Below are 55,067 nucleotides of genomic sequence, written 5' to 3'. Positions count from 1 at the left end.
GCGCTCGCCGATCACCTCCCGCTCGAACTGTGCGAAGCTGAGGAGGATGTTCAGGGTCAGGCGGCCCATCGAGGTCGTGGTGTTGAACGACTGCGTGACCGACACGAAGGTCACCTGATTGCGGTCGAAGATCTCGACCAGTTTGGCGAAGTCCATCAGCGAGCGCGACAGCCGGTCGATCTTGTAGACCACGATCACATCGATCAGACCGGCTTCGACGTCCTGAATGAGACGCTTCAGGCTGGGCCGTTCCAGCGTGCCACCGGAGAAGCCGCCATCGTCGTAGCGTTCGCGAATGGTGGCCCAGCCTTCCGCCTTCTGGCTCGTCACGAAGGCCTCGCAAGCCTCGCGCTGGGCGTCGAGGCTGTTGAACTCCATGTCGAGCCCTTCCTCGCTCGACTTTCGGGTATAGATGGCGCAGCGCTGGCGGCGCGGCATGATAGCGACGGCTTCCTGACGGTTCATCGGTCGTCCCTCCGCGCCTCGCGGAGGCCGAAGAAGCGGTAGCCGTTCCACTGCGTGCCGGTGATCGCCCGCGCCACCGCCGACAGCGACTTGAACTTGCGCCCCTGCCAGTCGAAGCCGTCCTTCATCACCGTGACGGTGTGCTCCATCCCGTTCCATTCGCGCACGAGGCGGGTGCCGACCACCGGGTTGCGGGAATCCGCGATGATCGTCTTGCGCCCAACCCGGCCCTCGATTTCGTCGGCCAGCAGGTCCAGCGTCCGCCGCGTCTCGCGGGACAGGCCGCCGAGGGTCAGTTCCTGGACCCGGTAGCCGAGCCTCAGCTCGAGGTAACTGCGGCTGTTGTTCGGAGCGGGGGTGCCGAAGAGGCTTTCCCACTTCGCCTTCAGCTCGACCACCGTCATTCGCTTCAGCGCTGCAAGCTGCGTGACCACGCTCGCTTCCGCCGCATCGCGGTTGCCCGGTTGCCATGGCGCAGCGTCAGTCTTTCTCTTTGTTCCTGGCATCATTGCCCTCCAACTCGGTTGCTCGGTTTGCGACGACCAACACGGCGTTTGAGGGCGAGAATGTCGAATGAACTGTCTTCGCCAGGTGCAGATAAAGAACTGGACTGTTCTGGCAGGATACGCCTCAGCCCCGCGGCAAGAATGCACGCGAGTTCATCGAGGCGTTCGCCCGTCGACAGACGGGCGGGCAGCAGAGGGTTCGGACCGGATCGGGCGTCTTGCATGAGACCGTTCGCAACAGAAGATGGCTGGCGAAACGGTAGTGGTGAAATTCAGATAATCAATAAATATCCGTTACTTATCGAAATACTCCGCAATCATTAGAAGAATGGCGCAATTCACCCACGCCAGTGGAGGGTCAGTGATAACACGGGTGCCGCCAATTGAACGGTCATGAGAATACGCTACAGCAGCTCGGCAAACGACCCGATCCGGATCGTGAATCTGTGATTGAGATGCCAGTCTTCCTTGAGCGCGTCAGCTGCCCCGATCTCCAACAACTTGGCCCTTATCAGTTGGACGATCACGTCTTGTGTCCGGAGAATCGTCAACGGACTGCCGGCGATGCCTGCCTCGTCGATCGCCCGTCGAATCGCACGTGCATCATCGATCGCCAGCGCGCACCCCCTGTTGAGCGCCACGGCGATGGCAGAACGCTCGCCTGCACCCAGTCGTCCTCGGATGGAGAGACGTAAAAAAATCTCCATCTCGGCGGGATCATCGATACGGTGTTGCGTGATGTGGCCGCTCCCAAGAGCCGCGTGAAAGCGCGCCTGCTGCTCAGGGTAGGAGTCGGCGATCTCGTCCGCCACATGGTCCGTCACGATGAACGGGCTGGGATGCGAACCGATCAGATCCATGCGGTCGATCCGCAGGAAGTTGATGATGACGGATGTGTCCGCAACAACGATCGCCGATCCCATGTGCTGTTCTCGCCATCAGTCCGTCCGCGTCGCATCCGCGAGCTCAAGGAGCTCGGCACCGTCGACGTCGAGTTTTCTGGCGAGCTCAAGGAGACGACCGCGCGAAATCTCATCCTGACGGTATGCCTCGATGGCGAGCCGCATCAATTGGCTGCGCAGTTCCTGCTCCGGTGGCGGGGGAGCCTCTCCTTCGTCGAGCAGGTCGAAGAACCCGAACAGCCGAATGTATCGTTTGCCCATCTCCTTCTGATCGATGAGCGTTGCAGTCTCGGCCGCGCTGATATGGTTGAGGCTCTTCAGGCGCCAGACGGCGGCCTCATAGCTCACACCAAAATGGCGCGCGAGCGACGCCACGTCCTGATAGGTGATCGCCTGCGATCCGGGACGGGGGCGGATTTCAGCCTCGATGCCCTTGTTTCCAGCCACGTCGAAGATGATCTGAGCCAGCCGGCTCGGCTGCCCCTTGTCCAGTTGGCGCAGCTCGTCGAGCATGCCTTCAGCCGGCATGAGAAACGCGGCAGCAAAGGCATTCGCGCGCTTCTCGACCAGCTCCGTGGCATTCTCGCGCCGCGTGGTCGTGACCGTCTCCTCGCGATCGAAGAGCGCGTGGGCATACTCGTGAGCATAGGAAAAGCGCCGTCGAACGGGCCAATGCTGAACGTTTACGAGGATCGCAAGGCCGATCGACGGATGGTTCACGAACAGTCCGGAAAGGCCGTCCGGCAGATCGGTTGCGGCCGTCCAGATCCCTTGCTCGCTGATCGTCTCTGCCATGTTGACAATCGGAGCGATGCCGAGACCGAGACGCCGCCGCTCCTCCTTCGCAACGGCCTCGCCTTGCCGTATCGCGTCGCCAACCGAGGACAGTCGGGCGGCATAGTTGGGCACGGTGAGCTCGATCGCCTGACCAAGTAGGCCCCGGAGTCCGGCGCCTTCCCGATAGAGGTCGAGGATGTGGCGTACCTCCTGGTCGATCTCGGGCGACCCGGCCATCTCCGGCAGCGCCCGATGGAGGACTATCGACAGGTCCTCCGCTTCCTCGTTCGGGGATAGAAAGAACGCCGTGGACTGGCCGTAGAGCGCTGCAAGCTTCGTGAGCTCCAGCGTCGATACCGCCCGGTTCCCCGATTCCATGTTGGTAACGGCCGTTCGCGGAAGTCCGAGAGCATCCGCCACGGCCTGCTGGCTCAGGCCGCGGCGCTCGCGCGTTGCCCGCAGTCGAAGCCCAAGCTGTACCGCGTCGCTCATCTTGCCCATCCGTCACCTGGCACGTGAATCAAAAGCTGTCGGCGGCCAGACGGCCGTCGACCGGTGGATAATAGCGCATCGAACTCTTCGCGTCAATTTTTTCCTTGATCGTCCGATTTTCGGACATATTTTCGGACATATGATGGCAAGCTGGGAGTCGCGGCTGCGATGGTCGCGCATCGATCCATGAAACGGAGAAGACACTCATGGCCAAGGGCAAAGGATCGGGCACCCATCACGTGGTCCCCAATCCCAGTGGAGGATGGGACGTCCGCCGCGGCGGCGCCGAGCGCGCCAGCGGACACTTCGACACGAAGCGGGAGGCGATCGACCGTGGGCGGGAGATCAGCCGCAACGCAGGGACGGAGTTCAAGATCCACAACCAGGACGGCCGGATCGGCCAGTCCGATTCCCACGGGAACGACCCCCGCAACATCAAGGGCTAAGGAGAACCGATCATGGCCTCAGTGACGAGTTTCATCCGCAACATGCCTGCCTCGTCGCTGCAGGCCTATTTCCACCACACCGGCATCGAGCTTCCGACCGAGGTCGATTGGGAGGCGCCCGAGCCGGAAGTCGCCCGCGTCACTTTGCGGGCCGTCGACGAATTGGACGACGAAGCCCGCGCCCGCATCGTCAATGACGCCGAGCGGGTGAGCGCCCTGGCCGATGATGCGGGGCAGACCGCACTCTACAGCGTGATCGACGACCGCACGGTGCTCGATGATCTGGCAAATGGCCATGCGCGTGCGCTCTGGATGTTCCTGAACGAACCGGTTCGGTTCCGCCATGCCTAGGAGGTCCGTTACACCGATGAGCGGCGCCGTGGTCGGAGCTGGGACGGGTTCATCGGCGAGCCTAACCTCGATCTGCGGCGGGACGAGGCATCCATCAATGCCTTCAAGGCGGCGCTGCGCGAACGGTTCGCTTCCAACAACATCCACATCGATATTTTCGGGCGCTACCGACCGACCTTCGACGGCGAGGATTGCGAGCTTGTCCAGATCGCGATTTACCGCGAAGGCCTTCTCGACGATTTCCTGGCGTTCGATGACGCGGGGACGCTCGTCCGCCGCGCTCGCCGTCCCGTGTTTGAAGCGGCCATGACCTACGAGCCGGCGACCGGGGTCATCGAGGTCGTCGCCAACGACCGCGAGAGCCGCGAGGAGATGGTTCGCTTCATGGCGCGCGACCTGCTGGGGATCGAGTTCCAGAGCGAAAAGGTGCCCTTCCGCACCTACGACCTCGCGGTTCTGGTTCATCCTTTCGACTTTCCGACCGATCCGGAGGACGGGATCGAGTCCGTCGAGGTCAAGCAGCTGCGCCTGATGCCCATCGACAATGTCGGCGAGCGCGTCACGCTGGAATGTCTCCGGAAGGCCGACCGCACCATCTGGAGCATGTCGGCGGAGCGGTTCGGCGCCAATGATCCGCTGGCCGGCGGTTGGGTGGCGACGCAGGCCAAACTCTCCATCAAGTTCCATCCCAAGGGCGATGCCAAGCGCGGTCGGACGCTGCCGTTGACGATCACGATGCCGCATGGCTGCAATCTCAAGGACCAGACCGAAGAGGAGCAGCTGATCGGCGAAAAGTATCTCCGGCGCTGGGGCATCCTTTCCGGAGACGGCGGTGTCGTTGTCGATTGATCGGAGGGCGGTTGATCTGCTCCTCTCAATCGTGGAGAGCGCGGATGCCAAAGTCGCCGGCGCCGTGCTCTCCGACTATCACGCCAACAGCGCGGAGAAATTGCTGGCGGCGAATGTGCTGCGTCCCGATGGCCATAACGCGGCGGCCGCCTCACTGGCTGATTTCGAAGACGAGCCGGTTTCCCTGTCCTGGTCCTCGGAACGGAACGGCTACGGATACTTCAGCCCGTCTGCTGGCTGGGTCGATGTCCCGAAAGAGCGGATGGGAGTCTACGGGGTGGACTTCCCGGTCCTTTTCGCCCGCTTGCTGGTCGGGCTGGACATTGCGTCCCGTGGCGGTGCCAGAGCGCTCGTTCCACGAGCTTTGTGGGAGCTTGGCGACGCGCGCATCGGCCGTCGCCCGCAGCGGGTCCCGATCTGGTTCGCGCGCCGCCTTTCGGACCGGAGGATTTGGGCAGATGTGGCTGATGCGGCCCGAAGGCGACCAACACCCCATGTCCGCATTCTCTTGACCAGCACGCCCAGTGGTCGGCTCCATGAACCGGGGCTGCCGGGGCACCTCGTCGTGTAAATCGGCGATGCCATCGATTTCGATGACGGAATGGCGGTCAGCCCTGAAATCCTATCGGCACCTCTCGATGGCACACCCGCTGTCAGCCCTCATACGCCCCTGTCCCTCTCACCGAGCGGGCAGCGACTCACCATCCATGGCAACGTCACGATTGATCTCAAGTCGGACATCCATATCGCCATCATTCGCAAGCTGGTTGAGGGACACCAGGACGGCCGACGCTTCAGCGCTCGGGAACTCCTTGATCATGCCCATTCCAGCGCGAAGACGCTGCGTCAAGCATTTGGCGCGCAGCGATGGGCAGACCTCGAACCTTATCTGAAGTCCGAGAACGGTCTCTGGGGCTTCGCGCTCTGACGAAATTCTCTCTGTTCTTCTCTCTCTGACCGGGTCGGTTTTCTCCCTCCCGGCCAGCCATCGTCTCCGCAGGTTTTCGACCAAAACCGAAGGAGACACAAATGGCTACGAAACACCTCAACCAGATCGACCTGGCTGCGCGCTGGAACATCAGCCACCGCACGCTTGAGCGCTGGCGCTGGACGGGCGAAGGCCCGCGCTTCGTCAAGCTCGGCGGTCGCGTCGTGTACCGCCTCGAAGACGTCGAGGAGTACGAGCGCGAGCAGATCCGGGCGAGCACTGCCGACCACCCCAGCAAGCCTGCGGCGTGAGGGGGTGGTGATGATGATCTCCAACCGCATCTCCCTTGATGAGCTCCGGCGCATGGCCGTCGGCGACATCGCCGCTCTGCCCGCCGAGCAGCTCGTCCTCTTGCAGGACGAGGCCGCGGATGCTCTGCGTCGCGCCAAGACCGTCTGCGACTGGCTCGATGGGGCCGTCGCGCTCAAGTACGGCGATCGTGCCCACGCAGCGCGCCAGGCTGCCGGCAAGGACACCGGCACGGTCCGCTTCGATGACGGCGCGGTCACCGTTATCGCCGATCTGCCGAAGCGCGTCGACTGGGACCAGGACAAGCTCGCCGCCCTCGTCGAACGCATCCGGGCCGAGGGCGACGACCCTACCGAATACGTCGATGTCGCGATCAAGGTGCCCGAGCGCAAGTTCGCGGCCTGGCCGAGCCACATCCGCTCCGCCTTCGAGGACGCGCGCACCGTCCGCACCGGCAAGCCCAGCTTCCGTCTTTCCCTGAACACCGAGGTGACGTCATGAGCATCACGAAGAAGCTCGCGGTGCTCCGCGAGCACCATTACGGGCTGGACAAGCTGCCCGAGACCATCCGGGTGCCGGCCCTTGGCGAGCGTCGCGACGAGACCGTCAAGCCGGTCGGGGCGGCCTCGATCGACGACCTGGCCTTCGCCCTCATCGGGCTGAACGAGCGGGCATCGGCGCTCTACCGCGAGATCGACGCGGTGCGCACCCTCCACGACGAGGCCCGCAAGGCCGGCGCGCTGGGAGCGGACGTCGCGATCGACGCCCTGATCGCGGCGAAGGGAGGCAAGTGATGGCCCTCCCGATCATTTCCGCCGACCAGCGTCTCGCCGAGCCGCGCGGCGTCAAGGGCACGATCTTCGGCAAGTCCGGGATCGGCAAGACCAGCCTTCTCTGGACGCTCGACCCCGCCACTACATTGTTCATCGACCTGGAGGCGGGCGACCTCGCCATCGAGGGATGGTCCGGCGACAGCGTCCGGCCGCGCACATGGACCGAGTGCCGTGATTTCGCGGTCTTCATCGGCGGCCCCAATCCGGCGCTGCGGGACGACCAGGTCTACAGCGAGGCCCACTTCGCGGCGGTGTGCGAGCGCTTCGGCGATCCGGCTTCGCTCGACTGCTACCACACGGTCTTCATCGACTCGATCACCGTCGCCGGGCGGCTCTGCTTCCAATGGTGCAAGGGGCAGCCCGAGGCATTCTCGGAGAAGACCGGCAGGCCCGATGTCCGCGGCGCCTACGGTCTGCACGGCCGCGAGATGATCGCGTGGCTCACGCATCTCCAGCACACGCGGGCGAAGAACGTCTGGTTCGTCGGGATCCTCGACGAGAAGCTCGACGACTTCAATCGGCGCATCTTCCAGCCGCAGATCGACGGCTCGAAGACCGGCCTCGAGCTGCCGGGCATCGTCGATGAAGTCCTGACGATGGCGGAGATCAAGGACGAGTCCGGCGCGCCGTACCGTGCCTTCGTCTGCCAGACGATCAACCCCTGGAACTTCCCGGCGAAGGATCGATCCGGCCGTCTCGACCTGATCGAGGAGCCTCATCTCGGCCGCCTGATGGCCAAGATCCGCGGGCCCGTGAAGCCCGCCTTCGAGCGGCTGGCCTATCGCAGCCCGCCCCCGGCCGCGACGGCGCCGACCTCCGACGCCCCCACCCATTCCGAAGACGCCTGAACGAGGAGACCCCAGTCATGTCTGGATCCTGGAACGACTTCAACGACGCCAAGCAGAACAGCAGCATCATCCCCAAGGGCACGCTGGCCAAGGTGCGCCTGACGATCCGCCCGGGCGGATTCGACGATCCGGCGCAGGGCTGGACCGGCGGATACGCCACGCGGGGAACCACCGGCTCGGTCTATCTCTCGGGCGAGTTCACGGTTCTCGAAGGGCCCTACGCCCGGCGCAAGATCTTCACCCTGATCGGGCTCTACAGCCCCAAGGGGCCGGACTGGGCGAACATGGGCCGCAGCCTGATCCGCGGCATGCTCAACTCTGCGCGCGGCATTTCGGACAAGGACACGTCCGCTCAGGCCCAGGCCGCCCGTCGCATCAGCGGCTTTGCCGATCTCGACGGGCTCGAGTTCGTGGCGCGGATCGACATTGGCACCGACACCAACGGCGAGGAGAAAAACGAGATCCGCGCGGCCGTGACGCCGGATCACAAGGAGTATGCCGCTCTCATGGGTGGCGTGCCCGGTGTGGCAGCGCAGCCGCAGGCTCAGCCTTCCCAGCCCTCCATGTCCCAATCTTCAGCACCGGCGGCGGGCACGCGCCCGTCCTGGGCGCAGTGAGGCGGCCATGCTGCTGCGTCCCCGCCAGAAGCAGTTCGTCGAGCGCAGCGTCCGCGCGCTCCACGAACACGGAAACACCCTCGGCGTCGCCCCGACCGGAGCCGGCAAGACGATCATGCTCTCAGGCGTCGTCGGTCGCATGGTCGGCGAAACCCCGAAGAGCACGGGCGCCAAGGCCTGCGTGCTCGCCCACCGCGACGAGCTGACCGCTCAGAACCGCAGCAAGTTCGGGCGGGTGAACCCGAAGATCACGACCTCGGTCGTCGATGCGAAGGAGAAGTCGTGGGCTGGACAGGTCACCTTCGCGATGGTGCCGACGCTGGCGCGTACGGGCAATCTCGACCAGCTGCCCGCGCTCGACCTCCTGGTCATCGACGAGGCGCACCACGCGGCCGCCGACAGCTATCGCCGCATCATCGACGCCGCGCTGCAGCGCAATCCCGAGTGCCGGGTCTACGGCGTCACGGCGACGCCCAATCGGGGCGACAAGCGCGGTCTGCGCCCGGTGTTCTCCAACGTCGCCGATCAGATCCGGATCGGGGAGCTGATCGCGTCCGGCCATCTCGTGCCGCCGCGAACCTTCGTGATCGATGTCGGCGTCCAGGACCAGCTCACCAAGGTGCGCCGCACGGCAGACGATTTCGACATGGCCGAGGTCGACGCGATCATGAACCGTTCGCCGGTCACGCACTCCGTCATCCGCCACTGGCGGGAAAAGGCGGGCGAGCGCCAGACGGTGGTGTTCTGCTCGACCGTGGACCACGCGCGCAACGTGACCGCCGCTTTCAACGCGGCCGGTGTCGCCGCTGGGCTGATCCACGGCGACATGGCCGATACCGACCGCAAGACGACCCTCGACGCCTACGCCGCCGGAGAGCTGCGGGTCGTCGTCAATGTCGCGGTACTGACCGAGGGCTGGGATCATCCGCCGACGGGCTGCGTCGTGCTGCTGCGGCCGAGCTCCTACAAGTCGACCATGATTCAGATGGTCGGCCGGGGCCTGCGCACGGTCTCGCCCGAGGAGCATCCCGGCGTCATCAAGACCGACTGCATCGTGCTGGATTTCGGCACCTCGACCCTGCTGCACGGTTCGCTGGAGCAGGACGTCGACCTAAACGGTCGCGAGCCCTCCGGCGAAGCGCCCACTAAGGATTGCCCGGACTGCGGCGCCATCGTGCCGCTCGCCACCATCGAATGCCCGCTGTGCGGTCATGTCTGGGAGCGTCCCGAAGGCGGCGAAGCAGCGCCGCTCGGCGACTTCGTGATGTCCGAGATCGACCTCCTGAAGCGGTCGAGTTTCCGTTGGTGCGATCTCTTCGGCGACGATGCCGCGCTCATCGCCAACGGCTTCAATGCCTGGGGCGGTGTCTTCTTCCTGAACGGCCGGTGGTACGGCATCGGCGGTCTGCAGAAGCAGCGGCCTCATCTGTTGGCCGTGGGCGAACGCACCGTTTGCCTCGCGGCGGCCGACGATTGGCTCAACGAGCATGAGAGCGACGAGAGCGCCCACAAGACGCGCAGCTGGTTGAACCAGCCGCCCACCGACCGGCAGCTTGCCTTCCTGCCGCCGGAGTACCGGCAGGATTTCGGGCTCACCCGCTATCAGGCATCGGCGCTGCTGGCCTTTCGCTTCAACCGCGACGCTATCCGCTCCCTCGTCTTCGGCGCGGCCGATGCCGCGCCCGAAGCAGCCATAGGGAGGGCGGCATGAGCCATGGCATCTGTTTCCCCCACCACGGCCGAGGACCGGCGGCGGCTCTGGCATCCGCGTGGAACGCTCTGTGCTGTCTGCCGGCGACCCACCCGTGGCTTTGGCTGGTTCGACCCGGTGCGCCCGGCGGCTTCGCCGCCAAAATCATCGAACTGGGCGCGTACGCGCCCGGGGCAACCGCGCCCCTCGGTCTGGTTCTGCTCGATGGCCTGCCACGGCTTCTGGACGCGCTTGGCGCGGGAGCGCTGGGCCATGGTTGATCTCACCGAACAGGAGAAGGCGGCGATCCGCGCCGCCATGAAGCCGGTCGCCGAGATCATGGAGGAAATCGGCTGGCAGGCGCGCTTCTCCGACCTCACGGAGGCGCAGGTGCTCACGCTCATCGAGGTCGCCGTCGGCGGCTTCCAGGACGCCATGCACGCCATGGCAGCCGACGCCGACGCGGAGGTGCCGTTCTGATGCTCGACTATAACCACCGCCCCACCTGCGCCGAACGCATCAATGCGGTGATCGACGAGGCGATCGCTGCTGAACGCGCGGCGGTTGCGCCGAGGGCCTATCTCGGCGGCTCCCGCCTTGGACACGGCTGTGAGCGCGCTCTGCAATTCGAGTTCGCGGGTGCGCCGAAGGATGAGGGCCTGGAGTTCTCTGGGCAGACTCTGCGGATCTTCGAGATCGGACACGCGCTCGAAGATCTTGCCATCCGCTGGCTGCGCGGTGCCGGGTTCGATCTCTATACCCGCAAGGGCAACCGTCCGGACGGCGAGCAATTCGGTTTCTCGGTCGCTGGTGGCCGCATCCGCGGTCATGTCGATGGGATCATCGCCGCTGCACCCCAGCTGCTGGGCATCGGCGTTCCCGCGCTCTGGGAATGCAAGACGATGAACGCCAGGAACTGGCGCGAGACCGTGGCCAAGGGCGTGGTTGTCGCGAAGCCTGTCTACGCGTCCCAGATCGCCCTCTACCAGGCCTACATGGAGGCGCAGGTCCCCGGCATCTCCGACAATCCCGCGCTCTTCACCGCCATCAACAAGGACACCGCCGAACTGCACCACGAACTCGTGCCGTTCGACGCAGGGCTCGCACAGCGTATGAGCGACCGCGCCGTGCGGATCCTTCAGGCGACGGATGCAGGGGATCTGCTGCCGCGCATCGCCACGACCCGTGACTTCCACGCGTGCCGGATGTGCCCGTGGGCGGAACGCTGCTGGAGCCTGCCAGCATGAGCGACGACAACATCGTCCACTTCAACCCCTGGCGCGACTTCAACGACGCTACGCCGCAGGCCGATCCGTTCGACATCGAGCCGGATCCCGAGCAGATCGCCATCTTTCTCGACGTCGTCTTCGGTTACTGCGAGGGCTGGGTGCCCCTGCGCGGGTTCGTGGACAAGGGCCAGGGCATAGACGGCCGACCCCACAACGCCTGGATCGAGATCGACGACAGTTTGCTGGAGAAGGCGGTTTCCTTCGCCGGTTGGGCAGCGCGCGAGGGCGCGGCCTTCTATGTGGTGCCGGGAACGGTCGCCGAGACCGGCAAGGCCAAGGCCGCCGATGTCCAGCAGATGCAGACGGTTCTGGTCGACCTCGACGCCGGCGATATTGTGGCCAAGCTCGACCACCTCCTCCGGCATCTCGGCGAGCCGACACTGCTCGTCGAAAGCGGCGGCCGGACGCCGGACGGTCTCGACAAGCTGCATGTCTGGTGGCGCTTGAGCGAACCGGCCGAGGGCGAGGATATCGCGCTTCTCTGTCGGCTGCGCGGCGACATCGCGGTCAAGGTGGGCGGCGACACGCATTTCCGATCGGCTCACCAGCCGATCCGCCTGGCTGGTTCGGTCTATCACAAGGGTGGGTTCAAGCGGCTGGTCAACATCCGCCGCCATAGCCCGCGGGTCGAGGTCCATCTGCGCGACTTCGCGGATGTCGTCGCCGACATGCCGCCGCTTGCCGGGGTCGGATCCGAGCCAGGCCCCTCTACGGACAAGCCGTCGATCACCGATGTCCTGACGACGCCCGTCCGCGAAGGCGGATCAGACGATTGGACCCGCTTCCAGGGGGCGAGCGCCGCCATCGGCCACTACGTCCGCATGGCGCATGAGGGCCGCATGAGCCGCGACGACGCTTGGGAGGCGATCTGCCAGTACAACGCCGCCCAGCTCCGTCCCAGCTGGCCGCTCGAACGTCTCGCCTCGGAAGCACAGCGCCTCTGGCGGCTGCATGAAGAGCGCCACGGACCGGCTCTCGAACGGATCGCCGTGCCGCCGATGTCCGCGCTGCCGGTATTCACGCTCGGCGCGCTGCTCGACGACGTGAGCCCGATGCCCGACGACATCATCGCGCCGCGATTGCTGACGCCCGGCGGGATGCTGGTGCTCGGCGGCGCGCCCAAGGTCGGCAAGAGCGACTTCCTGATCAGTCTGCTTGTCCACATGGCGGCGGGCGTGCCCTTCCTCGGCTTTGCGCCGAGCCGGCCCTTGCGGATCTTCTATCTGCAGGCGGAGATCCAGTACCATTACCTCCGGGAGCGCCTCCAGGCCATCCGGATCGAGCCGGCGCTCCTGGCTGCGGCGCGCGATAATCTCGTCGCTACGCCGAAGGTCCGCATGCTGCTCGACGCCGGCGGCGTGGGCCTGACCATCGCCGCGGTTCGCGCCCACTACGGCCATGGCGCGCCCGATATCCTCTGCATCGACCCGATCCGCAATCTCTTCGATGGGGGTCCGGACGGCGGCGGGGAGAACGACAACACCGCGATGCTCTTCTTCCTGCAGGAGCGGGTCGAGGCCCTACGGGACGCCGTAGCCCCGGATGCCGGCCTGATCCTCTGCCATCACACCCGCAAGACACCCAAGAAGCAGTTGGTCGAGGATCCGTTCATGGCGCTCTCGGGCGCGGGATCGCTCCGCAGCTTCTACACCTCCGGCATCATCATGCACCGGCCCGATGAAGACCGGCCCGAGCGGATGCTGCATTTCGAGCTGCGCAACGGCCCGGGCATCGAGCCGATGGTCATCGACAAGGCCGATGGGCGTTGGGTCGAAATCGATCGTTCCGGCCAGCGGATCGTGCGTCGCGAGTTCGGCGAGAAGCTCGACGCCGAGCGCATCCGCAAGCACGACGTCATCCTGCAGCTTCTGTTCGATCAGGCCAAGGCCGGCCGGCTCTATACCGCGCTGCAATTCGCCGAGAGCTTCGAGAACCAGGCCGGGCTCGGCGGCAAGGACACGATCCGCGAACGGATCAGCGTGCTGGCCACGAAGGGTTTCATCAAGTTCGTTCGCGATGGCGCGCCGTTCGGTCTGCCAACCTCGCGCTCGAAGTTCGGCTATCTCTGCGTCGAGGGCATGACGTTCCCGACCGGAGAAGAGACGGCAGACCCCGACACCGGCGAGGTCGTGCCCGTCCGGATCCCGGTCCTTCCCAGCACCTACAAGTGCCCGCAGAGCGGCGCGGCGCTGCCGGTCGAGAACCCTCTGGTCTGGGTCTATCAGACGGAGGAGACCTCGTGATGCGCCAGCTCATCCCGATTACGCGGGCTTACGCAGGATCAAGTTGTGGCAAGTTGCGGCGAGCTGGGCGGCCAGCTTCCCAACTACTTTCGTTGCTTTTCGCGCCGCCGCGCTTCGCCCAGCCGTCCCGCGCACATTCAAGTTGGGAAAGCTCGTCCCAACTACCTTGGCTCCCGCGCGCTCCGTTGCGCGGCCTTTCGCAGATTCAAGTTGGGAACGCGACCCGCGCCATGGGCTGTCCCAACTTCGATTTCTCCAAACGATTCAAGGTGTTGATGCGCTCTCGAAGTTGTGGGGGTGAAAGCCACCCCCTTCGGGGGTGGGGGAGAACCGCGCCGAGCGGGTTCTCCCACTCCCACCCCCAGGGGCTTCGCGCGCGCGGTCGCCGTGTCGTCCATCCCCTCACCGACATCAGACGAGAAGGACCCACCACCATGAGCCAGTGCCCGTCACCCCTCCCCAAGAGCGCGCCCCATCCGGCCCCGGTCATCTCGACATCCGCGGGCAGCGCCATTCTCGCCCTGGATCTCGGCACCACCACGGGCTGGGCGAGCCTGGCGGGCGGGATCGTGCACAGCGGAACCGCCAGCTTCCGCTCATGCCGCTACGACGGCGGCGGCATGCGCTACCTGCGCTTCCAGCACTGGCTCGAACAACTGGCCGACGACAGCGGTGGGTTGGCCGCGATCTATTTCGAGGAGGTCCGGCGCCATATCGGCACTGACGCCGCCCACCTCTACGGCGGTTTCCTGGCGACGTTGACCGCCTGGTGCGAGCGTGAGGGCGTCGCCTATCAGGGCGTTCCTGTCGGCACCATCAAACGCTTCGCCACGGGCAAGGGCAACGCTGGCAAGGATGCCGTGCTCGCCGCGATGCGCCAGCGCGGGTTCCAACCCGCCGACGACAACGAGGCCGACGCGATCGCGATCCTGCTTTGGGCGATGGAGACCCGGGGAGGTGTGCTGTGAGGTGGACGCCGAGCCTCGTCGAGGAACGTCTCGCGGAAGCGGCCTTCGTGCTCAAGCGCCTGCCCGAACCCCGGCGGCAGGGATATTTCAGCGTCTGGCCGGAGGTCATCCATAGCTTCGCCGACAAGGTCGGACAGGAGCCAAAGCCGATGCGCGTCATCCCGTCACCCGCCGCGATCAGCCGGATGGAGGAGACGCTCAGCTGGACGGTGGGGCTCGATCCGATCGACGGCAAGATCGTCTGGCTGCGCGCCTACGGCGAGCGCTGGAAAACCATCTGCTGGACCGTCGGATTGCAGCGCTCGGCGGCGCACGAGCACTGGCTCTATGCGCTCTGCGTGATCGCATGGCGGCTTAACCAGCGCAAAGTCCCCCGTCTCCGGTCGCGCCGCTACGTGATTGAAATGGTCAAAGGGGCTTGCGAGGACCCGACCAGTCACCCCAATTAACTTCTTGTCCGTACGTTGTCCGTATGATACAGAAATTGGGACAGGAGATCAGCCATGCCCGTAGCCGAAGCCAAGTCCGAACGTATCGAGGTGCGCACCACGCCGACCATGAAGGCGCTGCTGCAACGTGCAGCCACGTTTTCGCACAAGAACGTGACGGAGTTCCTGCTCGAGGCGGGCATTCATGCCGCCGAGGAAGCGCTCGTCGATCGGCGCATGTTCCGGCTGGATGACGCCCAGTGGCAAGCCTTCCAGGATGCTCTCGACCGCCCCGTCCAGAGCAAGCCACGCCTCGCCAGACTGCTCGCCGAGAAGAGCGTGCTTGAGTGACGGCGGAGAACCAATCGTTCTCTGCCGTCCAAAAGCTCGATGCCTCCCACGAGGTCGACGCGTTTGATTGCGGCAAGGAAACTCTGGATCGATTCCTGCAACGCCACGCTCTGGTCAACCAGAAAGCGGGCAGCGCTCAGACCTATGTCGTGTGCCGCAGGGAGCAGCGTGTCGCGGGCTATTACAGCCTTGCGGTCGGCGCCGTTGAACATGCCGACGCTCCCGGTCGTGTCGGCAAAGGGCTTGCCCGTCATCCGATCCCGGTAATGCTCCTCGCGCGGCTTGCCATCGACCGAGCCGAGCAGGGAAAGGGGCTGGGCAAAGCATTGCTCAAGGATGCACTGCTGCGCACGGCTCAAGCTGCCGAAATTGCAGGTATCCGAGCGCTTCTCGTTCATGCCAAGGACGATGAAGCGCGCGCCTGGTACGAGCAGTTCGACTTCGAGCCGAGTCCGACCGACCCCTATCATCTCTTCCTGCTGATGAAAGATCTGCGAGCGCTCCTCGGCGAATGATCGCAAGCTCGCGAAGCGAAGCGGAAAGTGTCCGCCGGACACTTTTCGAAGAGACGAAAACCCCAGTTCTTGGGTAGATTCTGGCTATTCTCGGGAGGGGCGCGCGCGTCGCGATCACGAGCGCACGGATCCTTTCACTGGAACCGATCCAAGTAAAGGATCCGCACTGATCCTTTCGTTACGGATCGATGCCCGTTCACGCCAACATCGCCTGAGCATACGAGTTCACGGGTCCTTCCTGGCGGAAATCGTATGCTGGCGGGCGAAGCGCGGCGCATCGCCAGCGGCAGGGCCGGATTTTTGGGAAGCCACCCGGAAGTCGGAGCCGCCGGAACCCCGCGCAGACCCCAATGAATGCTGGCTTTCGGGCCTGGTGGCCGGACGCCGCTGGATCCCGCGTGGAGTCCAGCGCGGCATCCGGAGTCCGGAAGCCAGCCGGCAATCCACCCGCACGACGGAAACGCCTTGCCCATGACGCTGAGCTTCGCTCCCGAGCGGATCGAGATGTGGCCGCTGGCCAGGCTCCAGCCCTACGCGAAGAACGCGAAGGTGCACGGGGCAGACCAGGTCGCGAAGATCGCCGCCAGCATGGCCGAGTTCGGCTGGACCGTGCCCTGCCTCGTGGCCGAGGACGGGGAGCTGATCGCAGGCCATGGGCGCGTGCTTGCCGCGACGCAGCTGGGGTTGACGGAGGCGCCTGTGATCGTGCTCGGTCATCTGACCGAGGCGCAGCGCCGGGCCTACCGCATCGCGGACAACAAGCTGACGGAACTGGGAAGCTGGGACGAGGCGCTGCTCTCGGCCGAGTTGAACGAGTTGCTGGCCGAGGACTTCGACCTGTCGCTGGTCGGGTTTTCCGACGGCGAGCTCGACAAGCTGCTAGCTTATGTGCAGGAGGGCGATGGCCAGGAAGGCGGCGGTGCCAGCGTGCCCCCGGTGACCATCCCCGAACCGCCGCGCAACCCGGCCTCGCGGACCGGCGATCTGTGGATCCTCGGTGAGCATCGTCTGCTCTGCGGTGACGCGACCTCCCATGCCGATGTCCGCCGCCTGATGAACGGCGAGCGCGCAGTGCTGTTCGCGACCGACCCGCCGTATCTCGTCGATTATGACGGCTCCAACCACCCGACGCGCAACAAGGACTGGAGCCAGTCCTACGGCGTGACCTGGGACGACAGCTCGCAGGGCGCGGACCTCTACGACGGCTTCATCGCCGCTGCCATCGCCGAGGCGATCACCGAGGATGCCGCCTGGTACTGCTGGCACGCCTCGCGTCGCCAGGCGATGCTGGAGGCCTGCTGGGAGAAGGCCGGCGCCTTCGTTCACCAGCAGATCATCTGGGTGAAGGACCGGGGCGTCCTGACCCGCTCGCATTACCTCTGGAAGCACGAGCCGTGCTTCATGGGCTGGCGGCGCCCCAACCGACCGCCGAAGGTGGCGGACGAGACATTGCCCTCGACCTGGGAGATGCCGAGCTTCGCGAGGGACGAGCGGCCCGACCATCCGACGCCGAAGCCGCTCGACGCCTTCGGGATCCCGATGCGCCAGCACGTGGCGCGCGGCGGGCTCTGCTACGAGCCCTTCTCGGGCTCCGGCTCGCAGATCATGGCGGGCGAAGCCAATGGTCGGCGCGTCTTTGCGATGGAGATCAGCCCGGCCTATGTCGATGTGGCCGTGGAGCGCTGGCAGGCCGAAACGGGTCGCGAAGCGATCCTCGACGGCGACGGTCGGACATTCGCGCAGGTGAGGACCGAGCGGCTTGGGGATGCCCCGGCCGCGTCTGAAACCGAACCCGAAATAGCCGCGTGACATGCATGACCTGGCTCTACCTTCCTCCGGATGCACTTCCGGAACCGCAGACGCATGCCTGTTCGGCCTCTCGCTTTGCTCCGGCGCTGGCGGGCTCGATCTCGGGCTCGCCGTCGCCATCCCCGGATATCGTGCTGTGGGCCATGTCGAACGAGAAACCTACGCCGCAGCCGTCCTCGTGGCGCGGATGGAAGACGCGGCCCTGGATCCGGCGCCTGTCGCCACCTCGACTGCGAAAACTGTCGGTCTGCGGCGTCGGCCACATCGCCGCCGTCGTTGCGAGGTTCATCCCGTGCTGACCCGCTTCCTGCGATGGCGTCGGCTTCGTCTGCCGGTTCTCGTTGGCGTTGGCGCGGGGCGTCGGCCAGAGCTGCAGCAATTCGGTCCGGTTGCCGCCACTCGACCGGGTTCCAGAGCAGGCGCGCGGGGTCGGCCAGTTCGTCTCCCTCGCGGATGGCGAGGATGAAGAGCCGCTCACGCTTGTGGGGCGCGCCGACTTCCGACGCCGCAGACCGACAGTTTTCGCAGTCGAGGTGGCGACAGGCGCGACGAGAAGGGTCTGGACCGGATGGCGCGGGATTGGCCGACGCCGATGGCGAGCGACGGCTGCAAGCCGAGCGCTGGCAACCGCAGGAGTGCCGACCTGACCCATGCGGCGGGGATATGGATGACGCCGACGGCGCGCGACCACAAGGATGGGGCGACGACGTTGGCGAACACGCCGGTGAACGGCCTGCTTGGCCGCCAGGTCCTGGTGACACCTATGGCTGGGAGCGATACCTCCGATGCGCGCCGAACCTTGAACCCGCTGTTCGTCGAGGCGCTGATGGGCTGGCCCACCGGGTGGACCGGCTTCGGCTCTGAGGGAACGGAGTGGTCCCGCTGGTTGCGGCGCATGCGCTCAGAACTCTCGCAGCTGAGTTGCTGGCCGATCGATGACGGGATGCCAGCATGAAGCAGTCGCGCATCATGTCGCTGGTCGAAGCCATCGCCAACGTGGCCGTCGGCTATGGCGTCGCGGTTGCGACCCAGCTGGTGATCTTTCCGTGGTTCGGTCTGCCCGCGCGCCTCAACGACGCGCTGGCGATCGGGGCGATCTTCACCGTCGTCTCGATTCTGCGCAGCTTCCTGCTGCGGAGGCTGTTCGAGGCGATCCGGGTCAGCGGTCAGTTCCGGGACTGATCCTCGAAGATGCCGAGCATCTCCTCCACCCAGTCCTCGTCCTCACTCCGCATCAGCACGGCCACGAGAAGCTGGACCAGGTGCGGGACCGGTGCATCCAGCGGATTGTCGGGCAGATAGAAGGACAGCTCGCCCTCGGCGGAGACGACGAGGGCGGAGGAGCCTGATGGCAGGACCGTGCCGTGATCGGTGGAAACATTGGTCATGGCATCACCAGTAGTATTTGTGCGGCTTGTGGTTGCCGAGATCCCAGATCAGCGTATCGGGATCGGCGCCGTGCAGCAGCCGGGTGATCGTCCGGGCGTTGCGGCGGCGGCGCGGACGGCTGTGGAACAGGATGTTCCAGTGCGACGGCGTTCCGTTCGGGAACGCGCCGACGCTCCTGCTTCTGGTTCGGGATTTCTTGCGCTTGTAGTTCATCATTCGTCCTCCGGGATTTGCAGACATGCGAATGCCTGCGGTCCGGAGGGCCGCGAATGAAGAACCAGCGATGAGGGTCGAAGTCGGGATGATTTTCGCGGGAACGCGCATATCACGGCTGTGCCGAAACGTAAACCGCCGCCCCGAAGGGCGGCGCATCCGGTTCGACGCTTCGGCCTTCAGACAGGTGGAAGCCTGTAGACCCGTCCGCGTCCCTCGATCTTCTCCGAAGTCACTTCGAGCCCGAGCTTCTTCTTCAGCGCCCCGGCCATCGCGCCGCGCACCGTGTGCGACTGCCAGCCGGTCGCGGTCATGATCTCCGCGATGGTCGCGCCTTCCGGTGCGCGCAGCATGGCGATCAGGGTAGCCTGCTTGGTGCCCTCGCGCCGCGTGCGCGCCTTGGGCGCGGGATCGCTCTCACGCGGGGTGTTCTCCGGGGCGTCCGCGCTCGGCGTTTCGTTGGCGTCCGTGAGCGCGGTGTCGGGCCCCTCCAGCTCGATGCCGATGGCGGCGAGACCAGCGTCGGTAATGTGCAGGAGGATGGCGCAACCGTTCTCGTCGTTGCGCCAGATGCGGTTGAGCGCGGCGTCGGCCTTCGTCTGGCTGTCGGTCACCGTTTCCGCGACCAGTCCGCGAGAGAGAAGCGCGCCCACCACCTTGACGGCGGCGCCTCCGCGCAGGGAACCGGGCAGCGGCAGGACGTTGCCGTCGTCGCGCTGAGCAGCAGCGCTGAGGATCACGGCTTGAGTGTCGGAAAGCTGGGTCATCGGGGTCGTCTCCATGGTCGGGGCCGCGCCCATCGCGGCCCTTCTACGACCCCAAGCCCGTCTCGCGGCGGGCAGGCTTCGGAGAGGCTGGCGCTACTCGGCGTGTTCGCCTTCGCAGAACGCCATATCGGTGATCTCCCGCAGTCTGGCGCTGTAGTGGTTCAGGGTGCCGACATGGCCCCAGTGGATCTCGTCGGGGTGGACCTCGAAGTGGTCCGCGCTGAGAGCAGCGAGGCGTTCCAGCATCGCGTCGATCTCGAACTTGGCGGCGAGGAAGGCGTCGAGGGCCTTCGTGTTGTCCTGTGTGCAGCGGGTCATCGTGGTGGCTCCGTGGTCGAGTTGCATCGCGTCGTTGGAGTGACGTTCGCTCCGGTCGCGCTGCTTATCAACTCAATAAGCACATGAATCTGAATGATAATCGGAGCGACCGATGCTAGGCATGAGCGAGCGCCAATACGCCGCGCGCGTCGGTCTCTCGCGGGGCGCGATCCAGAAGGCGAAGGCGGCGGGACGGCTGGTCCTCCATGAGGATGGCAGCATCGACGCAGAGGCGAGCGATACACGCCGGGCGGCGATGACGGACCCGTCCAAGACCCGGAAACCGCCCGCGCCGAAGCTGAAACCTGTCCCCGACGCGGCCGTGTCCGCCGTTGGCGACACTCTGCGGGAACAAGGGCTTGCCGCGCCACCCGTCGGCAGCGGCACGACCTTCCTGCAGGCCAAGACCGCGAATGAGGTGCTGAAGGCCCAGGAGCGGCGCATCCGGCTTCAGAAGCTCAAGGGAGAACTCGTCGACCGCGCCCGGGCGGTTGCGGTCGTGTTCCGGCTGGCGCGCGAGGAGCGCGATGCTTGGGTGAACTGGCCGGCGCGCGCGGCGGCGCTGATGGCGGCCGAACTCGGCGTGGAGGCGGCCACCATGCAGAAGGCCTTGGAGAAACATGTACGCGCCCACCTCGACGAACTCGCCGAGGTCCGGCCCGACTTCCGGTGAGAACGGCGATGGCCTGACGGACTTCGACGGCGCGGCGGAGATCCTGCGCGCCTGGGGCAACGGGCTGCGGCCCGACCCGGACCTGACCGTGTCGGAATGGGCGGACCGGCACCGGATGCTCTCGGGCCGCGCTTCGGCCGAACCCGGGCGGTATCGCACTGCGCGCACGCCCTACATGCGCGAGATCATGGACCGGCTGTCGCCCGGCGACGCAGCGCAACGGATCGTGTTCATGAAGGCCGCGCAGGTCGGCGCGACCGAGGCGGGCAACAACTGGATCGGGTTCGCCATCCATCAGGCCCCGGGCCCCATGCTCGCGGTCCAGCCGACCGTGGAACTGGCCAAGCGCAACTCGCGCCAGCGGATCGACCCGCTGATCGACGAAAGCCCTGAGCTGCGCGAGCGGGTGAAGCCCGCGCGGTCGCGCGACGCGGGCAACACGATGCTGTCCAAGGAATTCGCTGGCGGCATCCTGATCATGACGGGCGCGAACTCGGCGGTCGGGCTGCGCTCGGCCCCGGCGCGCTACATCTTCCTCGACGAGGTCGACGCCTATCCGGCCTCGGCCGACGAGGAAGGCGATCCGGTGACCTTGGCCGAGGCACGGTCGCTGACCTTCGCCCACCGGCGCAAGGTGTTCCTGGTCTCGACCCCGACGGTCCGTGGGCTCTCCCGGATCGAGCGGGAATTCGAGGCGTCCGACCAGCGGCGCTACTTCGTCCCGTGCCCGCATTGCGGGGCGATGCAGTGGATGAAGTTCGATCGGCTGCGCTGGCAGAAGGGCAAGCCGGAGACGGCGGAGTATCTCTGCGAGAGCTGCGATCAACCCATCGCGGAGCACCACAAGACGGCGATGCTGGGGCGCGGCGAATGGCGGGCGACCGCTGTCGCCGCTGATCCCACGACGGTCGGCTACCACCTCTCGGCGCTCTATTCGCCTGTCGGCTGGCTCAGCTGGTCACGGATTGTGCGCAGCTGGGAGGCGGCGCAAGGCTCCGACGAGGCGATCAAGGCGTTCCGCAACACCATTCTCGGCGAGACATGGGTCGAAACCGGCGAGGCGCCGGACTGGCAGCGGCTCTACGATCGACGAGAGGCGTGGCGGCCAGGCACGGTGCCAGCGGGCGGGCTGTTCCTGACTGCGGGCGCGGATGTCCAGAAGGACCGGATCGAGGTCGATGTCTGGGCCTGGGGCCGAGGGCTTGAGAGCTGGCTCGTCGATCACGTCGTGCTCGAGGGCGGGCCGGATCGGCATGACGCTTGGGACCAGTTGACGGAACTCCTGGACCGGTCGTGGCCACATGAAAACGGCGCGCACCTTCGGATCGCGCGGCTCGCCATCGACACGGGCTACGAAGCCCCGGCCGTCTACGCCTGGTCGCGCAAAGTCGGCTTCGCGCAGGTCGCGCCGGTCAAGGGTCTCGAAGGCTTCAATCGCTCTAGTCCGGTCTCCGGCCCCACCTTCGTCGATGCGACCGAGGGCGGGAAACGCCTGCGCCGCGGCGCCCGGCTCTGGACGGTGGCGGTCTCGACCTTCAAGGCCGAAACCTACCGCTTCCTGCGGCTGGAGCGCCCGACGGCCGAGGAACGTGACGAGGGCGCGGCGTTCCCGCCCGGCACGATCCACCTGCCGACATGGGTCGAGAGCGAGTGGCTGAAGCAGGTCGTGGCTGAGCAGCTTGTGACGGTGCGCACGAAGCGCGGCTTCGCCCGGCTGGAATGGCAGAAGCTGCGCGAACGCAACGAGGCGCTGGATTGCCGGGTCTACGCCCGCGCCGCCGCCTGGATCGCGGGCGCGGACCGCTGGACCGACGAGAAATGGCGTGACCTCGAGGATCAGCTCCGGGCGGCGCCGACCGACAGCGATCCCGCCGGGCAGATCAATCGACCTGGACACGCCCCGCAGGGAAAGCGCCGCTCCGACTGGCTCGGGCGGCGGGAGGGATGGTTCTGATGACCGATTGGACGGACACCGAACTTTCGGCGCTGCGCCGGGCCTATGCCAGCGGCACGACGCGGGTCAGCTATGACGGCAAGTCGGTGGACTATGGTTCGGCCGAGGATCTGCTCGCCCGCATCCGTACCATCGAGCGCGCCATCGCGGGTGTCGGCCGGCCGCTGCCGGTGGCCGGTCTCGCGGGCTTCTCGCGCGGGGATCGCTGATGGCCGTGAACTGGTTCGACCGCGCCATCGCGTCGGTCGCCCCGCGGGCCGCTGCACGTCGGGTGCTGGCGCGGCAGGCCTTCGAGACTCTCGCGCGGGGCTATGACGGTGCTGCGCGAGGGCGTCGCACCGATGGCTGGCGCACGCCGGGATCCTCGGCCGATACCGAGATCGGCATGGCCGGGGCGCTGCTGCGCGACCGGATGCGTGATCTCGTGCGCAACAACCCGCATGCGGCCAAGGCCGTGGCGGTGCTGGTGAACAACATCATTGGCGCGGGCATCATGCCGCGGGCCGCCAGTGGCGACGAGGCGCTGGACCGCCGCGTCGACGATCTGTTCGAACGATGGGCCGAAGCCTGTGACGCCGACGGCCAGCTCGACTTCTACGGGCTTCAGACGCTGATCTGCCGTGAGATGGTCGAGGCCGGCGAAGTGCTGGTGCGCCGTCGCTTGCGCCGCGCCGCAGACGGCCTTGCTGTCCCGCTGCAATTGCAGGTGCTGGAGGCCGACTTCCTCGACGTCACCAAATCCGGCGCGCTCGGTGCGGGCCGCCTCGTGCAGGGGATCGAGTTCGATCCGCTCGGCAAGCGCAAGGCCTACTGGCTCCACGCCGAGCATCCTGGCGACGCCTATGGCGCCCTGCAAAACGGCCTGCAGAGCCGACCGGTTCCAGCGAGCGAGATCGCGCATGTCTACGAGAAGCAGCGCACGCAGGCGCGCGGCGTCCCTTGGGGCGCGCCGGTCATCCGCGCGCTGCGTGATCTCGATGATTACGAGGTGGCCGAGATCGTCCGCAAGAAGACCGAGGCCTGCGTCACCGCCATCGTCTTCGGCGAAGAGGAGGCGCAACAGGGCATCGCCCCGGCGGTGGTCGACGCCGACGGCAACCGGGTCGAGCAGTTCGAACCAGGACTCATCGCCTATGCCCGCGGCGGCAAGGACATCCGCTTCAACCAGCCGGCCGCAACCGGCGGCTACGGCGAGTACAAGCGCGCAAGCTTGCATACCATCTCGGCTGGGTTCCGGGTGCCCTACGAGCTACTCACCGGCGATCTCAGCCAGGTCAACTACTCCTCCATCCGGGCGGGGCTCGTCGAGTTCCGCCGGATGATTGACGCTGTCCAGTGGCAGCTCTTCATTCCGATGCTCTGCACCCCGGTCTGGCGCTGGTTCACCGAGGCCGCATGGGCGGCGGGGCTGATCCCGGTGCCGGATGTGCCGGTCGAATGGTCGCCGCCGAAATTCGAGGCAGTCGATCCGCAGAAGGATGCGATGGCGAACCTGCTGGCGATCCGCTCGGGCACCATGACTCTGGCCGAGGTGATCGCACAGCAGGGCCGCAATCCCGACGCCGTGCTGGCCGAGATCGCCGCGACCAACGCCAAGCTCGACGCGCTCGGGCTGTTGCTCGATAGCGATCCCCGCCGCGTCACCAAGACCGGCAGCGCGCAGGCGAGCGACCCGGCAACCAATCCGGAACCCGACCCGGGGCAGCCGGACTCCGCCCAACAGGACTGACTTCATGGACACGATGATCGAACTGCCGGCGCTTCGCCGGTCGGCGGAGCTTGCGCCGAACACTGTCGACAACGACGCACGCACGGTCGAGGTGATCTGGTCGGCGGGCGCGCGTGTCCGGCGGGCGAGGTTCTTCTGCGAGCCCTATGACGAGGAGCTGAGCCTCGACCCTGCCCATGTGCGGCTAGAACGGCTGAACGCGGGTGCGCCCTTCCTGAAGGTTCATGAGATCGACACGCTCGACGCCGTCATCGGCTCGGTCGTGCCGGGTTCGGCGCGGATCGAGAACGGGCGCGGCATCGCCCTGGTGCGGATCAGCGAGCGTGCCGATGTCGAGCCGATCTGGCGCGACATCCAGGCCGGGCACATCCGGGCGGTCTCCATCGGTTATCAGGTCCACCGGTTCGACATCTCCAAGCCCGATGGCGGTCGCGAGCTCTGGCGGGCGGTTGACTGGACTCCGTTCGAGATCTCGGCCGTGCCGGTCGGCGCCGATCCTGCCGCGGGCTTCCGCGCCAAGGGCGAACACCACGATTGCGTCCTCCATCGCCGGGACGCGCCCACTGAGCAAGGAGCATCCCCGATGACGGAGAAGACCCAGACTCCGGCCCCGACTGAAGAGGTCGTGGCCGACCCGACAAGCGAAACGGCAGCGACCGAGGAGACCACCATGACCGACGAAAAGACCGGCGCGGCCGAGGCGCAGGCCCATGCCACCGACACGCGCAGCCAGCCCGGGCCCTCGAACCAAAGGTCCGCGCCAGCGAAACCGGAAGCGCCCGACACCGAGGCTGTCGCGACCCACGCCCGCGAGGCGGAGCGCGACCGCGTCTCGACCATCTACGATCTGGCGGGCCGTTTGAACCTCGAGCGCAGCTTCGCCGAGGATCTGGTGAAGCGCGGTGTCGGTGTCGACGAAGCTCGCCGCCTGATCCTCGATCAGGTCGTCGCGAAGTCGGACGAAACCCGGACCTTCGGCCAGGTGTCGGTCCCGCTCGGCGGGCGCGACGAGCGCATCACCCGCCGCGACGCGGTGGCGAACGCGCTGCTGCACCGCTACAGCCCGACGCTCTTCCCACTGGAGGACGCAGCGCGTCAGTATCGCGGCATGACGCTCTTGGAACTCGCCCGCGAAAGCCTCGGCAATGTCGGAGTCAATACCCGCGGCCTGTCGCGCGACGAGGTTGCGACCCGCGCCCTGCATTCGACCTCGGACTTCCCCGAGATCCTCGCCGCCGTCACCAACAAGACCCTGCGGCAGGCCTACGAGGCCTATCCCCGGACCTTCTCGCTCTTCTGCCGCCAGGTGCTGGCGACCGACTTCAAGGCGATGCACCGGGTGCAGCTCGGTGAAGCGCCGCAACTGCTGGAAGTCGGCGAGAGCGGCGAGTTCAAGCGCGGGACGCTGGGCGAGAGCAAAGAGAGCTACAAGGTCAAGACCTATGGCCGGGTGGTCGCGATCACCCGCCAGACGCTGATCAACGACGATCTCGACGCTTTCACGCGCATCCCGGCGATGTACGGCAACTCCATCGCCCAGCTGGAAAGCGATGTCGTCTGGGGGATCATTACCGCGAACCCGGCGATGGCCGATGGCACGGCGCTGTTCCACGCCAACCACAAGAACCTCGCAGGCACCGGTGCGGCGCTGGATGTGAGCAGCGTCGGTGCAGCTCGCGCGGCGATGGCCAAGCAGACTGGCCTCGACAAGAAGACGGTGCTGAACATCCGCCCCGCCTTCCTGATCGTGCCCGCAGCGCTGGAACTGAAGGCCGAGCAACTGGTCGCCCAGAACCTCGTGCCCGCCCAGAGCGGGAACGTCGTGCCGCAGTCGATCCGCACGCTGGCACCGATCAGCGAGCCCCGGCTCGATGCCGCCAGCGAAACCGCCTGGTATCTGGCGGCGAGCCCGAACCAGATCGACACCATCGAATACGCCTATCTCGAGGGTCAGCAGGGCGCCTACATCGAGACGCGCAACGGCTTCGATGTCGACGGTGTCGAGATCAAGTGCCGCCTCGACTTCGGCGCCAAGGCCATCGACTGGCGTGGCCTCTACAAGAACCCGGGCGCGTAACGCGCGCGCCATCCCGAACCCTGACATCCGGGCGGTCCTGACGGGCCGCCCTTCGCATTTCCGAAAGGACCCTCGCGATGAAAAACTACGTCCAGCCCGGCAACACCATCACCCTGACCGCGCCCTATGCCGTCGCCTCTGGCGATGGCCTGCTCGTCGGCTCCATCTTCGGCATCGCCGCGGGAGCGGCCGCCCTCGGCGAGCCCGTCGAGACCGCGCTCGTCGGCATCTTCGACATCACAAAGGTCGGCTCCCAGGCTTGGACCGTCGGCGCCAAGGTCTATTGGGACGACACCAACAAGCGCTGCACCACGGTCGCGACCGACAACACCCTCATCGGCGTGGCTGTCGAGGCGGTGGCGAGCGGCGCCGACGACACCATCGGCCGGGTACGGCTGAACGCGAGCTTCTGATGAGCGCCTTCGCCGCCGCCGTCGGTGCGCTCTTTGCCGATCCGAACATCGGTCGGGATGCTGTCTACATCGTTGACGGCGGCGTGCCCGTTCCGGTGCGCATCGTCGCCCGACGGGCCGATACGATTACCGACTTCGGTGATGCGCGGCTCTGGTCGGAAACGACGCGGGTCGACCTGCGCGTGACGGAAGTAGCCGAGCCCCGGCCTGGCGATCGCATCGAGATTGGTGGCGATACCTTCCTCATTCAGGGTGAACCCGTCCGCGACCGCGAGCGGCTCGTCTGGACAGTGGACCTGAGGCCCGCATGAGGTTCGGCGTCAACATCGTCGGCGATATCGTCCGCCTGATGGAAGCAGAGGTGAAGGCCGGGGAGAAGGCCGTCACCACGGCGATGCGCGACGCCGGGACCGGCCTCAAGACCGCCTGGCGCGCGCAGATCACCGGCGCGGGTCTCGGAGCACGGCTTGCCCGCACCATCCGGTCGGAGCAGTTCCCGAAAGGCAGGACCAGCCTCAATGCGGCGGCACTGGTCTGGTCGAAGGCGCCGGTGATCGTCGGCGCGCACGACACCGGCCCGCTGATCCGCTCGAAGAACGGGTTCTGGCTGGCGATCCCGACGCCTGCGGCGGGCAAGTCCCTGCGCGGCGGGCGGATCACTCCCGATGAATGGGAACGTCGCACCGGCTTGCGCCTGCGCTTCGTCTATCGCCGGATGGGTCCGAGCCTGCTGGTCGCCGAGGGGCGACTGAACAAGAAGGGCCGTGCCGTGGCATCACGGTCGAAGACCGGCCGGGGGCTGACCACCGTTCCGATCTTCCTGCTGGTCCCGCAGGTGAGACTGCCGAAGCGGCTGGACCTCGAGCGGGATGCGGAGCGGGTGCGTGATGCGGTGCCGGGGCTGATCGTGGCAAACTGGGTGGAGCCCGGCTCCTGACAGCAGGAGGTCGACATTCAGGGACTATTGGCATATATTGCCAACATCCTTGATGGAGACCGTGGATGGCCACCCGAAACGTCGTTCTAACCGAAACCCAATCCGCTCTGGTCGACCGCCTGGTCGCCTCCGGGCGCTATCAGAATGCCTCGGAAGCCCTGCGGGCCGGCCTGCGGCTGCTCGAACGCGAGGAAGCCGAGCTTGGCGCGTTGCGCGACCGGCTGACGACCGGGCTGGAACAGGCCCGGCGCGGTGATCTGGCCGAGGGGAGCGGTGAAGATGCGATCCGGCGCGCCTTTGCCTCGGCGCGCCAATCGTCCTGATGCCGAAGCCATGGCGCCTGACGCGGCAGGCTGAAACCTCACTCGTCGACATCGCGAACTGGACCCTCAGGACCTTCGGCCCTCGACAGGCAGCGGCCTATGAGGAGGACCTGATCGCCCGCTGCACGGAGATCGCGGCCGGTACGGCCATGTCGCAGGACTGCCGCCGGATCATCGACCCGGAGCTGCCCGAGGATCTGCGCTTCGCGCGCTGCGGCCAGCATTTCGTCATCTTCGTCGAGGACGCCGAGCAGGTGATCATCGTCGATTTCCTGCATGCTCGCTCGGACCTGCCGCGACGGCTGGCCGCCCTCACGGATCCGAAACCCGACAGGGATCACTGAAGCCGGGCCGGTCCCGGAAACCGGGATCGCCATGCCCACCACCCGCGAAACCGTCCTCGCCGCGCTGCACGCGCGGCTTTCGGCGTTGCCCGCCACCGCCCTCCGCGGCGAGGTGCTGCCCGAACGTGTGCCGGCAGCCGGGCTGCTGATCCTGCGCGACGGCGAACCTGGCGAGCCCGAGGTGACGCTGTCACCCCTGCGCTATCACTACCAGCACCGTGCAGAGATCGAAGCCGTGGTGCAGGGCGCGAGCCGGGACACGGGTTTCGACACGCTCTGCGCCAGCATCGGCGCGGCGCTCGCCGCGGACCGTACGCTCGGCGGTCTCTGCGACTGGGTCGAGGCAGAGGCCCCGCAGCCCGTCGATCTGCCGGTGGACGGCGCGGCCAACCTGAAGGCGGCCGTCATTCCGGTGGTGCTGCATTATTCCACGGCCGACCCGCTCGGCTGAACCCCTTCGACAAGGAGACCGACATGGCACGCGCCCAAGGGGCGCGGGCGCGGATGGCGCTCGCGTTCGAGACGACCTATGGCACGCCGCCCGGCAGCGGCTATACGAGGATGCCCTTTGCCAGCGCCACGCTCGGGGCGGAACAGCCGCTCCTGAACTCGGAGCTTCTGGGCTACGGCCGCGATCCTCTCGCGCCCATCAAGGACGCGGTAACCGCCGATGGCGATGTGGTGGTGCCGATCGACGCCGAGGCGTTCGGCTTCTGGCTGAAGGCGGCCTTCGGCGCGCCGACCACCACCGGAAGCTCGCCCGGTCCATATACCCATACGTTCCAGTCCGGCAGCTGGACGCTGCCCAGCATGGCGATCGAAACCGCCATGCCCGAGGTGCCGCGCTACGCCATGTATTCCGGCGTGGTGCTGGACCAGCTCAGCTGGCAGATGCAGCGTTCGGGCCTGCTCACCGCCACCGCGCGGCTGGTGGCGCAGGGCGAGACGGTGGCCACGACCAGTGGCGCGGGAACACCGACGGAGCTCGACCTGATCCGCTTCGGGCATTTCAACGGCTCGATCAAGCGTAACGGCACGGCGCTCGGCAACGTGATCTCGACCGAGATCACCTATGCCAATAACCTCGACCGGATCGAGACCATCCGCGCCGACGGCATGATCGACGGCGCCGATCCCTCGATCGCCGCGCTCACCGGCCGCACCGAGGTCCGCTTCGCCGACAGTACGCTCGTCAGCCAGGCGATCAGCGGCGCCCCTTGCGAACTGGAATTCGCCTACGGCCTGACCTCAGGCCAGAGCTTCACCTTCACCGTCCACGCCGTCTATCTGCCCCGCCCGCGCATCGAGATTTCCGGACCGCAGGGCGTGCAGGCCAGCTTCGACTGGCAGGCCGCCCGCGACGCCGCGCTGGGACGGATGTGCACCGCCGTTCTCGTCAACGACATCGAAAGCTACTGACCATGATCCGTCTCGACCTTTCCAGCGGGCCGAAATGGCTCGATCTGGGCCCCGGCCTGCGCCTGCACGTCCTGCCCGTCACAACCGCGATCATGGTCGCCGCGCGCAACGACCCAGTTGTCGAGGCGCTGCCCGAAGGGGCGAGCAAAGAGGAGCAGGCGCTGGTCATGGCGAAGGCGGTCGCCCGCCGCGTGGTCACCGGCTGGGAGGGTGTCGGCGATGCCGACGGCAATCCCGTTCCCGTCACCCCGGAAGGGATCGACGCCCTGCTGGACATCTGGCCGGTATTCGAGGCGTTCCAGACCCGCTGCCTCACGCCGCATCTGATGCTGGACGCGGAAAAAAAACGCCTCCGCACCCTCGCCGAATGGCACTTCGGCGGGGGCGACCGCTACTGCGAAGCCTGCCAAGGCCCGTGCCCGGACTGCCCGGGCCGCGCGAACCGGCCGCTGACGCCGGAGGGCTGGCAGGTCTGGGATCTGGCGCAGCGCCTGACCGGGCAGCTTCGCATCGCAACCGGCATGGGCGGCGCCACGGTGCTCGGCTGGGACATGGGGGCGGCACTCACTATCGCGCGGGCGCTCGGGGTCGATCCGCTGATCGCTGCCGAATGCCTGCCCGACATCGAGGCCGTGATGGTCCGCAAGCTCAACGAACAGATGGCGTCCGGTGCCCGGTCGGCGCCGGGGCCGGAGCGATGAGCCCGGCCCACAAGCCTCGTCCCGCGCGTCAGGAACAATGAGCCATGGCCCAGAAACGCGTCTCCGTCCGCCTCGTCGCCGAGGGCGGTCGGCAGGTGAAGGCCGAGTTCCAGGGCGTGGGCGACGCGGGCGAGAGCAACTTCAGGCGGATCGAGCGGCAGGCCGATGTCACCGGCGCGGTGGTGCGCCGGGTCGTGGGCATTCTTGGTGCGGCGATCAGCACCCGCCAGCTCGTCGCCTATGCCGATACCTGGACCGACCTGCGCTCGCGGGTCGATCTGGCCACCGGCTCGCAGGAAGCGGGCGCAGCCGTCATGGACCGGCTCGCTGCCATGGCGCGCCGGACCTATTCGAGCCTCGGGCAGACCACCGAATCCTGGCTCGCCAACGCCACGGCGCTGCGCGAACTGGGGCTGACGACGGCGGAAAGCCTCGATTTCACCGAGGCGCTAAACAACGCCATGGTGGTTTCGGGCGCGCGGGCCGAACGCGCCGCTTCGGTGCAGAACGCACTCTCGAAGGCCATGGCCCTCGGCACCCTGAGCGGCGACAACCTCAATACCGTGATCCAGAGCGGCGGGCGGCTCGCGGAACTGCTGGCGTCCGAGCTTGGCACCACCGTCTCGGGCCTGCGCACCCTCGGTCAGCAGGGGGCGATTACCGGCGATGTCATCCGCACGGCTCTGATCGGCAATCTCGAGCTGCTGCGCGAGGAAGCCGACAGCATGCCGGCCACCATCGGCGATGCCTTCACCCTGATCGGCAACGCCGCCCTGCAACTGGTCGGGACCTGGGATCAGATGGCGGGCGCTACCTCGACGGTGGCCGAAGGGCTGATCCTTCTTGCCGACAACCTCGAGAGGCTCGCGGCCATCGGCATCGCCTTCGCCGGCTTCATGGCCGGACGCTGGGTCGCGGCGTTCGTTGCTGCCCGTGTCGCGACCTTCAGCCTGTCGGGTGCGCTGACGCTGCTGCGCGGCGCGATCATCCGCACCGGGATCGGCGCGCTGATCGTCGGTGCGGGCGAGCTGATCTACTGGTTCGGGCAGCTCGTGAAGGGCGCGGGCGGCTTCGGTTCGGCGCTCGAGTTGATGGGCAATGTTGCGCGCGCCGTCTGGGACGGGATCAAGGCCACGCTCGGCTCTTTCGTGGACGACTTCCGCGCCCTGCGCGCCGATATCGAGGCGATCTGGCTGCGGCTGATGGCCTTCCTGTCGAACAAATGGGCAGATTTCCTTGGCACCATCGGACCGACATTCAATGCGGTCGCCGAGACGATCGGTGCCGACGCGCGGATCGACTGGTTCGGGGCGCAGTCTTATGCCTCGATGCTCGATCACGCCGCCAGCAATGCCGGCGCGATGGCCGACCGCTACCGCCGGCGCGCGGCCGAGACCAGGGCCGGAGCCTTCGATGGTGTGGGCGCGGCTATGCAGGCGCTGCGCGATGCACTGAGCGGCGGGGACGCCGAGAACCCGCTGGACGAGGCCGCCACATCGGCGGACCGGGTGACGGCGGCTCTGAACGATGCCACGACCGCTGCCGGTCGTGCCGGAGCCGCCGGGCGCAGTGCCGGCGAGCAGACGAAGGCTGGGGCCGAGGCTGCCGCGACCGGATGGGCGGCAGTGAGCCAGACCCTGGCCGACTATGCCACGAAGGCGCGCGAGATCGGCGGCGACATCGGCAACGCCCTGGTCGGAGCGTTCCGCAGCGCCGAGAACGCGATCGGCGAGTTCGTGAAGACCGGCAAGCTGAAGTTCGGCGACCTGGTCACCTCGCTGATCGCCGATCTGGCGAAGCTCGCTGCGCGGCGTTTCATCCTCGGCCCGCTGGCAGGCGTGCTTTCCGGTGTTTTGGGCAATCTCGGCGGCGGGATCTTCGCCAACATCCTGCACGCCGGCGGCATGGTCGGTTCTGCGGGACCGGGCCGCATCGTGCCCGCGCACGCCTTCGCCAATGCCCCGCGCATGCATTCCGGGGGCTGGGCGGGGCTCAGGCCCGACGAAGTGCCTGCGATCCTGCAACGTGGCGAGCGGGTGCTCTCGCGGCGAGAGGCAGCAGGTTACGGCCCCACCGCCGCGCAGACCGTCAATGTCACGATCAATGCCCGCGATGCCGAGAGCTTCCGGCAGTCCCGCACGCAGATCGCGGCCGATATCGCCCGCGCGGTCTCGCTCGGCCGAAGGGGCATGTGAGGACTCGTCATGGCTTTCCAAGAGGTCCGGTTCCCGGACGACATCAGCCGTGGTGCGCGCGGCGGACCGGAGCGACGCACCCAGATCGTGGAGCTGGCCTCAGGCGACGAGGAACGCAATGCCAGCTGGGCGAACAGCCGGCGGCGGTATGATGTCGCCTATGGTATCCGCCGAGCCGATGATCTGGCAGCGGTCGTCGCCTTCTTCGAGGCGCGAAACGGCCGCCTTCACGGCTTCCGCTTCAAGGACTGGGCCGACTTCAAGTCCTGCCTGCCATCGCAGGTGCCGGGCGCAACCGATCAGGTGATCGGCACCGGCGACGGCACGACGACGCAGTTCCAGCTGGTGAAGCGCTACTCCTCCGGCGCGCAGTCCTGGACGCGCAGCATTGCCAAGCCGGTCGCGGGCAGCGTGCGCGTTGCACTCGCGGGCGTCGAACAGATGTCGGGCTGGTCGGTCGATACCACGACCGGCCTCATCACCTTCGGCTCCGCACCCGGTGCAGGCGTCGCCGTCACGGCGGGCTTCGCGTTCGACGTGCCCGTCCGCTTCGACACCGATGCGCTCGACGTCACCCTCGATCTCGAACGCCTCGGCTCGATCACTTCCATCCCGCTGCTGGAGATCCGCAGATGAACGACGAGACCGGGTTCCTCGCCGCGGTGCTGAAGGAGCTCGCAACATCGACGGCGGTGATCCTGGCCGCCTGGGGCGCGCTCGGCGGGGCGACCAACGCGCTGACCACGAGGATGCGCCTGCGCGATGCGCTGCGGCACATCCTGCTCGGCGGGTTGATCGCGGCAGGGATGGGCAGCCTTTCCATGGCGCTCGTCACCAGCTGGCTTGGCTTGCCGCCAGAAGCGATCCCAGCCGGGGGCGCAGCAGGTTCGGCGGCCTATCTCGTCGGCGTCTTTGGCCCCGCCTTCATCGAACTCGTCCTCGCCCGGCTACGTGGGGCGAAGAAAGGCGACGGCGATGAATGAGCTTCTCCGCCTCGCGCGCTTCATTCGCTGCGACCCCATCGCCCCGCGTCAGGCTTTCGCCCACCGCCTGCGCATCGGCATCGCCGTTGCAGCTCTCATTCTGACCCTATCGCTTCTGGGGTGATCCCATGCACACGACCGAACGGGGCCTGCTGGCCCTCGTCCGGCACGAAGGCATCGTGCCCGGACCCTATCTCGATGTGAAACAGGTCTGGACTTTCGGTATCGGCCACACCGCCGCAGCCGGGTCTCCCGATCCGGCTCGGATGCCTCGTGGCATGCCCGCCGATCTTGATGCCGGTATCCGGGAAGCGTTCAGGGTATTCCGGACTGATCTGGCGGCCTATGAGGCGGCGGTGCGACGTGCCGTGACCATGCCGCTCGAGCCGCACGAATTCGATGCGCTGGTCAGCTTCCACTACAACACCGGCGGCATCGCGAGAGCCGCGCTGACGCGGCACCTGAACGCGGGCAACCGCGTGGCGGCGGCCGAGGCCTTCACGGGCTGGCTCAAACCCGTCGCGATCCGCCCCCGGCGCGAGGCCGAGCGCGACCTCTTCCGCCATGGCCGTTACCCCACCGGGACCATCCCGGTCTGGGCGGTCGACCGCAATGGCCGGGTCGATTTCTCGCGACCCATCCGACGGCTGACCGAGGACGAGGCACTGGCGCTGCTGCGCCCGGAGGCGGCTCCGAGTCCGACGGCTGTTCCCCTCACGCCGGTCCCGGCCGTGCCAGCGGTGCCCACGCTGCTGTCTCGCCTCACTGCATTCCTCGCCACTCTGATCAGAGGACGTCCATGAACTGGAACCTTGCCCGCGGCCTCGTCTATCTGGCCTGCCTTGCCGCTTCCGGCCTCGCCATGGCCGGGCTGGCGGATTTCGACCTCGCCACCGGCACCCTCGATATCCGGCCCTTCAATCTCTATGCCCTGACCGGTGCGACTGGTGGCGTGGTGTCTTCGCTTCTGGCATCCGTGGCGCTCCTGCGCGGCTGGGGGCGGAAGTGAAGTCTCTCTCGCCCGCGTTTCAGGCCCATCTCGACGAAGGCACGACGACGCTTGCCTGGTGCTGGCGGATCGTGCGCGCGGATGGCGCAACCTTTGGCTTCACCGACCACGACCGGACGCTCAGCTTCGACAACACCGATTTCGAGCCTGAGAGCGGGCTGACGGCATCGGAGGTCCGTTCGGGATCCGATCTCTCCGTCGACGCGCAGGATGCCGAGGGCGTGCTGACCTCCGACCGGATCACCGAGACCGACATTCTCGACGGCCGCTGGGACAATGCCGAAGTCGAGGTGTGGCGGGTGAACTGGAACGATCCGGCGCAGCGCGTGCTGATGCGTCGCGGCGCCATCGGCCAGATCCGGCGCGGACGGCTGGCCTTCGTGGCGGAGGTCCGTTCGCTCGCGCATGTCCTTGGACAGACGGTCGGCCGGACGTTCCAGGCCACTTGCGACGCTGCGCTCGGCGATGCCCGCTGCAGTGTCGATCTGGACGCATCGGCCTTCAGGGGAACGGGCTCCGTCATCGACCTCCTGCGTGACCGGACGTTCACGGCTTCCGGCCTCGGCGGCTTTGCCGCGGGCTGGTTCACCTTCGGCACGGTCGAATGGACCAGCGGCGCCAATGCCGGGCGGCGGGCAGAGATCGTCGCGCATGACCTGACCGACGGCGTCGCCGTGCTGACGCTGCTCGAAGCGCCGGTGCGGTCCATCACCGGGGGTGACGGTTTCGTCGTTCGCGCGGGCTGCGACAAGCGCATTGAGACCTGTGGCACGAAGTTCGCCAATGTCGCCAACTTCCGGGGCTTCCCGCATATCCCCGGCCAGGATGCCGTTCTCCGTTACGCGACGAAGGACGGCGGGCACGACGGGAGCGTGCTGTGAGAGCCGCCGATCCGAACGCAGTGATCGCGGCGGCGCGGTCCTGGCTCGGCACGCCCTATCACGACCAGGCCAGCCTGCGCCGCGTGGGCTGCGACTGCCTCGGGCTCGCCCGTGGCGTCTGGCGCGAGGTGGTCGGCCCCGAGCCGTTCCCGATCCCGCCCTACAGCCGCGACTGGGGCGAAACCGGCCCGCGCGAGGTGCTGGCCGAAGGCGTACGGCGCATGATGATCGAAGTGGACCCTGCGGCGGCCGCAGCCGGCGCGCTGGTCCTCTTCCGCATGAAGCCCCGCGCCATCGCCAAGCATGCCGGGATCATCACCGACCCCGGCAGCTTCATCCACGCCTATGAGCGGCTCGGCGTCATCGAGGAGCCGCTCTCCTCCGTCTGGCGGCGGCGCATCGCCTTCGCTTTCCTGTTTCCCCGTCCGTCCGCCTCCGTACGCAAGCAGGCGCGGCGCAAAAGGAAGTCCTGACAGTGGCCACTCTCGTGCTCGGCGTCGCCGGCGCCGCCATCGGCGGTTCCATCGGCGGTGCGATCCTCGGTGTCAGCGCCGCGACCATCGGCGGCTTCATCGGCTCCAGCATCGGTTCGGTCGTCGACAGCTGGATCATTTCGTCGCTCGCGCCCACCCAGCGTATCGAGGGCGCGCGTCTCGACACGCTGCGCATCACCTCCTCGACGGAGGGCGCCGTCATCCCGCGCCTCTATGGCCGCATGCGCATGGGCGGCAACATCATCTGGGCGACCGATTTCCGCGAGGAGACCAGGACCACCACGCAAGGCGGCGGCAAGGGTGGCGGCGGCGGCAAGGTCAGGACCACGGAATATCTCTACTATGCGAGCTTCGCGGTCGCGCTCTGCGACGGGCCGATCACCGGCATCGGCCGCATCTGGGCCGACGGCAAGCCGATGGACCTCTCCGGGGTCACCTGGCGCTGGTATCCGGGCGACGAGGTGCAGACTGCCGATCCCTTCATCGCGGCGAAGATGGGCGCTTTGAGCACGCCCGCCTATCGCGGCACGGCCTATGTCGTCTTCGAGGAACTGCCGCTCTCCAGCTACGGCAACCGCCTGCCGCAGCTTTCCTTCGAGGTGTTCCGGCCGCTCGCCGATCCCGACACGGCCGAAGGACTGACCCGCGCCGTCACCATAATCCCGGCCTCGGGTGAGTTCACCTATGCCACGCAGGCCATCTGCAAATCCGCAGGCGGTGCGACACAACCCGAAAACCTGAACGCGCTGCCGGATGCCACCGACATCGTGGTGGCGCTCGACCGGCTGCAGGCCATGGTCCCGGCGGTCGAGAGCGTGAGCCTCGTCGTCGCCTGGTTCGGCGACGATCTGCGCGCGGGATCCTGCAAGGTGCGGCCCGGCGTCGAAGTGTCCGCCAAGTCGACCACGCCTCTGTCCTGGTCGGTCAACGGCGTCAGCCGCGCCAATGCCTTCCTCGTCAGCCGCGACGATCAGGATCGCCCGGTCTATGGCGGCACGCCGTCCGACTTCGCCGTCGTGCAGGCCATCCGGGAGATGAAGGCGCGCGGGCTGCGCGTCACCTTCTATCCGTTCATTCTCATGGACGTGCCGCCCGGCAACGCGCTGCCGAACCCGTATTCCGACAATGCTGCGGAGACGGGGCAGCCCACATTCCCCTGGCGGGGGCGAATCACCTGTTCCCCCGCGGCGGGCTTTTCTGGAACCGTGGACAAGACGGCCGCCGCCGCCGCTCAGGTCAACGCCTTCTTCGGCAACGCGCAGCCGTCGCATTTCGTCGTATCGGGCACGAATGTTTCGTGGAACGGTCCGGCCGGCGAGTGGGGCTTCCGCCGCATGATCCTGCATTACGCGCATCTTTGTGCAGCGGCAGGCGGGGTCGATGCCTTCCTGATCGGCTCGGAAATGCCGGGGCTCACCACCATCCGCTCAGGCGTATCCACCTATCCGGCCGTGCAGGCCTATCGGGATCTGGCAGCTGATGTCCGGTCCATTCTGGGCACTGGAACGAAGATCGGCTACGCTGCCGACTGGTCGGAATATTTCGGGCACCAGCCGAGCGATGGCAGCGGCGACGTGTTCTTCCACCTCGATCCGCTCTGGGCCGATCCGGAGATCGATTTTGTCGGGATCGACAACTACATGCCGCTGTCGGACTGGCGGGACGGGTTCGACCATCTCGACGCCGCCGATAGCTGGCCCGCGATCTACGATCGGGCGTATCTGCAGGCGAACATCGCGGGTGGCGAAGGCTTCGACTGGTTCTACGCCAGCGCCGCCGATCGGTCGGCTCAGGTGCGAACGCCGATCACCGATGGTGCAGCGGGAAAGCCGTGGGTCTTCCGCTACAAGGATCTGCGCGCCTGGTGGTCGAACCAGCATTACAACCGCCCGGGCGGGGTGGAGAGCGCGACGCCGACGGCATGGGTCCCGCAGTCGAAGCCGATCCGGTTCACCGAACTCGGCTGCCCCGCCATCGATCGTGGCACCAACCAGCCCAACGTCTTCTTCGATCCGAAGTCCTCCGAGAGCTTCACGCCACATTTCTCGCGGGGCTGGCGCGACGATGCGATCCAGCGCGCCTACCTCGAGGCGAGCTATCTCTGGTGGGGCGAGGCTGCGAACAATCCGGTGTCCCCAGTCTATGGCGGCCGGATGGTTCATATCCCTGAATGCGCTGCCTGGACCTGGGATGCACGGCCCTATCCGTTCTTCCCGGAACTGACCGGCATCTGGACCGACGGTCCGAACTGGCGGCTCGGCCACTGGCTGACCGGACGCCTTGGCGCGGTCTCGCTGGCCGCCCTCGTGCGGCACCTCTGCCTGCGGGCAGGCATGCCCGAGGATCGGATTGATGTCTCCGGGCTCTGGGGCGCGGTCGAGGGATATGTCATCGGCGCACTGGAAAGCCCACGCGCCTCCATCACCACGCTGTCGCGGCATTTTGGTTTCGACGCCGTGGAGACCGAAGGGATCATTCGTTTCGTGATGCGTGGCCGGGCGTCGGTCTTGACCATCGACCCCGATCACCTCGTAGCTACCCGCGAGGGTGACGTGCTGGAACTGACCCGCAGCCAGGAAACCGAGCTACCGCAGGCGCTGAAGTGGCAGGTCGCCCGCGCCGACGAGGACTACGACGCGGCCCTCGTGGAGGCGCGGCGCATCACCGTGGACACGACGCGGATCGCCTCCGAGAGTTTCCCGATGGCGGTTCCGCCGGAAGAGGCGGAACGGCGTTGCCGTCGTGCCCTGCTCGAGGCCTGGACCGGGCGCGAAAGCGCAGCCTTCCGCCTTCCACCCTCGCGGCTGGCTCTCGATCCCGCCGACGTGATCCGGCTCGCCCATGACGGGCGGGAGATCGAGTTCCGTCTCGTCTCCGTCGCAGATGCCGAGGCGCGCAGAGTGGAGGCGATCCGCCAGGACCGCGCGACCTACGATCTGCCGCCGGGCGATCCGCGTGCCGCCTCGCTGACGCGCCCGGTCGTATTCGGCGCGCCCGACGCGATATTGATGGACCTGCCGCAACTGAGTGAGGATCAGCCTGCTCATCGCCCCTTCGTCGCAGCCCATGCCGTTCCATGGCCCGGCGAGATGGCGGTGTTCCGCAGCGGCTCGTCCGATGGCTTCGAGCTGCTGACCACCTTCGGCGGTCGGGCACGGATCGGCGTCCTGGTTTCGGATTTCTGGCCGGGACCGACCTCACGCTTCGATCTCGGCAACGTGCTGGTGGTAGACCTGCTTTCGGGCACGCTGGAGAGCGTCACGGATCTGGCGCTGTTCGGCGGCGCCAATGCTCTCGCCGTCGAGAGCACACCAGGCATCTGGGAAGTCGTGCAGGCGGGGGCGGCCGAACTAATCGCACCGGGGCGCTATCGTCTGACCCGGCTCCTGCGCGGGCAGCGCGGAACGGAAGGCGCCATGGGCAATCCGGCGCCCGGTGGCGCGCGGGTGGTGGTGGTGGACGAGAGCCTCGCATCGCTGCCGATCGCCGAAGCCGATCTCGGGCTTCCCTGGAACTGGCGCATCGGCCCTGCAAGCCGTCCGGTCAGCGACGAAACCTATATTGCCACGAGCTTCACGCCCGAGGGCGTGGGACTCCGGCCGTTCTCGGTCGCCCATGTCGAGCAGCCATGGCGCAGGCCCCGATCGCCGGGCGATCTGACGATCCGCTGGGCACGACGATCCCGCGCGCTCGCGGCCGACAACTGGGGCACCGGCGAGGTGCCAGTCGCCGAGGAGGTCGAAGCCTACGAAGTCGAGATCCTCGACGGCCCGGCGGTCAAGCGGGTGCTGAGTACGGCCACGACCAGCGTGGTCTACACCGCCGCCGATCAGTCCGCCGACTGGGGCGCTCTGCTCGGCCCCGGCAACAGCCTCGATATCCGCATCTTCCAGCTCTCCGCTCTGATCGGGCGGGGCGCGCCCAAGACTGTCACCCTCAGCTTCTGAGAACTCCAATGTCCGATGCCACAACCCATCTGCTGCTGCCCTACATTCTCGCGGCGCAGGCCCAGAAGCATGTCACCCACAACGAGGCGCTGCGGCTGCTCGACGGGCTCGTCCAGCTCTCGGTCCGCGATCGGGATCTGACCGCCCCGCCCGGCAGCCCCGCTGATGGTGACCGCTACATCGTGGCGTCGGGCGCCACGGGGGCGTGGGCGAGCTGGGATCTGAACGTCGCGCTCTGGACCGACGGTGCCTGGCTTCGCCTTCCGCCACGGACCGGCTGGCGGGCATGGGTCGAGGACGAGGGCCTGCTGCTGGTCTATGATGGCTCCGTCTGGATCGGCGCGACACCCGGCGAGTTGCAGAACATGGCGCTGCTCGGCATCGGCACGACCGCCGATGCGGCCAATCCGTTCTCAGCCAAGCTCAATGCCGCGCTCTGGACGGCGAAGACCGCGGCCGAGGGTGGCACCGGCGATCTGTTCTACACCATGAACAAGGAGGCTGCGGGCCGCGATCTCGGGCTTACCCTCCAGACCGCCTATGTCACCAAGGCGTTGATGGGCCTCTTCGGTTCGGACAGGTTCCGGCTCGCAGTCTCGGCCGACGGCAGCACCTTCTTCAATGGGCTGATCGTCGACAACGCCACCGGCATCGTCGACCAGCCTAGGCTGCCGCGCTTCAAGGGCTATACCAACTACGACAACTATGTCGGCATCGACACCTGGACGAAGATCGGAATCAACAATACCGACTACAACGACCAGGGCGCGTTCGATGCCGGCAACAACCGCTTTGTGGCACCCGTGGCCGGCACCTACCTCTTCGGCGCGACACTGCTCTACAAGGTCAATGCCAGCACCACGGCGCGCATGCGCGGGCGGCTGGTGCTGAACGGCTCGACCGAGATCCGAGGATCGTTCGGCGAGATATCCGGCGCGCACGCCTCCGAGGCGACGGCGCTGTGGCTGCAGACCATGGCGCCGCTTGAGCAAGGCGACACCGTCGAGCTACAGGGCGCATTCCGAATGGCGGATGGGTATTTCGCTGCCGATCACACGTCCTTCTGGGGCGTGAAGGTGGGGTGAGCGGCGGTAGGAGATGTCGAAGACGCCCCCCGATCCGACCAGGGGTTCGCCTTAGCCGAGACCCGATCCGTCATCCTGCCGCTCGTACCCTAATCTCGACACCCTGCGCCGGAGGGCATCGCCGTGGCGCTCACGGGCGTTGACGGGATCGCCTCCGCCCCATGGATGCGGGCGGCGCTGCGCTACGGCGCCATCGCACTCGCGGTGTTCCTGTTCCCGCTCTCACTCCGGCGCTCCGGCGAGCGTGCGGGACGGCTGGCGGAACGCCTCGAAACCTCGGAGAAGACCAATGACTCCATCGCCGGATGCTCGATGCGGCGGCTCGCCGCCCTCGCGATCGTGACGATCTCGCTGACCGGCTGCGCGACGGTCGCTTCTGACCCTCGCGTGGCCACCGTCTGCCCACCGGTTGTCGAGTATAGCCGCGAGTTCCAGGCACGCGCAGCCGACGAGCTCGATCTGCTGCCAGAGGGGTCGGCTCTCGCCGAAATGCTCGCCGACTACAGCGTTATGCGGGACCAGGCGCGCATTTGCTGAGTGTGATTCTAGATTTTCCGAATGACCTTCGTCTCGATTAGAGCATGAAGATGGGCACGCAGTCCTGCGGGGACGTGTCCACCGCTGATCACGACGCCGGCCTCCATATTCTTCTCCAGCGCGTGCCCAGTCAGGTTGGCGCTGGTCAAGAAGGCTGAATTGCCGTCGGCAACGGCCACTTTCGCGTGAACCCGTCCTTCGGCGAACGGTGCCGGTCGGTCGGTCCAGACATACAGCGCTGCCGAAGGAACACAGCGCCGCATTGTAGCAATAGGATCGACGGACAAGCTCCCGCCATGGCTCGTGGAGGTCTCCAACAGAATTCGGATGTCGATGCCGCGAGCGCATGCAGCATTCAATGCATCGACCACCGAGGAGACGTCGTATGCAACAAAGCTAACGAGAAAGAAGTCACTTCGCGCGTGACCGATGAGATCCAAGAGCACCTGCTCCGTGCGGCGGGTGGCGACGAATGGTGTCGTCGGGCCCGTCCAAACTAGTTCGACGCTGTTCTCGCGCTGCGCCTGTTGGCGGGCGAAGGCTGCGCCGACCAAGATACCGGCCAGCACATCGCCTGATATTTCCGTCTGTTTCCAGGCGGCGATCAAGCGATCAAGCGCTGCGCGAGCAGCCGGCGTGCTCACGAGCTGATGCAGGCTTCCGTATCGTTCGACCGGCATCGAGCCGCGGACACGAGCGGCGAGCGCTTCGATCCTCGCCGGAGATAACATGGCCACGAGGTCTGTGGCCGCGATCAGTATCGCTTCCATCAGACGGTCTCGAAGAATGCTGCATCGGGATTTTCGAGGGTGGGTACCACGAGGGAACGATCGATATAGCGGTTTCCCCGCTCACAGGATGTTTCCGAGACGAATGAACAGGCGTGACATGCTGCCCCGTGAAGTGACTGGTCCTTGCTCGGATCGTGTTCTGCGCAGAGTGGATCGGAGGCACATATGTGGGCGCGATCCAGCGCTTGGCGCAGAAGTCGCCCAAGATTTTCAGGCTTTCCTAGCTCTACGAGACCTCCCAGAGTGCCATCGGAATCTGCTGCAGCTGTGTAGATGAGAAATCCGGCTTGATCCCTCCCGTCCTCGACGTCTGCATATATACGCTCCCGAATACTCGCGGCGTTGTAGCCGCACTCCAATGCCAGTTCCCGTATCAGCATGTGCGCGAGCGTGTGTAGCATGACATAACGAACGCCCGGGTAACCTTGGTTTGGGTCCAGGTTCCTCTTTTGCCGCCATCCGCGATGGCCCTGCCGTAGCCGAGAGTCGAGAGCCTTCACCGGATCCTTATCCGCCCAAGCCTTCAATGCATCTGCATCGAAGCGAACGAAAATTCCTTCACCGTGAACTTGAGTGGCCGGCACCCAGTTCGGTGCTGCGCGTGCGAGCGGGGCCCGTGGGGCTGCCTCATCTCCCGTGCCTTCGTCAGGAGACTCGACTCGTGTGAATCCAAGGAGGGCGTTCACCTCACGAAGCCGCTCCAGCAGCAGAACGCGTGTGATCGCCGCACCGAAGCCCGAGGGCACGCCCACCTTCTTGCTCATGAAATGCGGATAGTCAGTGGGTGGGTTCTCGGCCGTAAGCACATCCCATTCCGGCCCTTTGAGGTCGCTCTGTTCGACGCCCGGTCCGCCATTGCGATGGGTTTCGATTGCGGACCAAATCTGCTCGTCAGTGAACTGCTCGATGCCAGGCAGCTGCGCCGTCTTCTTCAGGGTCTTGACGACGAACGCCACTTCGGCCGCCGAAGTGACGTCTTCAAAGAACGTCCAGCCATCCGCGACCAGTTGCGCCAGAGGGCTTCCCACCTGTGGGATCGCGAGAACCGAGAGTGTGACCGGGAACCAGCTATTGGTTGCGCCGAGGAGAATTGCGCGAGGTTCCTCGGTGCAATCGTCCTCGAAGCGATCCACGTGTGGATGTCGCCCTCGGCAGGCTGGAAGGTTGTCGCGACCTGCCTGACCAAAAGCCTGCGCCATGTTCTTCGATGCGCCGCAGCCATCGCATTTGACCCACAGGTTCTCGGTTTGAAGTGATGCGCCGCTCTCGAAGAACCTCAGCGTCGCACGACAGGTGCTAGATCCGCCGTGAACGAACCAGTGCCAGGCAAAGTCGTCCAGGTGGCCAGCCCGACACGCCATGAGAAAGCGCGCCGGAACCGCATCGGCATCCCTGGCCCTTTGATCGTTATTCGATCCGCGACAGCCCTCATGGACGAAACGCGTCAGCTCCGGGCGATACCTGTTTTCCTTCAGCTTGAACAAGCCGGCATCATAGGGTGATAGCAGGCCGCATTTCACGCAGCGCAGCCACCGCGGGAAGGGCTTGACGGGCACGCCGATCAGCGCGGCGGCCGAAAATGGGTCTGCGATTTCCCTCTCGCCCACGGGCGGCATACGCAATGATTCGACTTGGGGTCCGAGCACGCCCCGGACGTTGGCGAGCAACCGTGCCTCTTGTATCGGCTGACACCTGTCTTTTTCCCAGCGGTCGATCCCCATCGTGACCACCGACATGTTCGGGAGGTCGATCAAGGCGCCCGGGCCGTAGGTCCAAAGCAACTGGCTCGGTCGAATTTCTCCTACGGGTGTCCTGCTCATTGCTGATCCTCCTGGGGCTGCGTCACCCGCGGTCTCCAAGTCGGATCACTCGTCGAACGGTCGTCCTCCATCACGAGCCTGACACCAGGCTCGACTTCGCGCATGGACATCGGGACCGTCCAGTCGGTCCAAGGCTTGATGCCAGGCGCCGAAAGCAGCGGATAGGCAGTGGGTCCTGCGCCGTGCTTCTGGTAGACGAGCGTGCGGCCCCCTACGCCCGCTTCATTGGCCCAATCGTCAGCGCGGCTCTTCATCTCGGCTCCGGTCAGGGTCTTCTTCCCCGAGTCTTCCGTGACTTCCCAGGTGCGAGCGGCGACGGCGCCTATCGTATCCAACATCTCTTTGCGGCTCGGACTGGTCATGGCACCAGCGCCGTCATTTGCCGCGAAGGGATCGTAGGTGTGACGCATGATGGAGAGCATCGCGCCGGTGAGCCCTCGATCCAACGCCCGTGGCGAGAACGGGGTGACGGATTGAGCCTCGACGTGCTGGTAGAAGGTCGCGTGGTAATGCTCGAAGGTCTCGTAGTGCGACAGGTCGCGAGGCCGCGCCCACGTCAGCACGGTCGCGACGAGTCCCGGCGGCGTGCGGCCCACACGGCTGGTGGCCTGGATGTATTCGGCCGTTCCCTTCGGCTGACCGTTTACGACCATCACCCCGAGACGATTCACGTCGACACCGACCGACAGCATGTTCGTCGCAAGAACGACATCGATCGGGCGGGCCTCCCCGGGCTTCCTGTTGGTCACCCATTTGCCTAATGCCGGGTCGAAGGTGCCATCGAAAGGAACCTCGAGCTGATCGAGGTACCGCGGGATGTCCTGACTCGAGACGCGCGACGTCAGTTCGCTGATTTCCTCGACGCGCCGTTGGGAGAGCCCCGGTCGGTCCACCAGGCTCATCTCGACGCGGAAGGAACGCGTTTGGACGTCGTCTTCCGCCAAACGCTTCATCCCTCCGAGTTCTCGCAGCGAGTTGAAGTAGCCGACGAGGGTCATATAGGGGTCGGCCACCGGGCCGAACCGATCGAACAGCGCCTGCGCGGCGGTGAGGAACGCCGTGTAGGTCCTGATCAGCACCGCAGGGCGAGAGCTGCCGGGTGCGCAGATACCCATGTACCGTCGGCCGGGTTTCTCGCGGATGGGTCTCTGGACTGAGAAGAAATTGTCTTCGACGTCCAGGCCCGAAGGGGGAAACACGGAAATGCGGCGCATGAACACATTGCGCACCTGGTCATCGGCCCGCCGCACGGTCGCGGTGGAAGCCACGACCTTGGGGCGAACCTTCTTGTCACCCAGAGCCCAGCTGCTCAGCTCGTCGACGGCCGTCTCGTAAAGACCCACCATGGTGCCCAACGGACCGCTGATGAGGTGGAACTCGTCCTGGATGATCAAGTCTGGTGGTCGAATTGCGCGGACCGGCTTCACACTGGCGGCCGGATATGCCCCCCTCGCTCGGTGCCCCGTGCCGCAGTCGTGACTCGGCCAGAGCAAACCATGGCGTCCGCATTCCTGCTCGACGCGGCCGAAAAGGTTCCGAACCTCGGGACGCCACGCCATCATCGCGAACTTGTCCACGGTCGCGATCATCATCGTCGGCGGGCGGTGATAGATTTCCTCGTCGACGACTTTCACGGGAAGCCCCGGGTGAGGCTGTCCAGTGGATTTCGCCTTCGAGAAATCGCAGCCGCCCAGCTTGTCGCCGCAGTGGATCAGCGTTCGGCCGGCGATCCTGTCGACCTCGATGTCGCGACCACCGGAGATCTCCGAACCGCACCAAGGGCAGCTGGTCAGTTGTGCAGGCGAAGCGATGCCCGCCTTGTTGCGATCGTTGTTTCGAATGGCCTCGACAGCCTGGTGAGACGCTTCGGTCGTGCCCGGTGTCACGCGATTGCCGACCCAGAGACCGAGCGTGAAAGGTTCCTTGCCCCAGGTCTTGTCGTCTGCACGACGGATGACCTCCATCGCGCAGAGCAGCGTCGTCGCCCTCTGGAACTGCTGCAGAGTCAGCAGTCGCAGTGTGTAGCGCATGATGACGGCGAGACCGCGTGATGCGTCGAGGCCGCCGAGATCATTCTTCAGTCGGCGCATGGCCATGGCGAAGGCCGCCACACCGAGATAGGCCTCGGTCTTGCCACCACCCGTCGGGAACCAGAGGAGATCGGCGAACGCCTCGACCGGCTTCGTCCGGTCCGGGTGAGTTGGTTCGGCGAGCGACGGGATCGACAGGAGCAGGAACGCCAGCTGGAACGGGCGCCACGATCTGTTCTTCGGCACGTCCAAAGTGGTCACGTCGACGGCTTCGTTCCGTCTGCGCTTCAGAGCGTAGATGCTTCGGACACGCTGCATGGCCATGGACCGGTTGGCGAAGCGGAACGCCTCCAGCGCTTTCGGATCGGCGAAGAGAGTATCCATACCCTCTCGGAGGCGGCGCAGGATCTCCTCGCAGCGCTGAATGACGTCCTTGCCCGGATCATCGAAGCCGGTGATCTCCGACCCCAACCGGGTTTTCTGTTCGCCGATCCAAACGGCGTAATCGTCGACGAGGCACGAAAGAGCGTCGCGCAGCGCGTCCGGCGCCATCTCCGCCAGCCGCGTCATGTCGAGCCAGCCCTCGTCGACCATGCGCCGCATGGCAGGGCGGTCCCTAGGATCGAGGCCCGGCGTTTCGGTGACGGCGACTTCGTAACGCGGGATGATCTCCGTTCTGACGCGATGGGCCTTCGTCGGCTCCTCGGGCGTCGTATCGGCGTGAACGGACACCCCGTGTCCGACCGCGAACTCCAGCCTGTTGCGATAGATGAGCGCGAGACGGTCGCGTTCCGGGTCGTCGACGACCACTTCGTTGGAGGGGCGACGCCGAAAGACCGACTTGTCCCCGTGATCTTCGGGGGCCTCGACGGTGATCTCCGGCTGGAACAGCCAGGCGCGGTCCTTGTTGTCTTCGGGTTCCAACTGCCCGTTGACGAGGAACAAAGTGACCAGGCGCTCCCCCTTGTTGTTCGTCCGAACCGCCCCCTGCAGGCGGACGTCCGGTTGATCGGGATCGGGAGTGGACGGCTTGATCGGCCCGTCGACGAGCGGAACCGTGACAACGCCACCACACGGGATGCGCTGCCAGACCCTGACCTTCACCTCCTCCTGGTGACCGGTCTGGCGATTCTTTCGCGTCTTGACGATCTCGTGCTCATCGTTCGGGACCCGCTCGTACCGTCCCCACCGTGCATCGACGGCCAGCTTCCCGACATCGGGCGCCACGCAGAAGGTGAGGCCCATGCTGGAGGGAACCAGCGACTGGTTGTTCGTCGTGTCGATCTCGTCGAGCGCGTCGTCCTCGGGCTCCACCCGGCCCGATGCACTGGCGAACTCGGCGCCGGGCTCGTGGAGTGGCGCCGTCCGTTCATCCTCGAGGTCGCCAGCCTCCTCGGCTGCCGAGGCCGGTTCAACCCGTGCTGCCTGGTCGTCATCCGGCCGGCGCGGCGCCAGCTTACCCACCAGGTAGCGATCGCGGACGCTCATGTCCTTGATCAGCTCGTGGGGCCCGCCGGCGGGGCCGAGCAGATCGTCGCGCACGGCGAGTTCCAGGAGGTCGCGGGTGTAGACGACATCTTCGATCAGCGGCACTGCGCCGGGGGCAGAAACGCCGAGCAGCGGCAGGATCCGGAGGAATTCGTCCCATGGCAGCCGCGCCGCGGGACCGGTCGGCGCGGTCAAACCTAGATTTGCGAGTGGTACGTATGGATCGGCGGCGTGCCAATGGTCGAAATAAATCGTGGCGTTGTCGAGGTCCGAGCGGATGCGGAGGATCCGCCCTACCTCTGAGACGTTCCCGCTATCGTCCAGAACGACGATCCAGTGGCCTTCCTCGATCGCGCCGTGAGCGGTTGGCCCCAGGTCGATACAGACGGAATAGCGGGGCGCGTTGGATGTCCGCTTAACGATCCAGGCGCTGAAGGATGGTTCGGTAGTCGTGGTCAGATCGGCCATGGTCAATCACTCTCAGCAATTCGGTAACGGGCGCCTCGGCGTTCACCCTGGCGTTCGACGGCGCCACGAGCCAAGAGATCGTTGATCGCGGCATTCCACTGGCCATCGGGGATGTCGACATAGGTGAGGATGTCCGACTTGCTCAGCCAAGTTCGCCGTGTCTCAAGAAATGCCCTAATCGCCTCAGTCGCGCCGTTTGGATTTCCCGCAACCTTTGGCGCAAGTGCGGACGCGCCCTCAAGATTGAAGGATTGCTGAGAAGATTTTTCTCTAGAACGAGCTCGCGCTTTGACGTCCCCTGGTGCTTTTCTGCCATGCAGACCGTGCTCGACTTCTTCTTCAAATCTTTGGTGATTAAGTTCGGAGAGCCGCCTTAGAACTTCCATGCGAGCACCATTGGAAATGGTAAAGCGGACCCGATCGTTCTCGGGTAAATAATCAACCTCTCGAAATGAGTGCCCAAGATCAATATCGTTCCATCCATAGGCATTTAGGACGGCGATATCCATTTCCGTGTGCAACTCCCGAAAACGCTCCATGTCCTCGGATCGATCTTCTTGATTGTGGAATTGGTTGTAAATCTCGGTGAGGCCAGCCGAGCGCTCAAGCATGAGCTGTTGGCGCGTTTGGAAGTACCGCTCCCCTATCAGCTCAAGTTGGTCCGTTGCCTGCTCGCTCGGCATTGGCCAAGTTTCGAGGATAGCTGACGTGGAATAGCGAAGAGTTGAGGCGCCAAGAGTTCCACCCTGCCATCGCGCCCAAGTATCGTGTAGTGTGGATTGGAGAACAGAAAACTCCCGCCAACCTTCGAAGAAGAGAACTTTGACCTGCATATTGTAAACCGCTGATGTTGGTACGCGACTCACGCACAGGTATTTTGTGACTGAGGCGATAGCCAATACGTTAGTTTTTTGGAAAATTCCCGCATTAAGCCGGGTCTTAGATCCCAAAGCTTCCAAAAGCAGTCTTGGTGGATCTGACCAGTTAACGAGTCCCTATAAGGTTTGACTAGCTCTTTAACCCGCTGGAATGCCGGCTCATACTGACGAGCTTTGTCTTCTGGCCAGTCACGGAAGTAGATCACCCACCTATAAGGCATCAACCTCGGCATTGTGTTGAGATCTTGTCCATTAAAAAGTGGAAATATAACTTCTTCGCATTTCGGGTCTTTAGAAATAATCTCGGCGCGCTCTTCGGCTGTGAGCTCGAAGCCTCGACCCATAACGTCTTGTCCCTGCGAGAATAGGCCTTTCAAGGCTTTTAGTTTCACTGGCCGCTTTATCTGGAAGTCCTCTTCCAAGGCGCCGTTGATCGCTTGGACCGCACTGTCATCGAGAACTTTCGAATCCTTCCATTCGTCGCGTGCAATCCACGCAATCGATACGACAACGGCAGCATTGCCGGGCCACGGAAATCTCGAGTTCGCGCGATAGATCACGCCGCCTTTCTCAATAATTTGGTCGAGGCAAACTACTCGGGAGCCTGTTTCTGTGATCGATTTGGTTGCAAGCAAGCCAACGTAGCCCCTTGTTCCAATGAGACTGAACGCACGCAAGAAGAAATAGGCGCAAAGATCGGGGGAGCCGACGACGCCGTTTCGGACGAATTTGAGGTATTCTTGATAGGATAGGCCCAGTCGGCGACCTAATAGTCTGCCTCCCATGAAGGGTGGGTTTCCCACAAAGGCGTCAAAACCCCGGTTCTTTCTCGCAAATACTTCAGGGAACTCTAGAGGCCAATGGAATGGGTTCCGAGTGGTCCCATCAGGAGAGTCTTTGCCCAGGTCGGTTGATGCATCGCGTCGAAGCCGGTCTTTCGTAGTGTCGGCGCCACTCGTGGCCGCGTCGGCCAATGCTGCAAGCGCTTCAACACGTGCAGCCCTATCCCCGGCCCGGTCCTCAGCCAGAATGATGCCGACGAAGCTGTCGGCGATGAGAACCGGCAGTGCCATTTCGCCACGCGACTGCTCGTCGAGCGCTTCCATGGCTTCCACGTCGTGAATGTCGCGAATAGGAATCGCCCGAAGACGCGCACGAAGCTCAATCGCCTTGTCGACCGCTGATCGGATGGTGCGGCCGAACAACCGCATTTGGGCCTTGCCCGTGGGGTTCATGTCGAGCTCGACCAACTGATCAAGGTCGTGGATCCCGAGCAGACTGTCACCGCTGCGCAGATTGTGGTCGAGGAAGCCGAAGGGCCGCCCTTTCGACATGGTGGTCAGCCAGAGCGAGAGCTTGGCCAGCTCCACGGCCAGCGGGTTCTTGTCCACACCGTAGAGGCACCGTTCCGCCACGAGGCGACGGGCGACGATGGCGCGTTCCTCTACGTCCTGTGACAGGGGGTCGAAGCCTCCGGAGGAGGCGTCAACGATCCGCCCTTCGCTGTCGATCTGCTTGCCGCTGGCCTCCGTCACCGACCAAGCCTCGACCAGACGATCCGAGAGCCATCGGCACGCCTGAACCAAGAAGGCTCCGGACCCCATAGCGGGATCGCAGACCTTCAGATCCAGCAGCTCCTCGGCGCTATTCAGCTCCCATTCCTTGGGCACCTTGCCTTCGGCTGGGCCGCGGTAGGCGACCGGCGTCAGCGTTTCTGCTACGATCTTCTCGGTCAGGCTCTTGGGCGTGTAATGCGTGCCGCTCTCACGCCGGTCGGCGCCGAGTACGACGACGAAGGCGCCCTTGTGGTGCACGAGCGGATAGCCCCACGGGTCGGTCCGCAGGAGGGGCGCGCAGGGCAGGATGCGATCTCGCAAACCGACGTCGCCGCGACAGACGGTGAGCAAACGTGCGGCGAGACGATCGTCGGCCGCCCGCTCAAGGGCGTTGCGGATGGCGGACTCCGATCGCTCGCTCCGTTCCTTGAGCAGTTCGGCCACTTTTGCAGGGCCATCCAGCCGTGCCGACTCGATCTCGCCGAGCGTCACGCGCGGGCTCTTGGCCTTCGCGCCGCTATCGAGTTCCAGGGTGACGTCGTCGACGCGCTTCACCGTGCGTTCGAGGAGGCCCTCGTAGACGTGGCCGATCTGCTCCACGTCGAGTGCGCGATAGGACAGCGTGCGACCTTCGAAGGTCTGGATCGCTTCCAACAGAAGAAGAACGGTGCGGTCGTCGATCGGCAGCGGTTCGGCTGGATCGCTCCGCCAGCTCGTGCCCTTCTTTCGCCCTTCGAGGAACGGATATCGATCCGGGTCGAACAGCGAACCACCGAGTGCCGGAAGGCGCAGCGTCGGATGATCGATACCGCCATACACGCCACGAAACAGAGCGAGCAGCCGCGACCAGGCAGAGCGGCGACGCTCGAGGATCTCTTCGGAATCCGCACGCAGCTGCATTCGCAGGCTGGAGATGGCGTAGAAGGAGTCGTAACGGGGATCGCCGAGCAGGAGCAGGGCACGTTCCTCGGCAGACAGCAGGAAGACGAGCCGCATCATGACCGTCAGACCGGCCTCGTAGAGCTCTCGCGGATCGACGTCGCGCAGGAGTTCGCGATTGCGATCCTGATCGGCGCGGTCGAGTGCCTGGACGAGCACTTCGACGGCGCGCCGGACCTGTTCTCCGAGCGCCTCGGTCACGTCGTCCTGGTGCTTCAAAGACCGCTCATAGAGCGCCGGCAGCTTTACTTCTTCGGGTCCGAAGAAGCGGCGGATGCCCAGAAGGCTGACGAAGGCGCGCAGCGTTTCCGGTTCCTGACCCCAAAGGCGCGCATACCAGCTCGCGAAGCCTGCTACGGCGCCGATGGGCGCGTGGACGAGCATCCAGCGCTCACCATTGGTGACGATGCCAGTGGGGCATCCCGTAGCCCGGAGCAGAGCGACCATCCGGTCGGCCGGGGTGATCGCGAGGCCATCGAAACGGCGCGTCGCGTCGAGATCGGTGTCGGGCTCGTAGACGTGGATGAGCAGAAGCGGTTGGTCGGAGTTCGTCGGATTGACGACGGCCAGATCGGGCGCGACCGTGACCCCGTGTTCGGGCATCGAGACAGTCAGCTTCTCAGACAGTGTCGCGCCCCTGCGCAGCACCGTCTCATCCATTTCCAGCGCTGTGACCAGCACGTCGTCGATCCAGGCCGCGTGCAGCGCTGGAAGGTCGAGGTCGTCCATGTCGACTGCATCGCGCCATTCCTCATAGGTCCGCCGAAGCCGCTGAGGCCGCCCGGAAGGCAGAGCTTCGAGGCCTTGCGGGAAGACTTCCCGCAGCACCGGCACCGCCAGAAAGGGCCCAGAGACTTCGATGAGGTTCAGCCACTCGTGATCGTTGCTCATCCGCGCTTCTCCGTCGCGAGGGAGTTCGGAACCAGCAGCACCACGGCCACGGGGAAGGTACGCTCGACGGCATTGGAGTGCCGTTCCTCGATCGCGCGTAGCTCTTGCTCGCGCTCCTTCGGGATCCGGGCCAGGCGTGCTTCGAGGGCCGCTCGGTCACGCTTGAGCTGAGTGCGTTCGTCCTCGGAGAAAAGAGAGAGCTGCACGGGTTGTTGTTCCGCCGCGATCTCGGTCTTCAGCGCTCGTTCGAGATCGTCCAGGACTTGGCGGATGTCCTCGGCCTCCTTGCGCTTCCGGGTCTCGATCGTGTTCGCGAGGAAGCGTAGCCGGTCTTTCGAGCGTGCCTCGACGGCTGCCAGAACGGAATCACGCTGTTTGTCGAAGCGCGTCCTCAAGGCGTCGAACGTCGCATCCGAAAGGTCCGCAGGGTGCGACTCCTCCAGCCATCGTCGGACCTCCGTGACCCGTTCCTCCCGCCGGAAACCGGCATCGCGCAGATAGCCGCCAGCCTCCGTGAGCTCCTCGTGCAGGCGATGATGGTTCCCGCCGGTCACGACGAGCCGCGACATCACCACCACGGCCGGTCCCTCGATCCGCCCATCCGGAAGCGACCGGACGGTCACGCGGTGCAGCTTCTTCACATCGTCGCGCGCCCAGATCTCCGCGCGCAGGAGCCGCAGACTCATCTGGACCAGCCGGTGGTTCAGGTGAACGAGAACGACGTCATCACGGCCCTTGGCGACCTCGTGGTCGAAGGTGATCGGGCGGACCTTCTGCGTGTAGGGGTGCTCTAGACCCTCGAGGCATCGGGACCAGGAACCCGAGAGCGGCGGCATTCGGAAAACCGTGCCGTCTGGTGCACCGGCCAGAGAAACGGGCTCCAAGTCGGGTTTGTCCGCAAGACGCAACGCGGTGCGTACCGCCCGCTCGATGTGGTCGGGCACGAGCCTCTGTTCGTGCCGGGTCTCGTTCAGTCGCGCATGGAGTTTGGCCACACGTTCGCGTAGGTCGCGCTCCGCCTTGACGAAGCGGCGAGATTTCTCCATCCGGGCTTCGGCTTGTCTCGTGTCGAGATCGCGGCGGCGCCCCTCGAGCAGGTCGGGCAGTTGAGGCGCGATGACGGGGTTCACGCTCCCCATGTCGGCGCGCATCGCATCCAATTTACGAAGCGCACGGAGGATATCGTCACCGTGGTCACCCTCGGCATCCACCGGGTGCCAGATGACGACCTCGCTGGCGCGTTGCCCATGGCGGTCTATGCGGCCGTTCCGCTGCTCCATCACATTCGGGTTGTACGGAATTTCGAGGTGGATCATCAGGTGGCAGTGGTTCTGGAGATCGATGCCCTCGGAGGCGGCATCGGTCGCCAGCAGTATCCTCACCGGGGATTCCGAGGGGTTGGCCTGGAACGCGGCTTTCACGCCCTCGCGTTCTTTCGGGTCCATGCCGCCATAGATGAGAGCCAATCGCTCGCCCCCGAAGCCGTGAGATGCGAGGATCTCCTGCATCCATTGCTGTGTGGCGCGATACTCGGTGAACAGGATCACCCGCTCGTTCGTCCACCTGTCACCGTCCTTCAGGTGACTGGCCAGCCAACCCAGCACGGCAGTGGCCTTTGCATCGGCCCGACGAGCCGCCTGTTGGGCCCAGGATCGCAATCGGTCGAGCATCCGGCGTTCTTCGTCGGTCGGTGGCCGGACATGCTTGCCCGCTTCCTCGATCGCTTCAGCCTCGGCGGCATCCCGCTGTGCGTCGTCTGCGTAGTCTTCCTCGGTCTTCGCTATCGCCCGCCGAAGGATGCGGTCATCGAATTTCTTCTGGCTGCGCTCGCCAGCCGCCCGACCTTCGATCGTCGTGACCTGACCCCCTGTTTTTCCTCCACTTGCGAGTAGAGTCCGGCCCAGCAGAGGGACGGATTGGATGAAGCGGAAGCGGTTTTCGGACGAGCAGATCATTGGCATTTTGAAGGAGGCCGATGCGGGGGCGGTGGTGCTGGATCTGTGCCGCAAGCACGGGATGTCGAGCGCGACTTTCTATGCGTGGAAGGCCAAGTATGGCGGGCTGGAGCTGAGCGAGGCGAAACGTCTGCGCGCGCTCGAGGACGAGAATGCCAGGCTGAAGCGGCTGCTGGCGGATGCGATGCTCGACAATGCGGGGTTGAAAGACCTGCTGGGAAAAAAGTGGTGACGCCGGCTGCCAAGC

The 55,067-nt window shown here is 65.7% G+C and carries 60 protein-coding genes and 1 pseudogene (1 of these 61 running past the window's edge); 47 read left to right on the top strand and 14 right to left on the bottom strand.

Features of this window, described 5'->3' with window-relative positions; all coding sequences use genetic code 11:
* The 4 genes from ASC46_RS18060 to ASC46_RS18045 all read right to left on the bottom strand — a co-directional run.
* On the bottom strand, positions 1-465 hold the beginning of the coding sequence (locus ASC46_RS18060; protein ID WP_055460695.1) for a recombinase family protein. 870 nt of this gene lie to the left of the window's left edge; the window shows 465 of its 1,335 coding nt (coding positions 1-465); it begins with the start codon at positions 463-465; its stop codon lies beyond the left edge, outside the window.
* Positions 462-899: a DUF2924 domain-containing protein gene (locus ASC46_RS18055; protein ID WP_245280615.1), complete on the bottom strand. Its 438-nt coding sequence runs from the start codon at positions 897-899 to the stop codon at positions 462-464. Before ASC46_RS18055 ends, ASC46_RS18060 begins: the two co-directional genes overlap by 4 nt.
* 476 nt (positions 900-1,375) lie before the next feature.
* Positions 1,376-1,894 carry a PIN domain-containing protein gene (locus ASC46_RS18050; protein ID WP_055460693.1) on the bottom strand — a complete coding sequence of 173 codons (519 nt, stop codon included), beginning with the start codon at positions 1,892-1,894 and terminating at the stop codon, positions 1,376-1,378.
* Between the two features lie 15 nt (positions 1,895-1,909).
* Positions 1,910-3,142, bottom strand: coding sequence for a helix-turn-helix domain-containing protein (locus ASC46_RS18045; protein WP_055460723.1), 1,233 nt, complete (start codon positions 3,140-3,142; stop codon positions 1,910-1,912).
* Between the two features lie 206 nt (positions 3,143-3,348).
* Here ASC46_RS18045 and ASC46_RS18040 point away from each other — a divergent pair, with 206 nt between their 5' ends.
* The 22 genes from ASC46_RS18040 to ASC46_RS17950 all read left to right on the top strand — a co-directional run bounded on the left by ASC46_RS18040 (position 3,349) and on the right by ASC46_RS17950 (position 18,798).
* Positions 3,349-3,588, top strand: coding sequence for a DUF2188 domain-containing protein (locus ASC46_RS18040; protein WP_055460692.1), 240 nt, complete (start codon positions 3,349-3,351; stop codon positions 3,586-3,588).
* 12 nt (positions 3,589-3,600) lie between these two features.
* The gene (locus ASC46_RS21630; RefSeq protein ID WP_210166016.1) at positions 3,601-3,939 is read left to right on the top strand and encodes a hypothetical protein; all 339 of its coding nucleotides are present in this window, start codon (positions 3,601-3,603) and stop codon (positions 3,937-3,939) included.
* A gap of 306 nt (positions 3,940-4,245) precedes the next feature.
* Entirely contained in the window at positions 4,246-4,788 is a 543-nt protein-coding gene (locus ASC46_RS21625; RefSeq protein WP_210166015.1) for a hypothetical protein, read from the top strand.
* Positions 4,772-5,359 (top strand): hypothetical protein, encoded by a 588-nt coding sequence (locus tag ASC46_RS18030; protein ID WP_055460691.1) that lies wholly within the window; start codon positions 4,772-4,774, stop codon positions 5,357-5,359. Before ASC46_RS21625 ends, ASC46_RS18030 begins: the two co-directional genes overlap by 17 nt.
* Positions 5,360-5,389: 30 nt before the next feature.
* Positions 5,390-5,716, top strand: coding sequence for a hypothetical protein (locus tag ASC46_RS21370; protein ID WP_141659716.1), 327 nt, complete (start codon positions 5,390-5,392; stop codon positions 5,714-5,716).
* 101 nt (positions 5,717-5,817) lie between these two features.
* Positions 5,818-6,027, top strand: a complete 210-nt coding sequence (locus tag ASC46_RS18025) for a helix-turn-helix transcriptional regulator (RefSeq protein ID WP_050474479.1) — start codon at positions 5,818-5,820, stop codon at positions 6,025-6,027.
* A gap of 10 nt (positions 6,028-6,037) precedes the next feature.
* Positions 6,038-6,526, top strand: a complete 489-nt coding sequence (locus ASC46_RS18020) for a hypothetical protein (protein ID WP_055460690.1) — start codon at positions 6,038-6,040, stop codon at positions 6,524-6,526.
* Positions 6,523-6,819: a hypothetical protein gene (locus tag ASC46_RS18015; protein ID WP_055460689.1), complete on the top strand. Its 297-nt coding sequence runs from the start codon at positions 6,523-6,525 to the stop codon at positions 6,817-6,819. Before ASC46_RS18020 ends, ASC46_RS18015 begins: the two co-directional genes overlap by 4 nt.
* Positions 6,819-7,706: an ATP-binding protein gene (locus tag ASC46_RS18010; protein ID WP_055460688.1), complete on the top strand. Its 888-nt coding sequence runs from the start codon at positions 6,819-6,821 to the stop codon at positions 7,704-7,706. Before ASC46_RS18015 ends, ASC46_RS18010 begins: the two co-directional genes overlap by 1 nt.
* A 17-nt stretch (positions 7,707-7,723) precedes the next feature.
* The gene (locus tag ASC46_RS18005; protein ID WP_055460687.1) at positions 7,724-8,323 is read left to right on the top strand and encodes a hypothetical protein; all 600 of its coding nucleotides are present in this window, start codon (positions 7,724-7,726) and stop codon (positions 8,321-8,323) included.
* A 7-nt stretch (positions 8,324-8,330) separates the two neighbouring features.
* Positions 8,331-10,034 carry a DEAD/DEAH box helicase gene (locus ASC46_RS18000; RefSeq protein ID WP_055460686.1) on the top strand — a complete coding sequence of 568 codons (1,704 nt, stop codon included), beginning with the start codon at positions 8,331-8,333 and terminating at the stop codon, positions 10,032-10,034.
* Positions 10,031-10,294, top strand: coding sequence for a hypothetical protein (locus ASC46_RS21365; protein WP_141659715.1), 264 nt, complete (start codon positions 10,031-10,033; stop codon positions 10,292-10,294). Before ASC46_RS18000 ends, ASC46_RS21365 begins: the two co-directional genes overlap by 4 nt.
* Positions 10,287-10,493, top strand: a complete 207-nt coding sequence (locus tag ASC46_RS17995) for a DUF6511 domain-containing protein (RefSeq protein ID WP_045449869.1) — start codon at positions 10,287-10,289, stop codon at positions 10,491-10,493. Before ASC46_RS21365 ends, ASC46_RS17995 begins: the two co-directional genes overlap by 8 nt.
* The gene (locus ASC46_RS17990) at positions 10,493-11,260 is read left to right on the top strand and encodes a hypothetical protein (RefSeq protein WP_055460685.1); all 768 of its coding nucleotides are present in this window, start codon (positions 10,493-10,495) and stop codon (positions 11,258-11,260) included. Before ASC46_RS17995 ends, ASC46_RS17990 begins: the two co-directional genes overlap by 1 nt.
* Positions 11,257-13,545, top strand: coding sequence for an AAA family ATPase (locus ASC46_RS17985; RefSeq protein WP_055460684.1), 2,289 nt, complete (start codon positions 11,257-11,259; stop codon positions 13,543-13,545). The genes ASC46_RS17990 and ASC46_RS17985 overlap by 4 nt, the downstream gene beginning before the upstream one ends.
* A 434-nt stretch (positions 13,546-13,979) precedes the next feature.
* Entirely contained in the window at positions 13,980-14,513 is a 534-nt protein-coding gene (locus tag ASC46_RS17980) for a crossover junction endodeoxyribonuclease RuvC (protein ID WP_055460683.1), read from the top strand.
* Complete coding sequence (locus ASC46_RS17975) at positions 14,510-14,962, top strand: DUF6362 family protein (protein WP_055460682.1); 453 nt, start codon at positions 14,510-14,512, stop codon at positions 14,960-14,962. The genes ASC46_RS17980 and ASC46_RS17975 overlap by 4 nt, the downstream gene beginning before the upstream one ends.
* Before the next feature lie 54 nt (positions 14,963-15,016).
* Positions 15,017-15,292, top strand: coding sequence for a type II toxin-antitoxin system TacA family antitoxin (locus ASC46_RS17970; RefSeq protein WP_055456509.1), 276 nt, complete (start codon positions 15,017-15,019; stop codon positions 15,290-15,292).
* Complete coding sequence (locus ASC46_RS17965) at positions 15,289-15,807, top strand: GNAT family N-acetyltransferase (protein ID WP_055460681.1); 519 nt, start codon at positions 15,289-15,291, stop codon at positions 15,805-15,807. The genes ASC46_RS17970 and ASC46_RS17965 overlap by 4 nt, the downstream gene beginning before the upstream one ends.
* A gap of 471 nt (positions 15,808-16,278) precedes the next feature.
* The gene (locus tag ASC46_RS17960) at positions 16,279-17,616 is read left to right on the top strand and encodes a site-specific DNA-methyltransferase (RefSeq protein ID WP_055460680.1); all 1,338 of its coding nucleotides are present in this window, start codon (positions 16,279-16,281) and stop codon (positions 17,614-17,616) included.
* A 592-nt stretch (positions 17,617-18,208) separates the two neighbouring features.
* Positions 18,209-18,571, top strand: coding sequence for a hypothetical protein (locus tag ASC46_RS17955; RefSeq protein WP_157672355.1), 363 nt, complete (start codon positions 18,209-18,211; stop codon positions 18,569-18,571).
* Positions 18,568-18,798 carry a DUF7220 family protein gene (locus tag ASC46_RS17950; RefSeq protein WP_055460678.1) on the top strand — a complete coding sequence of 77 codons (231 nt, stop codon included), beginning with the start codon at positions 18,568-18,570 and terminating at the stop codon, positions 18,796-18,798. The genes ASC46_RS17955 and ASC46_RS17950 overlap by 4 nt, the downstream gene beginning before the upstream one ends.
* Here ASC46_RS17950 and ASC46_RS17945 read toward each other — a convergent pair.
* The 4 genes from ASC46_RS17945 to ASC46_RS17930 form a co-directional block, all read right to left on the bottom strand.
* The gene (locus ASC46_RS17945; RefSeq protein WP_055460677.1) at positions 18,783-19,004 is read right to left on the bottom strand and encodes a hypothetical protein; all 222 of its coding nucleotides are present in this window, start codon (positions 19,002-19,004) and stop codon (positions 18,783-18,785) included. The genes ASC46_RS17950 and ASC46_RS17945 overlap by 16 nt on opposite strands.
* 4 nt (positions 19,005-19,008) lie before the next feature.
* On the bottom strand, positions 19,009-19,221 hold the full coding sequence (locus ASC46_RS17940; RefSeq protein WP_055460676.1) for a hypothetical protein: 213 nt from the start codon (positions 19,219-19,221) through the stop codon (positions 19,009-19,011).
* A 176-nt stretch (positions 19,222-19,397) separates the two neighbouring features.
* Positions 19,398-19,985, bottom strand: coding sequence for a DUF3489 domain-containing protein (locus ASC46_RS17935; protein WP_055460722.1), 588 nt, complete (start codon positions 19,983-19,985; stop codon positions 19,398-19,400).
* A gap of 93 nt (positions 19,986-20,078) precedes the next feature.
* Positions 20,079-20,303, bottom strand: a complete 225-nt coding sequence (locus tag ASC46_RS17930; protein ID WP_055460721.1) for a hypothetical protein — start codon at positions 20,301-20,303, stop codon at positions 20,079-20,081.
* A gap of 121 nt (positions 20,304-20,424) precedes the next feature.
* Between ASC46_RS17930 and ASC46_RS17925 the strand changes: the two genes are divergently transcribed.
* From ASC46_RS17925 to ASC46_RS21745, 24 genes are all read left to right on the top strand, one after another.
* Entirely contained in the window at positions 20,425-20,976 is a 552-nt protein-coding gene (locus ASC46_RS17925; RefSeq protein ID WP_245280614.1) for a hypothetical protein, read from the top strand.
* The gene (locus ASC46_RS17920; protein WP_055460674.1) at positions 20,924-22,930 is read left to right on the top strand and encodes a phage terminase large subunit family protein; all 2,007 of its coding nucleotides are present in this window, start codon (positions 20,924-20,926) and stop codon (positions 22,928-22,930) included. The genes ASC46_RS17925 and ASC46_RS17920 overlap by 53 nt, the downstream gene beginning before the upstream one ends.
* Positions 22,930-23,139, top strand: a complete 210-nt coding sequence (locus ASC46_RS17915; RefSeq protein WP_055460673.1) for a phage head-tail joining protein — start codon at positions 22,930-22,932, stop codon at positions 23,137-23,139. The genes ASC46_RS17920 and ASC46_RS17915 overlap by 1 nt, the downstream gene beginning before the upstream one ends.
* Positions 23,139-24,659: a phage portal protein gene (locus ASC46_RS17910; RefSeq protein ID WP_055460672.1), complete on the top strand. Its 1,521-nt coding sequence runs from the start codon at positions 23,139-23,141 to the stop codon at positions 24,657-24,659. Before ASC46_RS17915 ends, ASC46_RS17910 begins: the two co-directional genes overlap by 1 nt.
* A 4-nt stretch (positions 24,660-24,663) precedes the next feature.
* The gene (locus ASC46_RS17905; protein WP_055460671.1) at positions 24,664-26,736 is read left to right on the top strand and encodes a prohead protease/major capsid protein fusion protein; all 2,073 of its coding nucleotides are present in this window, start codon (positions 24,664-24,666) and stop codon (positions 26,734-26,736) included.
* A gap of 77 nt (positions 26,737-26,813) precedes the next feature.
* Positions 26,814-27,149 carry a DUF2190 family protein gene (locus ASC46_RS17900; RefSeq protein WP_055460670.1) on the top strand — a complete coding sequence of 112 codons (336 nt, stop codon included), beginning with the start codon at positions 26,814-26,816 and terminating at the stop codon, positions 27,147-27,149.
* Positions 27,149-27,460, top strand: coding sequence for a head-tail joining protein (locus ASC46_RS17895; RefSeq protein WP_055460669.1), 312 nt, complete (start codon positions 27,149-27,151; stop codon positions 27,458-27,460). Before ASC46_RS17900 ends, ASC46_RS17895 begins: the two co-directional genes overlap by 1 nt.
* On the top strand, positions 27,457-28,086 hold the full coding sequence (locus ASC46_RS17890; protein WP_055460668.1) for a DUF6441 family protein: 630 nt from the start codon (positions 27,457-27,459) through the stop codon (positions 28,084-28,086). Before ASC46_RS17895 ends, ASC46_RS17890 begins: the two co-directional genes overlap by 4 nt.
* 65 nt (positions 28,087-28,151) lie before the next feature.
* Positions 28,152-28,409, top strand: a complete 258-nt coding sequence (locus ASC46_RS17885; protein WP_055460667.1) for a type II toxin-antitoxin system ParD family antitoxin — start codon at positions 28,152-28,154, stop codon at positions 28,407-28,409.
* The gene (locus ASC46_RS17880) at positions 28,409-28,753 is read left to right on the top strand and encodes a type II toxin-antitoxin system RelE/ParE family toxin (protein ID WP_072249571.1); all 345 of its coding nucleotides are present in this window, start codon (positions 28,409-28,411) and stop codon (positions 28,751-28,753) included. Before ASC46_RS17885 ends, ASC46_RS17880 begins: the two co-directional genes overlap by 1 nt.
* A 31-nt stretch (positions 28,754-28,784) precedes the next feature.
* Positions 28,785-29,204 carry a hypothetical protein gene (locus tag ASC46_RS17875; protein ID WP_055460666.1) on the top strand — a complete coding sequence of 140 codons (420 nt, stop codon included), beginning with the start codon at positions 28,785-28,787 and terminating at the stop codon, positions 29,202-29,204.
* Between the two features lie 23 nt (positions 29,205-29,227).
* Positions 29,228-30,172 (top strand): phage tail tube protein, encoded by a 945-nt coding sequence (locus ASC46_RS17870; protein WP_055460665.1) that lies wholly within the window; start codon positions 29,228-29,230, stop codon positions 30,170-30,172.
* A 2-nt stretch (positions 30,173-30,174) separates the two neighbouring features.
* The gene (locus tag ASC46_RS21750) at positions 30,175-30,873 is read left to right on the top strand and encodes a DUF7697 family protein (RefSeq protein ID WP_245280613.1); all 699 of its coding nucleotides are present in this window, start codon (positions 30,175-30,177) and stop codon (positions 30,871-30,873) included.
* A 44-nt stretch (positions 30,874-30,917) separates the two neighbouring features.
* Positions 30,918-33,068 (top strand): tape measure protein, encoded by a 2,151-nt coding sequence (locus ASC46_RS17855; protein WP_055460663.1) that lies wholly within the window; start codon positions 30,918-30,920, stop codon positions 33,066-33,068.
* A 9-nt stretch (positions 33,069-33,077) separates the two neighbouring features.
* Positions 33,078-33,704 (top strand): DUF2460 domain-containing protein, encoded by a 627-nt coding sequence (locus ASC46_RS17850; RefSeq protein WP_055460662.1) that lies wholly within the window; start codon positions 33,078-33,080, stop codon positions 33,702-33,704.
* Positions 33,701-34,051, top strand: a complete 351-nt coding sequence (locus ASC46_RS17845) for a hypothetical protein (protein WP_055456529.1) — start codon at positions 33,701-33,703, stop codon at positions 34,049-34,051. Before ASC46_RS17850 ends, ASC46_RS17845 begins: the two co-directional genes overlap by 4 nt.
* On the top strand, positions 34,044-34,175 hold the full coding sequence (locus tag ASC46_RS21885; RefSeq protein ID WP_280949171.1) for a hypothetical protein: 132 nt from the start codon (positions 34,044-34,046) through the stop codon (positions 34,173-34,175). Before ASC46_RS17845 ends, ASC46_RS21885 begins: the two co-directional genes overlap by 8 nt.
* A 4-nt stretch (positions 34,176-34,179) precedes the next feature.
* Complete coding sequence (locus ASC46_RS17840; RefSeq protein WP_055460661.1) at positions 34,180-34,854, top strand: lysozyme; 675 nt, start codon at positions 34,180-34,182, stop codon at positions 34,852-34,854.
* Complete coding sequence (locus ASC46_RS17835) at positions 34,851-35,060, top strand: hypothetical protein (protein WP_055456531.1); 210 nt, start codon at positions 34,851-34,853, stop codon at positions 35,058-35,060. Before ASC46_RS17840 ends, ASC46_RS17835 begins: the two co-directional genes overlap by 4 nt.
* Positions 35,057-35,941 (top strand): DUF2163 domain-containing protein, encoded by an 885-nt coding sequence (locus ASC46_RS17830; RefSeq protein ID WP_055460660.1) that lies wholly within the window; start codon positions 35,057-35,059, stop codon positions 35,939-35,941. Before ASC46_RS17835 ends, ASC46_RS17830 begins: the two co-directional genes overlap by 4 nt.
* Positions 35,938-36,414, top strand: coding sequence for an NlpC/P60 family protein (locus ASC46_RS17825; protein WP_055460659.1), 477 nt, complete (start codon positions 35,938-35,940; stop codon positions 36,412-36,414). Before ASC46_RS17830 ends, ASC46_RS17825 begins: the two co-directional genes overlap by 4 nt.
* A 2-nt stretch (positions 36,415-36,416) precedes the next feature.
* The gene (locus tag ASC46_RS17820) at positions 36,417-40,382 is read left to right on the top strand and encodes a baseplate multidomain protein megatron (RefSeq protein ID WP_055460658.1); all 3,966 of its coding nucleotides are present in this window, start codon (positions 36,417-36,419) and stop codon (positions 40,380-40,382) included.
* A gap of 8 nt (positions 40,383-40,390) precedes the next feature.
* On the top strand, positions 40,391-41,467 hold the full coding sequence (locus ASC46_RS17815) for a DUF2793 domain-containing protein (RefSeq protein WP_055460657.1): 1,077 nt from the start codon (positions 40,391-40,393) through the stop codon (positions 41,465-41,467).
* A 123-nt stretch (positions 41,468-41,590) separates the two neighbouring features.
* Positions 41,591-42,004: a hypothetical protein gene (locus tag ASC46_RS21745; protein ID WP_245280612.1), complete on the top strand. Its 414-nt coding sequence runs from the start codon at positions 41,591-41,593 to the stop codon at positions 42,002-42,004.
* A gap of 8 nt (positions 42,005-42,012) precedes the next feature.
* On the opposite strand, the gene drmC is transcribed toward ASC46_RS21745, so the two are convergent.
* The 6 genes from drmC to drmD form a co-directional block, all read right to left on the bottom strand.
* Positions 42,013-42,774, bottom strand: a complete 762-nt coding sequence (gene drmC / locus ASC46_RS17800; RefSeq protein WP_055460655.1) for a DISARM system phospholipase D-like protein DrmC — start codon at positions 42,772-42,774, stop codon at positions 42,013-42,015.
* Positions 42,774-44,615: a DUF1998 domain-containing protein gene (drmB, locus tag ASC46_RS20960; protein ID WP_072249569.1), complete on the bottom strand. Its 1,842-nt coding sequence runs from the start codon at positions 44,613-44,615 to the stop codon at positions 42,774-42,776. The genes drmC and drmB overlap by 1 nt, the downstream gene beginning before the upstream one ends.
* Entirely contained in the window at positions 44,612-48,601 is a 3,990-nt protein-coding gene (gene drmA, locus ASC46_RS17790; protein WP_055460653.1) for a DISARM system helicase DrmA, read from the bottom strand. The genes drmB and drmA overlap by 4 nt, the downstream gene beginning before the upstream one ends.
* A 2-nt stretch (positions 48,602-48,603) precedes the next feature.
* The gene (locus ASC46_RS21620; RefSeq protein WP_210166014.1) at positions 48,604-49,284 is read right to left on the bottom strand and encodes a hypothetical protein; all 681 of its coding nucleotides are present in this window, start codon (positions 49,282-49,284) and stop codon (positions 48,604-48,606) included.
* 179 nt (positions 49,285-49,463) lie between these two features.
* Positions 49,464-52,865: an Eco57I restriction-modification methylase domain-containing protein gene (locus tag ASC46_RS17785; protein ID WP_210166013.1), complete on the bottom strand. Its 3,402-nt coding sequence runs from the start codon at positions 52,863-52,865 to the stop codon at positions 49,464-49,466.
* Complete coding sequence (gene drmD, locus ASC46_RS17780) at positions 52,862-54,820, bottom strand: DISARM system SNF2-like helicase DrmD (RefSeq protein ID WP_245280611.1); 1,959 nt, start codon at positions 54,818-54,820, stop codon at positions 52,862-52,864. The genes ASC46_RS17785 and drmD overlap by 4 nt, the downstream gene beginning before the upstream one ends.
* On the opposite strand from drmD, the pseudogene ASC46_RS17770 reads away from it, so the two are divergent.
* Positions 54,786-55,067: pseudogene (locus ASC46_RS17770) on the top strand (transposase); the annotation flags it as partial. The gene drmD and the pseudogene ASC46_RS17770 sit on opposite strands and share 35 nt — an antisense overlap.

The organism is Chelatococcus sambhunathii (genome assembly GCF_001418005.1).
Lineage (GTDB): Bacteria > Pseudomonadota > Alphaproteobacteria > Rhizobiales > Beijerinckiaceae > Chelatococcus_A > Chelatococcus_A sambhunathii.
The sequence above is the reverse complement of the archived record's forward strand: the minus strand, read 5'-3'. Positions and strand labels throughout refer to the sequence as shown.

What these genes read in the sequence shown, in the direction of transcription:
- ASC46_RS18050 (WP_055460693.1), bottom strand. Translation starts at nt 1,894, where the DNA reads ATGGGATCGGCGATCGTTGTTGCGGACACATCCGTCATCATCAACTTC.
- ASC46_RS18045 (WP_055460723.1), bottom strand. Translation starts at nt 3,142, where the DNA reads ATGAGCGACGCGGTACAGCTTGGGCTTCGACTGCGGGCAACGCGCGAG.
- ASC46_RS18040 (WP_055460692.1), top strand. Translation starts at nt 3,349, where the DNA reads ATGGCCAAGGGCAAAGGATCGGGCACCCATCACGTGGTCCCCAATCCC.
- ASC46_RS21630 (WP_210166016.1), top strand. Translation starts at nt 3,601, where the DNA reads ATGGCCTCAGTGACGAGTTTCATCCGCAACATGCCTGCCTCGTCGCTG.
- ASC46_RS21625 (WP_210166015.1), top strand. Translation starts at nt 4,246, where the DNA reads ATGACCTACGAGCCGGCGACCGGGGTCATCGAGGTCGTCGCCAACGAC.
- ASC46_RS21370 (WP_141659716.1), top strand. Translation starts at nt 5,390, where the DNA reads ATGGCGGTCAGCCCTGAAATCCTATCGGCACCTCTCGATGGCACACCC.
- ASC46_RS18025 (WP_050474479.1), top strand. Translation starts at nt 5,818, where the DNA reads ATGGCTACGAAACACCTCAACCAGATCGACCTGGCTGCGCGCTGGAAC.
- ASC46_RS18020 (WP_055460690.1), top strand. Translation starts at nt 6,038, where the DNA reads ATGATGATCTCCAACCGCATCTCCCTTGATGAGCTCCGGCGCATGGCC.
- ASC46_RS18015 (WP_055460689.1), top strand. Translation starts at nt 6,523, where the DNA reads ATGAGCATCACGAAGAAGCTCGCGGTGCTCCGCGAGCACCATTACGGG.
- ASC46_RS18010 (WP_055460688.1), top strand. Translation starts at nt 6,819, where the DNA reads ATGGCCCTCCCGATCATTTCCGCCGACCAGCGTCTCGCCGAGCCGCGC.
- ASC46_RS18005 (WP_055460687.1), top strand. Translation starts at nt 7,724, where the DNA reads ATGTCTGGATCCTGGAACGACTTCAACGACGCCAAGCAGAACAGCAGC.
- ASC46_RS18000 (WP_055460686.1), top strand. Translation starts at nt 8,331, where the DNA reads ATGCTGCTGCGTCCCCGCCAGAAGCAGTTCGTCGAGCGCAGCGTCCGC.
- ASC46_RS21365 (WP_141659715.1), top strand. Translation starts at nt 10,031, where the DNA reads ATGAGCCATGGCATCTGTTTCCCCCACCACGGCCGAGGACCGGCGGCG.
- ASC46_RS17995 (WP_045449869.1), top strand. Translation starts at nt 10,287, where the DNA reads ATGGTTGATCTCACCGAACAGGAGAAGGCGGCGATCCGCGCCGCCATG.
- ASC46_RS17990 (WP_055460685.1), top strand. Translation starts at nt 10,493, where the DNA reads ATGCTCGACTATAACCACCGCCCCACCTGCGCCGAACGCATCAATGCG.
- ASC46_RS17985 (WP_055460684.1), top strand. Translation starts at nt 11,257, where the DNA reads ATGAGCGACGACAACATCGTCCACTTCAACCCCTGGCGCGACTTCAAC.
- ASC46_RS17980 (WP_055460683.1), top strand. Translation starts at nt 13,980, where the DNA reads ATGAGCCAGTGCCCGTCACCCCTCCCCAAGAGCGCGCCCCATCCGGCC.
- ASC46_RS17970 (WP_055456509.1), top strand. Translation starts at nt 15,017, where the DNA reads ATGCCCGTAGCCGAAGCCAAGTCCGAACGTATCGAGGTGCGCACCACG.
- ASC46_RS17960 (WP_055460680.1), top strand. Translation starts at nt 16,279, where the DNA reads ATGACGCTGAGCTTCGCTCCCGAGCGGATCGAGATGTGGCCGCTGGCC.
- ASC46_RS17955 (WP_157672355.1), top strand. Translation starts at nt 18,209, where the DNA reads ATGGCGAGCGACGGCTGCAAGCCGAGCGCTGGCAACCGCAGGAGTGCC.
- ASC46_RS17950 (WP_055460678.1), top strand. Translation starts at nt 18,568, where the DNA reads ATGAAGCAGTCGCGCATCATGTCGCTGGTCGAAGCCATCGCCAACGTG.
- ASC46_RS17945 (WP_055460677.1), bottom strand. Translation starts at nt 19,004, where the DNA reads ATGACCAATGTTTCCACCGATCACGGCACGGTCCTGCCATCAGGCTCC.
- ASC46_RS17940 (WP_055460676.1), bottom strand. Translation starts at nt 19,221, where the DNA reads ATGATGAACTACAAGCGCAAGAAATCCCGAACCAGAAGCAGGAGCGTC.
- ASC46_RS17935 (WP_055460722.1), bottom strand. Translation starts at nt 19,985, where the DNA reads ATGACCCAGCTTTCCGACACTCAAGCCGTGATCCTCAGCGCTGCTGCT.
- ASC46_RS17930 (WP_055460721.1), bottom strand. Translation starts at nt 20,303, where the DNA reads ATGACCCGCTGCACACAGGACAACACGAAGGCCCTCGACGCCTTCCTC.
- ASC46_RS17925 (WP_245280614.1), top strand. Translation starts at nt 20,425, where the DNA reads ATGAGCGAGCGCCAATACGCCGCGCGCGTCGGTCTCTCGCGGGGCGCG.
- ASC46_RS17920 (WP_055460674.1), top strand. Translation starts at nt 20,924, where the DNA reads ATGTACGCGCCCACCTCGACGAACTCGCCGAGGTCCGGCCCGACTTCC.
- ASC46_RS17915 (WP_055460673.1), top strand. Translation starts at nt 22,930, where the DNA reads ATGACCGATTGGACGGACACCGAACTTTCGGCGCTGCGCCGGGCCTAT.
- ASC46_RS17910 (WP_055460672.1), top strand. Translation starts at nt 23,139, where the DNA reads ATGGCCGTGAACTGGTTCGACCGCGCCATCGCGTCGGTCGCCCCGCGG.
- ASC46_RS17905 (WP_055460671.1), top strand. Translation starts at nt 24,664, where the DNA reads ATGGACACGATGATCGAACTGCCGGCGCTTCGCCGGTCGGCGGAGCTT.
- ASC46_RS17900 (WP_055460670.1), top strand. Translation starts at nt 26,814, where the DNA reads ATGAAAAACTACGTCCAGCCCGGCAACACCATCACCCTGACCGCGCCC.
- ASC46_RS17895 (WP_055460669.1), top strand. Translation starts at nt 27,149, where the DNA reads ATGAGCGCCTTCGCCGCCGCCGTCGGTGCGCTCTTTGCCGATCCGAAC.
- ASC46_RS17890 (WP_055460668.1), top strand. Translation starts at nt 27,457, where the DNA reads ATGAGGTTCGGCGTCAACATCGTCGGCGATATCGTCCGCCTGATGGAA.
- ASC46_RS17885 (WP_055460667.1), top strand. Translation starts at nt 28,152, where the DNA reads ATGGCCACCCGAAACGTCGTTCTAACCGAAACCCAATCCGCTCTGGTC.
- ASC46_RS17880 (WP_072249571.1), top strand. Translation starts at nt 28,409, where the DNA reads ATGCCGAAGCCATGGCGCCTGACGCGGCAGGCTGAAACCTCACTCGTC.
- ASC46_RS17875 (WP_055460666.1), top strand. Translation starts at nt 28,785, where the DNA reads ATGCCCACCACCCGCGAAACCGTCCTCGCCGCGCTGCACGCGCGGCTT.
- ASC46_RS17870 (WP_055460665.1), top strand. Translation starts at nt 29,228, where the DNA reads ATGGCACGCGCCCAAGGGGCGCGGGCGCGGATGGCGCTCGCGTTCGAG.
- ASC46_RS21750 (WP_245280613.1), top strand. Translation starts at nt 30,175, where the DNA reads ATGATCCGTCTCGACCTTTCCAGCGGGCCGAAATGGCTCGATCTGGGC.
- ASC46_RS17855 (WP_055460663.1), top strand. Translation starts at nt 30,918, where the DNA reads ATGGCCCAGAAACGCGTCTCCGTCCGCCTCGTCGCCGAGGGCGGTCGG.
- ASC46_RS17850 (WP_055460662.1), top strand. Translation starts at nt 33,078, where the DNA reads ATGGCTTTCCAAGAGGTCCGGTTCCCGGACGACATCAGCCGTGGTGCG.
- ASC46_RS17845 (WP_055456529.1), top strand. Translation starts at nt 33,701, where the DNA reads ATGAACGACGAGACCGGGTTCCTCGCCGCGGTGCTGAAGGAGCTCGCA.
- ASC46_RS21885 (WP_280949171.1), top strand. Translation starts at nt 34,044, where the DNA reads ATGAATGAGCTTCTCCGCCTCGCGCGCTTCATTCGCTGCGACCCCATC.
- ASC46_RS17840 (WP_055460661.1), top strand. Translation starts at nt 34,180, where the DNA reads ATGCACACGACCGAACGGGGCCTGCTGGCCCTCGTCCGGCACGAAGGC.
- ASC46_RS17835 (WP_055456531.1), top strand. Translation starts at nt 34,851, where the DNA reads ATGAACTGGAACCTTGCCCGCGGCCTCGTCTATCTGGCCTGCCTTGCC.
- ASC46_RS17815 (WP_055460657.1), top strand. Translation starts at nt 40,391, where the DNA reads ATGTCCGATGCCACAACCCATCTGCTGCTGCCCTACATTCTCGCGGCG.
- drmC (WP_055460655.1), bottom strand. Translation starts at nt 42,774, where the DNA reads ATGGAAGCGATACTGATCGCGGCCACAGACCTCGTGGCCATGTTATCT.
- drmB (WP_072249569.1), bottom strand. Translation starts at nt 44,615, where the DNA reads ATGAGCAGGACACCCGTAGGAGAAATTCGACCGAGCCAGTTGCTTTGG.
- drmA (WP_055460653.1), bottom strand. Translation starts at nt 48,601, where the DNA reads ATGGCCGATCTGACCACGACTACCGAACCATCCTTCAGCGCCTGGATC.
- ASC46_RS21620 (WP_210166014.1), bottom strand. Translation starts at nt 49,284, where the DNA reads ATGCCGAGCGAGCAGGCAACGGACCAACTTGAGCTGATAGGGGAGCGG.
- ASC46_RS17785 (WP_210166013.1), bottom strand. Translation starts at nt 52,865, where the DNA reads ATGAGCAACGATCACGAGTGGCTGAACCTCATCGAAGTCTCTGGGCCC.
- drmD (WP_245280611.1), bottom strand. Translation starts at nt 54,820, where the DNA reads ATGATCTGCTCGTCCGAAAACCGCTTCCGCTTCATCCAATCCGTCCCT.